The sequence below is a fragment of the Microbacterium deminutum genome (assembly GCF_039530205.1).
Taxonomy (GTDB): Bacteria; Actinomycetota; Actinomycetes; order Actinomycetales; family Microbacteriaceae; genus Microbacterium; species Microbacterium deminutum.
In genome coordinates this window covers 57,672-113,764 of sequence record NZ_BAAAOG010000003.1, presented here as the reverse complement: position 1 = coordinate 113,764, position 56,093 = coordinate 57,672, and the positions used below count along the sequence as shown (strand labels likewise).

The 56,093-nt window shown below is 69.4% G+C and carries 56 protein-coding genes and 1 riboswitch (2 of these 57 cut by a window edge); of the genes, 33 read left to right on the top strand and 23 right to left on the bottom strand.

Annotation, left to right across the window (positions count from 1 at the left end; genetic code table 11):
- The 4 genes from gcvP to ABD212_RS10770 form a co-directional block, all read right to left on the bottom strand.
- On the bottom strand, positions 1–2,595 hold the 5' portion of the coding sequence (gene gcvP, locus ABD212_RS10785) for an aminomethyl-transferring glycine dehydrogenase (RefSeq protein WP_425561265.1). 225 nt of this gene lie to the left of the window's left edge; 2,595 of the gene's 2,820 nt are visible here — the first part of the coding sequence; the start codon lies at positions 2,593–2,595; its stop codon lies beyond the left edge, outside the window.
- A gap of 56 nt (positions 2,596–2,651) precedes the next feature.
- On the bottom strand, positions 2,652–3,035 hold the full coding sequence (gene gcvH, locus ABD212_RS10780) for a glycine cleavage system protein GcvH (RefSeq protein ID WP_344094394.1): 384 nt from the start codon (positions 3,033–3,035) through the stop codon (positions 2,652–2,654).
- A gap of 41 nt (positions 3,036–3,076) precedes the next feature.
- Positions 3,077–4,201: a glycine cleavage system aminomethyltransferase GcvT gene (gene gcvT / locus ABD212_RS10775; protein WP_344094392.1), complete on the bottom strand. Its 1,125-nt coding sequence runs from the start codon at positions 4,199–4,201 to the stop codon at positions 3,077–3,079.
- Between the two features lie 281 nt (positions 4,202–4,482).
- Positions 4,483–4,578: riboswitch (glycine riboswitch) on the bottom strand.
- Between the two features lie 73 nt (positions 4,579–4,651).
- Positions 4,652–5,827, bottom strand: coding sequence for a MarP family serine protease (locus ABD212_RS10770; RefSeq protein WP_344094390.1), 1,176 nt, complete (start codon positions 5,825–5,827; stop codon positions 4,652–4,654).
- A gap of 138 nt (positions 5,828–5,965) precedes the next feature.
- On the opposite strand from ABD212_RS10770, the gene ABD212_RS10765 reads away from it, so the two are divergent.
- The 7 genes from ABD212_RS10765 (at position 5,966) to ABD212_RS10735 (ending at position 14,155) form a co-directional block, all read left to right on the top strand.
- Complete coding sequence (locus ABD212_RS10765; RefSeq protein ID WP_344094731.1) at positions 5,966–6,706, top strand: NUDIX hydrolase; 741 nt, start codon at positions 5,966–5,968, stop codon at positions 6,704–6,706.
- Between the two features lie 22 nt (positions 6,707–6,728).
- A complete protein-coding gene (gene nadA / locus ABD212_RS10760; protein ID WP_344094388.1) occupies positions 6,729–8,078 on the top strand; it encodes a quinolinate synthase NadA in 1,350 nt (449 codons plus the stop codon).
- Entirely contained in the window at positions 8,075–9,760 is a 1,686-nt protein-coding gene (gene nadB / locus ABD212_RS10755; RefSeq protein ID WP_344094385.1) for an L-aspartate oxidase, read from the top strand. Before nadA ends, nadB begins: the two co-directional genes overlap by 4 nt.
- Complete coding sequence (gene nadC / locus ABD212_RS10750; protein ID WP_344094382.1) at positions 9,760–10,611, top strand: carboxylating nicotinate-nucleotide diphosphorylase; 852 nt, start codon at positions 9,760–9,762, stop codon at positions 10,609–10,611. The genes nadB and nadC overlap by 1 nt, the downstream gene beginning before the upstream one ends.
- 16 nt (positions 10,612–10,627) lie before the next feature.
- Positions 10,628–11,791: a cysteine desulfurase family protein gene (locus tag ABD212_RS10745; RefSeq protein WP_344094729.1), complete on the top strand. Its 1,164-nt coding sequence runs from the start codon at positions 10,628–10,630 to the stop codon at positions 11,789–11,791.
- Positions 11,788–12,759 (top strand): glycosyltransferase family 2 protein, encoded by a 972-nt coding sequence (locus ABD212_RS10740; protein ID WP_344094378.1) that lies wholly within the window; start codon positions 11,788–11,790, stop codon positions 12,757–12,759. Before ABD212_RS10745 ends, ABD212_RS10740 begins: the two co-directional genes overlap by 4 nt.
- A gap of 607 nt (positions 12,760–13,366) precedes the next feature.
- Complete coding sequence (locus tag ABD212_RS10735) at positions 13,367–14,155, top strand: type IV toxin-antitoxin system AbiEi family antitoxin (RefSeq protein ID WP_344094375.1); 789 nt, start codon at positions 13,367–13,369, stop codon at positions 14,153–14,155.
- A 393-nt stretch (positions 14,156–14,548) separates the two neighbouring features.
- Here ABD212_RS10735 and ABD212_RS10730 read toward each other — a convergent pair whose 3' ends face one another.
- Positions 14,549–16,573: an ABC transporter ATP-binding protein gene (locus ABD212_RS10730; RefSeq protein ID WP_344094373.1), complete on the bottom strand. Its 2,025-nt coding sequence runs from the start codon at positions 16,571–16,573 to the stop codon at positions 14,549–14,551.
- 68 nt (positions 16,574–16,641) lie between these two features.
- A complete protein-coding gene (locus ABD212_RS10725; RefSeq protein WP_344094370.1) occupies positions 16,642–17,283 on the bottom strand; it encodes a DUF1345 domain-containing protein in 642 nt (213 codons plus the stop codon).
- Between the two features lie 123 nt (positions 17,284–17,406).
- Here ABD212_RS10725 and ABD212_RS10720 point away from each other — a divergent pair, with 123 nt between their 5' ends.
- Both ABD212_RS10720 and ABD212_RS10715 read left to right on the top strand, forming a co-directional pair.
- Positions 17,407–18,927 (top strand): MDR family MFS transporter, encoded by a 1,521-nt coding sequence (locus tag ABD212_RS10720; RefSeq protein ID WP_344094367.1) that lies wholly within the window; start codon positions 17,407–17,409, stop codon positions 18,925–18,927.
- A gap of 92 nt (positions 18,928–19,019) precedes the next feature.
- The gene (locus ABD212_RS10715) at positions 19,020–19,598 is read left to right on the top strand and encodes a carboxymuconolactone decarboxylase family protein (protein WP_344094365.1); all 579 of its coding nucleotides are present in this window, start codon (positions 19,020–19,022) and stop codon (positions 19,596–19,598) included.
- Between the two features lie 13 nt (positions 19,599–19,611).
- Here ABD212_RS10715 and ABD212_RS10710 read toward each other — a convergent pair whose 3' ends face one another.
- Both ABD212_RS10710 and ABD212_RS10705 read right to left on the bottom strand, forming a co-directional pair.
- Positions 19,612–19,737, bottom strand: coding sequence for a hypothetical protein (locus tag ABD212_RS10710; protein ID WP_344094363.1), 126 nt, complete (start codon positions 19,735–19,737; stop codon positions 19,612–19,614).
- Positions 19,738–19,746: 9 nt separating this feature from the next.
- Complete coding sequence (locus ABD212_RS10705) at positions 19,747–20,613, bottom strand: DNA-formamidopyrimidine glycosylase family protein (RefSeq protein WP_344094360.1); 867 nt, start codon at positions 20,611–20,613, stop codon at positions 19,747–19,749.
- 43 nt (positions 20,614–20,656) lie between these two features.
- On the opposite strand from ABD212_RS10705, the gene ABD212_RS10700 reads away from it, so the two are divergent.
- Complete coding sequence (locus ABD212_RS10700; protein ID WP_344094357.1) at positions 20,657–21,874, top strand: aminoglycoside phosphotransferase family protein; 1,218 nt, start codon at positions 20,657–20,659, stop codon at positions 21,872–21,874.
- 22 nt (positions 21,875–21,896) lie between these two features.
- Here ABD212_RS10700 and cls read toward each other — a convergent pair whose 3' ends face one another.
- Positions 21,897–23,375: a cardiolipin synthase gene (gene cls / locus ABD212_RS10695; protein ID WP_344094355.1), complete on the bottom strand. Its 1,479-nt coding sequence runs from the start codon at positions 23,373–23,375 to the stop codon at positions 21,897–21,899.
- A gap of 71 nt (positions 23,376–23,446) precedes the next feature.
- Positions 23,447–23,824, bottom strand: coding sequence for a DUF2255 family protein (locus ABD212_RS10690; protein WP_344094352.1), 378 nt, complete (start codon positions 23,822–23,824; stop codon positions 23,447–23,449).
- A gap of 194 nt (positions 23,825–24,018) precedes the next feature.
- On the opposite strand from ABD212_RS10690, the gene ABD212_RS10685 reads away from it, so the two are divergent.
- The 13 genes from ABD212_RS10685 (at position 24,019) to ABD212_RS10625 (ending at position 35,453) form a co-directional block, all read left to right on the top strand.
- Positions 24,019–24,489 carry a nitroreductase family deazaflavin-dependent oxidoreductase gene (locus ABD212_RS10685; RefSeq protein ID WP_344094349.1) on the top strand — a complete coding sequence of 157 codons (471 nt, stop codon included), beginning with the start codon at positions 24,019–24,021 and terminating at the stop codon, positions 24,487–24,489.
- A 201-nt stretch (positions 24,490–24,690) separates the two neighbouring features.
- Entirely contained in the window at positions 24,691–24,846 is a 156-nt protein-coding gene (locus tag ABD212_RS10680) for a hypothetical protein (protein WP_344094347.1), read from the top strand.
- The gene (locus ABD212_RS10675; RefSeq protein ID WP_344094344.1) at positions 24,843–24,932 is read left to right on the top strand and encodes a potassium-transporting ATPase subunit F; all 90 of its coding nucleotides are present in this window, start codon (positions 24,843–24,845) and stop codon (positions 24,930–24,932) included. The genes ABD212_RS10680 and ABD212_RS10675 overlap by 4 nt, the downstream gene beginning before the upstream one ends.
- On the top strand, positions 24,932–26,623 hold the full coding sequence (gene kdpA, locus ABD212_RS10670) for a potassium-transporting ATPase subunit KdpA (protein WP_344094342.1): 1,692 nt from the start codon (positions 24,932–24,934) through the stop codon (positions 26,621–26,623). Before ABD212_RS10675 ends, kdpA begins: the two co-directional genes overlap by 1 nt.
- 3 nt (positions 26,624–26,626) lie before the next feature.
- Positions 26,627–28,846 carry a potassium-transporting ATPase subunit KdpB gene (gene kdpB / locus ABD212_RS10665; protein ID WP_344094340.1) on the top strand — a complete coding sequence of 740 codons (2,220 nt, stop codon included), beginning with the start codon at positions 26,627–26,629 and terminating at the stop codon, positions 28,844–28,846.
- 19 nt (positions 28,847–28,865) lie between these two features.
- Positions 28,866–29,474, top strand: a complete 609-nt coding sequence (gene kdpC / locus ABD212_RS10660; RefSeq protein WP_344094338.1) for a potassium-transporting ATPase subunit KdpC — start codon at positions 28,866–28,868, stop codon at positions 29,472–29,474.
- Positions 29,475–29,497: 23 nt separating this feature from the next.
- Positions 29,498–32,032, top strand: a complete 2,535-nt coding sequence (locus ABD212_RS10655; RefSeq protein WP_344094337.1) for a DUF4118 domain-containing protein — start codon at positions 29,498–29,500, stop codon at positions 32,030–32,032.
- A complete protein-coding gene (locus ABD212_RS10650) occupies positions 32,029–32,727 on the top strand; it encodes a response regulator (protein WP_344094336.1) in 699 nt (232 codons plus the stop codon). The genes ABD212_RS10655 and ABD212_RS10650 overlap by 4 nt, the downstream gene beginning before the upstream one ends.
- 86 nt (positions 32,728–32,813) lie before the next feature.
- Positions 32,814–32,990 carry a hypothetical protein gene (locus ABD212_RS10645; RefSeq protein ID WP_344094334.1) on the top strand — a complete coding sequence of 59 codons (177 nt, stop codon included), beginning with the start codon at positions 32,814–32,816 and terminating at the stop codon, positions 32,988–32,990.
- A gap of 44 nt (positions 32,991–33,034) precedes the next feature.
- Positions 33,035–33,631 carry a dihydrofolate reductase family protein gene (locus ABD212_RS10640; RefSeq protein WP_344094332.1) on the top strand — a complete coding sequence of 199 codons (597 nt, stop codon included), beginning with the start codon at positions 33,035–33,037 and terminating at the stop codon, positions 33,629–33,631.
- 108 nt (positions 33,632–33,739) lie between these two features.
- Positions 33,740–34,198 (top strand): GyrI-like domain-containing protein, encoded by a 459-nt coding sequence (locus ABD212_RS10635; protein ID WP_344094330.1) that lies wholly within the window; start codon positions 33,740–33,742, stop codon positions 34,196–34,198.
- 272 nt (positions 34,199–34,470) lie between these two features.
- Complete coding sequence (locus tag ABD212_RS10630; protein WP_344094328.1) at positions 34,471–34,962, top strand: hypothetical protein; 492 nt, start codon at positions 34,471–34,473, stop codon at positions 34,960–34,962.
- 146 nt (positions 34,963–35,108) lie between these two features.
- Entirely contained in the window at positions 35,109–35,453 is a 345-nt protein-coding gene (locus ABD212_RS10625) for a hypothetical protein (RefSeq protein ID WP_344094325.1), read from the top strand.
- Positions 35,454–35,619: 166 nt separating this feature from the next.
- On the opposite strand, the gene ABD212_RS10620 is transcribed toward ABD212_RS10625, so the two are convergent.
- The 7 genes from ABD212_RS10620 to ABD212_RS10590 form a co-directional block, all read right to left on the bottom strand.
- Positions 35,620–36,567 carry a virulence RhuM family protein/type II toxin-antitoxin system death-on-curing family toxin gene (locus ABD212_RS10620; protein ID WP_344094323.1) on the bottom strand — a complete coding sequence of 316 codons (948 nt, stop codon included), beginning with the start codon at positions 36,565–36,567 and terminating at the stop codon, positions 35,620–35,622.
- A 200-nt stretch (positions 36,568–36,767) separates the two neighbouring features.
- Positions 36,768–38,306 carry a G5 domain-containing protein gene (locus tag ABD212_RS10615; protein WP_344094321.1) on the bottom strand — a complete coding sequence of 513 codons (1,539 nt, stop codon included), beginning with the start codon at positions 38,304–38,306 and terminating at the stop codon, positions 36,768–36,770.
- Positions 38,307–38,576: 270 nt separating this feature from the next.
- Positions 38,577–38,861, bottom strand: coding sequence for a hypothetical protein (locus ABD212_RS10610; RefSeq protein ID WP_344094319.1), 285 nt, complete (start codon positions 38,859–38,861; stop codon positions 38,577–38,579).
- A gap of 129 nt (positions 38,862–38,990) precedes the next feature.
- Positions 38,991–39,638: an alpha/beta fold hydrolase gene (locus ABD212_RS10605; RefSeq protein ID WP_344094316.1), complete on the bottom strand. Its 648-nt coding sequence runs from the start codon at positions 39,636–39,638 to the stop codon at positions 38,991–38,993.
- 35 nt (positions 39,639–39,673) lie between these two features.
- Positions 39,674–40,747, bottom strand: coding sequence for a redox-regulated ATPase YchF (gene ychF / locus ABD212_RS10600; protein WP_344094314.1), 1,074 nt, complete (start codon positions 40,745–40,747; stop codon positions 39,674–39,676).
- A gap of 205 nt (positions 40,748–40,952) precedes the next feature.
- Positions 40,953–41,567, bottom strand: a complete 615-nt coding sequence (locus tag ABD212_RS10595) for a dihydrofolate reductase family protein (RefSeq protein ID WP_344094311.1) — start codon at positions 41,565–41,567, stop codon at positions 40,953–40,955.
- Between the two features lie 33 nt (positions 41,568–41,600).
- On the bottom strand, positions 41,601–42,359 hold the full coding sequence (locus ABD212_RS10590; RefSeq protein ID WP_344094309.1) for a class I SAM-dependent methyltransferase: 759 nt from the start codon (positions 42,357–42,359) through the stop codon (positions 41,601–41,603).
- A gap of 81 nt (positions 42,360–42,440) precedes the next feature.
- On the opposite strand from ABD212_RS10590, the gene ABD212_RS10585 reads away from it, so the two are divergent.
- Positions 42,441–43,043 (top strand): 3'-5' exonuclease, encoded by a 603-nt coding sequence (locus ABD212_RS10585; protein ID WP_344094307.1) that lies wholly within the window; start codon positions 42,441–42,443, stop codon positions 43,041–43,043.
- A gap of 79 nt (positions 43,044–43,122) precedes the next feature.
- Positions 43,123–44,436 carry a DNA recombination protein RmuC gene (locus tag ABD212_RS10580; protein WP_344094304.1) on the top strand — a complete coding sequence of 438 codons (1,314 nt, stop codon included), beginning with the start codon at positions 43,123–43,125 and terminating at the stop codon, positions 44,434–44,436.
- 10 nt (positions 44,437–44,446) lie between these two features.
- Here ABD212_RS10580 and ABD212_RS10575 read toward each other — a convergent pair whose 3' ends face one another.
- Together ABD212_RS10575 and glpX are read right to left on the bottom strand one after the other, a co-directional pair.
- Positions 44,447–44,656, bottom strand: coding sequence for a UDP-N-acetylmuramyl pentapeptide phosphotransferase (locus tag ABD212_RS10575; RefSeq protein WP_344094301.1), 210 nt, complete (start codon positions 44,654–44,656; stop codon positions 44,447–44,449).
- A 148-nt stretch (positions 44,657–44,804) separates the two neighbouring features.
- Positions 44,805–45,794, bottom strand: coding sequence for a class II fructose-bisphosphatase (gene glpX, locus ABD212_RS10570; RefSeq protein ID WP_344094298.1), 990 nt, complete (start codon positions 45,792–45,794; stop codon positions 44,805–44,807).
- A 187-nt stretch (positions 45,795–45,981) separates the two neighbouring features.
- On the opposite strand from glpX, the gene fbaA reads away from it, so the two are divergent.
- Positions 45,982–47,013 (top strand): class II fructose-bisphosphate aldolase, encoded by a 1,032-nt coding sequence (gene fbaA, locus ABD212_RS10565; RefSeq protein ID WP_344094296.1) that lies wholly within the window; start codon positions 45,982–45,984, stop codon positions 47,011–47,013.
- 20 nt (positions 47,014–47,033) lie between these two features.
- Here fbaA and ABD212_RS10560 read toward each other — a convergent pair whose 3' ends face one another.
- The 4 genes from ABD212_RS10560 to ABD212_RS10545 form a co-directional block, all read right to left on the bottom strand.
- Entirely contained in the window at positions 47,034–47,738 is a 705-nt protein-coding gene (locus ABD212_RS10560) for a zf-HC2 domain-containing protein (RefSeq protein WP_344094294.1), read from the bottom strand.
- Positions 47,735–48,241, bottom strand: coding sequence for a sigma-70 family RNA polymerase sigma factor (locus tag ABD212_RS10555; RefSeq protein WP_344094727.1), 507 nt, complete (start codon positions 48,239–48,241; stop codon positions 47,735–47,737). The genes ABD212_RS10560 and ABD212_RS10555 overlap by 4 nt, the downstream gene beginning before the upstream one ends.
- A gap of 116 nt (positions 48,242–48,357) precedes the next feature.
- On the bottom strand, positions 48,358–48,936 hold the full coding sequence (locus tag ABD212_RS10550; protein WP_344094291.1) for a DUF6264 family protein: 579 nt from the start codon (positions 48,934–48,936) through the stop codon (positions 48,358–48,360).
- Positions 48,933–49,994 (bottom strand): 4-hydroxy-3-methylbut-2-enyl diphosphate reductase, encoded by a 1,062-nt coding sequence (locus ABD212_RS10545; RefSeq protein WP_344094725.1) that lies wholly within the window; start codon positions 49,992–49,994, stop codon positions 48,933–48,935. The genes ABD212_RS10550 and ABD212_RS10545 overlap by 4 nt, the downstream gene beginning before the upstream one ends.
- Before the next feature lie 93 nt (positions 49,995–50,087).
- Here ABD212_RS10545 and xseA point away from each other — a divergent pair, with 93 nt between their 5' ends.
- The 7 genes in view from xseA to ABD212_RS10510 are tightly spaced (at most 42 nt apart) and all read left to right on the top strand, a layout consistent with a single transcriptional unit that may run on beyond the window.
- Positions 50,088–51,419 (top strand): exodeoxyribonuclease VII large subunit, encoded by a 1,332-nt coding sequence (gene xseA, locus ABD212_RS10540; RefSeq protein WP_344094289.1) that lies wholly within the window; start codon positions 50,088–50,090, stop codon positions 51,417–51,419.
- Positions 51,420–51,429: 10 nt separating this feature from the next.
- Positions 51,430–51,681 carry an exodeoxyribonuclease VII small subunit gene (locus ABD212_RS10535; protein WP_344094287.1) on the top strand — a complete coding sequence of 84 codons (252 nt, stop codon included), beginning with the start codon at positions 51,430–51,432 and terminating at the stop codon, positions 51,679–51,681.
- Positions 51,681–52,316 carry a DUF4245 family protein gene (locus tag ABD212_RS10530; protein WP_344094284.1) on the top strand — a complete coding sequence of 212 codons (636 nt, stop codon included), beginning with the start codon at positions 51,681–51,683 and terminating at the stop codon, positions 52,314–52,316. The genes ABD212_RS10535 and ABD212_RS10530 overlap by 1 nt, the downstream gene beginning before the upstream one ends.
- Before the next feature lie 38 nt (positions 52,317–52,354).
- Entirely contained in the window at positions 52,355–52,969 is a 615-nt protein-coding gene (locus ABD212_RS10525; RefSeq protein ID WP_344094723.1) for a carbonic anhydrase, read from the top strand.
- Between the two features lie 28 nt (positions 52,970–52,997).
- Positions 52,998–54,392, top strand: coding sequence for a class II fumarate hydratase (locus ABD212_RS10520; protein ID WP_344094281.1), 1,395 nt, complete (start codon positions 52,998–53,000; stop codon positions 54,390–54,392).
- 42 nt (positions 54,393–54,434) lie between these two features.
- A complete protein-coding gene (locus tag ABD212_RS10515; protein WP_344094279.1) occupies positions 54,435–55,949 on the top strand; it encodes a sensor histidine kinase in 1,515 nt (504 codons plus the stop codon).
- Positions 55,946–56,093, top strand: partial view of a response regulator transcription factor gene (locus tag ABD212_RS10510; protein ID WP_344094277.1) — the 5' portion only. 509 nt of this gene lie beyond the right edge of the window; 148 of the gene's 657 nt are visible here — the first part of the coding sequence; it begins with the start codon at positions 55,946–55,948; its stop codon lies beyond the right edge, outside the window. Before ABD212_RS10515 ends, ABD212_RS10510 begins: the two co-directional genes overlap by 4 nt.

The following is a 56,093-nucleotide window of genomic DNA, read 5'->3' as shown; positions in this document are numbered from 1 at the left end:
GGCGACGGCGACGGCCTCGGCCTTGATCGCGATCATTGCCTCGATGAACCGCTCGATCTCGGCGAGGTCCTCGGATTCGGTGGGCTCGACCATGAGCGTGCCGGCGACCGGGAACGACATGGTCGGCGCGTGGAAGCCGTAGTCGATGAGGCGCTTGGCGACATCGTCGACGGTCACGCCGGTCGCATCCCGCAGCGGTCGCAGGTCGAGGATGCACTCGTGCGCGACGAGGCCGTCCTCGCCGGTGTAGAGCACCGGGTAGTGGTCGCGGAGGCGCGCAGCGATGTAGTTCGCGGCGAGCACCGCAGCGGCGGTGGCCGAGCGCAGCCCCTCGGACCCCAGCATCCGCACATACGCCCACGAGATGGGCAGGATGCCGGCCGAGCCGTGCGGGGCCGCCGACACGGGTCCGCCCTCGAACACGCCACCGGCATGGTCCTTGCGCTGCGAGAACGGATGCCCCGGCAGGTGCGGAGCGAGGTGCGCCTTCGCTGCGACCGGTCCGACGCCCGGCCCGCCGCCACCGTGCGGGATCGCGAAGGTCTTGTGCAGGTTCAGGTGCGAGACGTCGCCCCCGAGGTCGCCGAACCGGGCGTAGCCCAGCAGGGCGTTGAGGTTCGCGCCATCCACGTACACCTGACCGCCCGCGTCGTGCACGACCTGCGTGATCTCGAGCACGTCGTGCTCGTAGACGCCGTGCGTCGACGGGTAGGTGATCATGAGCGCGGCGAGCGCCTCGGCGTGAACCGCGATCTTCGCCCGCAGATCGTCGAGATCGACGTTGCCTGCCTCGTCGCACGCGACCACGACGACCTTCATGCCGGCGAGGACCGCCGATGCCGCGTTCGTGCCGTGCGCCGACGACGGGATGAGGCACACCGTGCGGTCGAGGTCGCCGTTGGCGCGATGGTAGCCGCGGATGGCGAGCAGGCCCGCGAGCTCGCCCTGCGAGCCGGCGTTCGGCTGGAGCGAGACCGCGTCGTAGCCCGTGACCTCGGCGAGCCAGACCTCGAGCTGCTCGATCATCGCCAGGTAGCCGCGGACGTCCGCCTCGGGGGCGAACGGGTGCACCCGCGAGAACTCCGGCCACGACACCGCGGCCATCTCGGTCGCGGCGTTGAGCTTCATGGTGCACGACCCGAGCGGGATCATGCCCCGGTCGAGCGCGTAGTCGCGATCGGCGAGCTGCTTGAGGTAGCGCATCATCGCCGTCTCGGAGCGATACGCGTTGAAGACCGGGTGGGTGAGGTATTCGTCGGTGCGATGCAGGTCCGACGGCACGCGCGCGATGGGTGCGGCATCCGTGAACGGGATGTCGCGCGCCCCGTGCTCGTCGGTCTCCGGCAAGCCGAAGGCCCACGCCACGGCGGCGACGTCGGCGGCGGTCGTGGTCTCGTCCACCGAGATGCCGACCGTCGCGTCGTCGACCCAGAACAGCTGGTAGCCCTTCGAGCGCGCCCGATCGATGACGCGCTGCGACGGGCCGGGGGTGACGACGCGGATCGTGTCGAAGAACGAGTCCGACACGAGATTGAGGTCGTACTCGCGCAGGCGCTGGGCCAGGGCCTCGGCCTTTCGCGCGACATCCATCGCGATCGCCTTCAGCCCGTCCGGGCCGTGGTACACCGCGTACATCGACGCCATCACGGCGAGGAGCACCTGCGCGGTGCAGATGTTCGAGGTCGCCTTCTCGCGACGGATGTGCTGCTCGCGCGTCTGCAGTGCGAGCCGGTACGCCGGATGCCCCGACGCGTCCTGCGAGACACCGACCAGGCGCCCCGGCAGCTGCCGCTCGAGTCCCTGCTTCACGGTCATGTACCCCGCGTGCGGGCCGCCGAAGCCCAGCGGCACGCCGAACCGCTGGGTGGTGCCGACCGCGACATCGGCGCCGAGCGAGCCGGGCGACGCGAGAAGCGTCAGCGCCAGCAGATCGGCCGCCACCACGGCGAGCCCGCCCGCCAGGTGCGCGGCGTCGATGACTCCGGCCGGATCCCACACGTTGCCCGTGGCACCCGGGTACTGCACGAAGACGCCGAACAGCTCATCCGGCAGCATCGCGCCGTGGGCCAGATCGAGCTCGACGAGGTCGATGCCCACCGCCTCGGCGCGGGCGCGCAGCAGCGCCTTGGTCTGGGGCAGGGCGTCGGCATCCACCGCGAACACGCGCGAGGCCGACTTCGAGGCCCGACGGGCCACCAGCATCCCCTCGACGACCGCCGTCGACTCATCGAGCATCGACGCGTTGGCCGTCGTGAGCCCGGTCAGGTCGGTGACCATGGTCTGGAAGTTGATGAGCGCCTCGAGCCGGCCCTGCGAGATCTCGGGCTGGTACGGCGTGTAGGCCGTGTACCACGAAGGGTTCTCGAGCACGTTGCGCGAGATCACCGACGGGGTCAGCGTGTCGTAGTAGCCGAGGCCGATCATCGGCCGGGCGACACGGTTCTGCGACGCGAGCGCGCGCAGCTCCGCGAGCGCTTCGGCCTCGGTCGCGGCGGCCGGGATGTCGCTCGTCGAGCGTGCTGAGACCTGGATGGATGCCGGCACCGCCGCGTGCACGAGCGCATCGACGTCGGCGTAGCCGAGGGCGTCGAGCATGGTGCGCTGGGCTGCGGCATCCGTTCCGATGTGACGCTCGGCGAAGCCCCGCGCGCTCACTCCTCGCCGCCCGTGAGGGCGAGGTAGGCCTCGCGGTCGAGGAGGTCGGCCGCGGCCGATGCGTCGACGCGGAGCTTCACGAGCCAGCCGTCGCCGAACGGATCGGAGTTCACGAGCGACGGATCGTCGACGACGGCGTCGTTCACCTCGACGACCTCTCCGGTCAGCGGCGCGTAGAGCTCGCCGACGGACTTCGTCGATTCGATCTCGCCGCAGACCTGGCCGGCGGTGACGCCCGTGTCGCCGCTCGGGAGGTCCACGTAGACGACGTCGCCGAGCTTGTCGGCCGCGTAATCCGTGATGCCGACGGTCGCGACATCGCCGTCGAAGGCGATCCACTCGTGCTCGGCAGTGTATTTGAGGCTGTTGAGGTCGGTCACTTGTTCCTCCGGTCGGTGGATTCTGGATAGGGGCGCGCAGATCACCGGGCACGCCGGTAGAACGGCAACGCGGTCACGGTCGCGAGTATGCGCGTCCCCCGCACGTCGATGGTCAGTTCGGTTCCGGGCTCGCTCGCACGCGGCGAGACGAACGCCATGGCGATCGGGTATCCGAGCGTGGGACTGAGTGCCCCGCTGGTGATCTCGCCGACGCGGGTGTCGCCGTCGTACACCCCGTAGCCCGCCCGGCCCGCGCGTCTGCCGTCGGAGACGAGTCCCACGAGGACGGGTGCATCCGAGGCGACGACTGCGGAGAGCCCTGCGCGGCCCACGAAATCGTCCTTGTCGGCGGCGACGACGCGCGCCAGGCCGGCCTGCGCGGGCACGACGTCGCGCGAGAGCTCGTGGCCGTAGAGCGGCATCCCCGCCTCCAGGCGAAGCGTATCGCGGGCGGCGAGACCGGCGGGGACCAGCCCGTGCGGTTCCCCCGCAGCGAGCACCTCGTCCCACAGCGCTCCCGCCGCCGACGCGTCGAGGTAGAGCTCGAAGCCGTCCTCGCCGGTGTAACCGGTGCGGCCGATGTCCACCGGTACGGAATCCGCGCCGGCGACCGCGTACTCGGCGTGCGTCATGCGGTAGTACCTGAGCTCGTCGAGCGGCAAGCGGATGCCGGTGACCCCTGCCGTCGCCGCCAGGATCGCCTGTGCGGCAGGCCCCTGCACCGCGATGAGGGCGATGCGCTCGGTGGCGTCGTCGACCTCGACCTCGAACCCCAGCGAGCGGTCGAGGAGCGCGGGGGCGACGGCATCCCGGTTGCCGGCGTTCGCCACGACCATGTACCGCTCGGCGTGGTACCGGTAGACGATGACGTCGTCGATGATCCCGCCGTCGACGTCGAGCAGCAGGCTGTACTTCGCCTGGTCATCCGCGAGCGTCGAGAGGCGACCCGCGAGGGCGTAGTCGAGGAAGGCGCCCGCCCCCTCTCCCGAGACGAAGAACTCGGCCATGTGCGAGATGTCGAAGAGTCCGGCCGTGGTGCGCACGGCGTGGTGCTCGGCGAGATCGGACGAGTAGCGCACCGGCATGAGCCATCCGCCGAAGTCGGTGAAGGACGCGCCGAGCGCCTCGTGGCGCGCGTGCAAGGGTGTGGTGCGGGGGTCGGTCATGAGTTCTCCCGTCGGCGATCGGGCAGACGCCGGACGGCGTCTGAGAACTCCCCCTCTGTCATGGGCCTGAGAGCTTCGCCGCGGGCATCGCGTCGGATGACGGGATGCCGTGGGCTTTCACCTTCGGCGGATTTCGGACGCTGGCCTGGCTACAGGACTCCGAGGTGGAGACGCGTTGGGGTCGGCTGGCGGTAAGGGGTTTCGACAGGGGCGCTGCGCGCGCCCTGCTCAACCCGATTTCTTGCTCGCTTCGCTCGCTCGAAATCGCTTTCCAGAGCGGCCGGACCCGGGCGGTACGGGACCTGAGAGATTGGCGGGGAGGCTTGCTCCTTCGGTGCCCGACGATGGTGCTGTCGAGGCTCTCCCGCGGGGGTCGTTCGGCCTTGTCTTCAGTTGCGCGTCAAGCATACCCGGGGCGCCGACCGTTGGACGGCGCCGACCGCGCGCCGCTCACCGCGTGCAGTGCCCCGGAGCGACGGCGGATCGAAGATCCTCGGCACCGGCGATGACCGGAGCGAGCTCGCTGGTGGTCATGGCGTATCCCCGGGATTCGTCGTCGACGCCCCGCGCGAACACCAGCCCCGCAACGCGCCCGTCGGATGCGAGCAGCGGGCCGCCGGAGTTTCCCGGGCGGACGGCGGCATCCAGAGCATAGATCTCGCGCGGCGCGGCGCTCTGGTCGTAGACATCCGGCACCGGAACGGTCCCGACCGAGAGCACTGTCGCGGGCACCGCGGTGAACGGGCCGCCGTTCGGGTAGCCCTCGACCGCTGCGGCGGCGCCCGCCCTGAGCACGGGAGACAGATCGATCGGCGGCGCGTCGAGGCCGTCGACAGAGATCACCGCGAGATCCTCCACCGGGTCGAAGTAGACGATCCGGCCCTCGCGTGCGGCGCGTCCGGGCAGTTCGACGATCGGGGTTTCGACGCCCGCGACGACGTGCGCGTTCGTGATCAGCCGATCCTTCGCCACCACGAAGCCCGATCCGGTCATCCCGGTGCCGCACGCATACGCGACTCCCGAGATGCGGGCGACGGATGCCGCAGCCTTCTCGAGCTGCGGATCGTCCATCGCGATCGGGGGTGAGGCGGTGACGCCGGCATCCGGTCCGAGCAGCGCGCGCAGCCGAGGCAGGCCATCGCCCATCACCGACGCGCGCAGCTGGGCGATCGTCGCATCGATCGGCGGGGGTATCAGCGCATCGATGCCCTGCAGGATCCGCGACGACGCTATGGCCGTCGAGACGGCCGGCATGCCGGCGATCGCGATCGTCGGTGCGACCAGCGCGATCGCAAGCGCGGCGACGACGACACTCGCGACGCCGCCGAGGAAGCGCTCGAATCCCTTCAGCGGAGTGCGATCGACGCCCTTTCGCAGCGCTGCTCCGACCACTGAGCCGACCGTTGCGCCCAATAGCAGCAGCCCGACTCCGACCCCGAGCACCGCCGCGCCGCGCCAGACCGGGGACGGCAGCCATGCACTCACGAGCGGCAGCAGCCAGAACGCCGCGACGCCCCCGAGGATGAGGCCGACGATCGTGCCCAGGCTCGCGAGCAGCCCCCGCTGCACGCCCGCGACCAGCGCGATGACGAGGATGACGACGATCACCACATCCACGATCAGCACTCGGTGTCCTCCACAGTCCGGTCAGCCGCAAGAGTAGGCGGTCGTGCTGTGGATGTCCCGCGGGCAACCGGGATTTGACCTTCAGGTCGGAATGACTATAAGATGGGTACACCACTTAGGGTCAACATGACACAAACAATGGGAACCATCGCGAACACGTCCTCCGCTCACGCCGAGGACACGACGCGGGTCGCCGTCTCCACGGTGATCTTCACCCTGGGGCGGGATCCCGGAGCGGATCGGGCGACGGTGGTCATCCCCCTCGTGCGCCGCACGCGCGACCCGTACGAAGGCCTGTGGGCGCTTCCGGGCGGATGGCTGGACATCGCCGAGAGCCTGGATGCCGCGGCATCCCGCACCCTCGCCGAGACGACCGGGCTGGCACCCAGCTTCCTCGAGCAGCTGTACGCGTTCGGGGCGGTGGATCGCTCCCCCAGCCGTGTCGTGTCGATCGTCTACTGGGCGCTGCTTCGCTCGGACGAGGTCGACGCCTCCGACGCGGACGAGCCGACCCGGATGACGCCCGCAAGCGTGTTCGAGAACACGTCGTGGTTCGATGCGGCATCCCTCCCCCGTCTCGCGTTCGACCACAACGAGATCGTCGAGTACGCGCTGTGGCGACTGCGCAACAAGGTCGGCTACAGCCGGATCGCCCACGGCCTGCTCGCCGACGAGTTCACCCTCGCCGAACTGCGAGAGGTGTACGAGGCCATCCTCGGCCGACGACTCGATCCGGCGAACTTCCGCCGTCAGGTCGAGAACTCCGGCAACCTCCTTCCCACCGACCGCTTCCGCACGGGCAGCCATCGTCCCGCGCGGCTGTACCGCTACAACCAGGACGTCGAGCTCGCTGACCGCGGCCCGCTCGTCCGACACTGACCGAGAGCGAATCGAGCACCTCATGAGCGCGACATCCCTGACCCTGCAGCCCCGGCCGATGGACCCCTCCGTCGACCACGCGATCCAGGCGATCGTGGCCGGCGCGTCGACCGCCGAGACCTGCAACACCGATCTGGCCGCCGGACCGTGGAACTTCGACGCGCGACCCGGCTACGGTCCGGGCTCGTCGATGGGCGACGTCATCCCGACCGGCTCCCCCCGTCAGGGCGAGCTCCCGGCCGAGTACCGCGAGGCGGCGGCGGACGAGCTCGACGCGCGGGTGCGTGCCGCCAAGCGGATCCTCGGCGACCGGGTGATGATCCTCGGTCACTTCTACCAGCGCGAAGAGGTCGTGCGGCACGCGGACTACGTCGGCGACTCGTTCCAGCTCGCGAACGCTGCCAAGGCGCATCCCGAGGCCGAGGCGATCGTGTTCTGCGGCGTGCACTTCATGGCCGAGACCGCGGACCTGCTGTCGGGGCCCCAGCAGGCCGTCATCCTGCCGAACCTCGCGGCGGGCTGCTCGATGGCCGACATGGCCGACATCGACCAGGTCGAGGAGTGCTGGGAGCAGCTCGAAGAGGTCTACGGCGACATGGACGGCGTCGACGCGAACGGGCTCGTGCCCGTGATCCCCGTCACGTACATGAACTCCTCGGCGGCCATCAAGGGCTTCGTCGGGCGCCACGGCGGCATCGTCTGCACGTCGTCGAACGCGCGCACCGTGCTGGAGTGGGCGTTCGAGCGCGGGCGCCGGGTGCTGTTCTTCCCCGACCAGCATCTCGGCCGCAACACCGCCAAGGCGATGGGCGTGCCCCTCGAGCAGATGCCGATGTGGAACCCGCGCAAGCCCCTGGGCGGTTCGACCGCGCGCGAGCTCGATGATGCCCGCGTGATCCTGTGGCATGGCTTCTGCTCGGTGCACCGGCGGTTCACCGTCGAGCAGGTCGAGAAGGCGCGCGCCGGGCACCCGGGCGTGCGGGTCATCGTGCACCCGGAGTGCCCGATGGCCGTCGTCGACGCCGCGGACGAGTCCGGATCCACCGACTACATCCGCAAGGCGATCGAGGCCGCGACCGAGCCCACGACCTTCGCGATCGGCACCGAGGTCAACCTGGTGCAGCGGCTCGCCGCCGACAACCCGCAGCACGAGATCTTCTGCCTCGACCCCGTGGTGTGCCCGTGCTCCACGATGTACCGCATCCACCCCGGCTACCTCGCCTGGGTGCTCGAGGGTCTCGTCGACGGCGAGGTGCGCAACCGCATCCTCGTGCCTTCCGACGTCGCAGACCCGGCACGTCTGGCCCTCGAGCGGATGCTGGCGGCCAAGCCGCCGGCGGCGCCGATCTCCGATTGGGAGCACGCCTCATGACGCGCCGCGATTCGTCTCGCTTCGCTCGCCCGACGACCGAGCAGAAGATCCACGCCGTCGTCGTGGGAAGCGGCATCGCCGGGCTGACGGTGGCGCTGCACGCCGTGCAGAGCGGATGCCGCGTCACCCTCGTGACGAAGGACGTGCTCGAGCACGCGAACACCCGCTACGCCCAGGGCGGCATCGCGGGCGTGATGTTCGCGGACGACCGCGCCGAGGACCACATCCGCGACACGCTGATCGCGGGAGCCGGCCTGAGCGATCCGGAGGCCGTCCGCGTGCTGGTGGACGAGGGTCCTGCCCGCATCCGCGAGCTCATCGGCCTCGGCGTCGCGTTCGACCGCGACGGGCACGGCGACTTCGTGAAGGGGCTCGAGGCCGCCCACTCCTACCCCCGGATCCTCCACTCCGGCGGCGACGCGACCGGTACCGCGATCGAGAGAGCGCTCGTCGCCCGGCTGCGGGCCAGTGACGTCCGGGTGATCGAGCACGCATTCCTGATCGACATCCTGATGCGAGACGGTCGCGCGAGCGGTGTCGAGCTGCTCGTGGACGACGCCGAGCGTGAACTGGTCGACGCCGACGCGGTCGTGCTCGCGACCGGCGGCGCGGGCGAGCTGTACGCGCACTCGACGAACCCGCACGTCGCCACCGGCGACGGCATCGCCGCCGCGGTCCGCGCCGGCGCCGGGGTGCGCGACCTGGAATTCTTCCAGTTCCACCCGACGGTACTCGAGGCCGGCGGCGTCGGCGAGGCGTTCCTGGTGTCCGAAGCCGTGCGCGGCGAGGGCGCGATCCTCGTCGACGAGCGCGGCCGCCGCTTCGCGTTCGACTCGCACCCCGACGGCGAGCTCGCCCCGCGCGACGTCGTCGCCCGCGCGATCGCACGGCAGATGGACGCGCAGGACGGCCGGTCCGTCTTCCTCGACGCGACCGGCCTGCGCCCGACGTACGAGGAGCGCCGCGAGTTCCTGGCTCGCCGCTTCCCGACGATCGACCGTGCCGTGCGCGACCGCGGTCTCGACTGGGCGCGCGACCCGATTCCCGTGACCCCGGCCGCGCACTACCTGATGGGCGGCGTGACGACGGATCTCGTCGGTCGCACGAGCCTGCCCGGGCTCTACGCGGTGGGCGAGGTCGCACACACCGGAGTGCACGGTGCCAACCGCCTGGCGTCGAACTCGCTCCTCGAGGGCGCCGTGTTCGGCGCCCGGGCCGGCGACGCGCTCGCCGCGGACGCGGCGTCGGGCGCCTGGCCCGTCATCCCGACCTCCGCCGACACGGCCTCCGGCGGCTGGCCCGTCGCCCCGACCCCCGCTCACCGGTCGCAATACGCCGAGTCCGATCGGCGTGTAATGACAGCGGAACGGGCGGATCCGCCGGCCTTCTCGAGGGCGGCGCTGCAGCGGCTGATGTGGGAGGATGCCGGACTCGTACGCGACGAGGCCGGGCTCACCCACGCCGCGGGAATGCTCGCCGCGTGGAACGAGATCCCCCGCACGCCGCGCACCGAGACCGAGTTCGAGGACGAGAATCTCCTGCTCGTCGCGACCCGCCTGGTCGACGCTGCGCTGCGCCGAACGCATTCGGTCGGCGCGCATTTCCGCAGCGACGACCCGGGCGTGTCGTCGACGGATGCCGCGACATCCAGCCCTGCTGCGGTCGCTGTCGGGGCAGCCTGATGCTCACGAGGGCCACGATCGACCGCGTCGTCTCGGCCGCACTCGAAGAGGACGCGCCCTGGGGCGACATCACCAGCGAGTACCTCATCATCGAGACCGCGATGGCCCGTGCCGACCTGGTCGCACGCGAGAACGGCGTGTTCAGCGGCGGTGAGGTGTTCGCGGCGGCCTTCCGGCTGACCGACCCGCGCACCGAGGTCGAGTCGATCGTCGAAGACGGCGAATGGTTCGAGGCGGGCGCCGTGCTGGCGGTCGTGACCGGCCCCGCCCGTTCGGTGCTGACCGCCGAGCGCATCGGCCTGAACTTCACGCAGCGGATGTCGGGCATCGCCACCCTCACCGCCCGATACGTCGCCGAGGTCGCCCACACCGGCGCGCGCATCGCGGACACCCGCAAGACGACGCCGGGACTGCGGGCATTCGAGCGTCACGCGGTGGTCAACGGCGGCGGCCACAACCACCGCTACTCGCTCTCGGACGCGGTCATGGCCAAGGACAACCACCTCGCTGTGCTGACCCGCACCGGGGTCTCGATCACGGCCGCGCTGCAGGGCGCGATCGCGCGACTCCCCCACACCACCCACGTCGAGGTCGAGGTGGATCGGCTGGATCAGATCGAGGCCATGCTGGCGGCCGGCATCGGCACCATCATGCTCGACAACTTCTCGCTGGAGGATCTCCGCACGGGTGTCGCCCAGATCGGCGGGAGGGCGACCGTCGAGGCATCGGGCGGCGTCTCGCTCGAGACCGTGCGGGCGATCGCCGAGACCGGGGTGGATGTCATCTCCGTCGGAGCGCTCACCCACTCGGCGCGGGCGCTCGACCTCGGTCTCGACATCCGGATCTCGTGAGGTCCCCCGCGTGAGCATGCTCTACCTCGACAACGCGGCCACCACCCCGGTGCGCCCCGAGGTGCTCGAGGCGATGATGCCGTACCTCACGCGCTGGTTCGGCAACCCTTCGAGCCACCACACCGTCGGCGAGGCCGCTGCCCACGCGCTCGCCGATGCACGCGCGCGGGTGGGGCGGGTGCTCGGCATGCGGGCGGGCGACATCGTGTTCACATCGGGCGGCACCGAGGCGAACAACCTCGCGGTGAAGGGCATCGCGATCGCAGCGAAGTCGCTGCGCGCGGCCAAGGGCGCGGCGGATGCCGGGCACATCGTGACGACGGCGATCGAGCACGAATCGATCATCGAGTCCGTCGACTATCTGCGGCGCATCCACGGCTTCGATGTGACACGCGTCGCCGTGGACGAGGGCGGACGCATCGATCCTGCCGCAGTGGCCGCCGCGCTGCGAGACGACACGCTGCTCGTGACCTTCGGCTACGCGAACAACGAGGTCGGCACCGTCCAGGATGTCGCGGCCATCGCCGCGGTCGCGCATGCGCGGGGCATCCCCGTCCACATCGACGCGGTGCAGGCGGCGGGCTGGCTGACCCTGTCGGCCGACGATCTCGGCGCAGATGCCGTCTCCATCGCCGGTCACAAGCTCGGAGCGCCCAAGGGCACCGGGGTCCTCGCGGTGCGCGGACGCATCCCGCTCGAACCGCTCCTGCACGGCGGCGGCCAGGAGCGGGGGCGCCGCAGCGGCACCGAGGACGTCGCGGGAGCCGTCGGCCTCGCGACCGCGCTCGAACTCGCCGAACGGGAGCGGGTCGAGGCATCCGCTCGCGTCGCCGCGCTGCGGGACCGGTTCGTCGACCGCGTCCTCGCGAAGGTGTCGTCGGCGCGGCTGACCGGCGACCCGGTCCACCGCCTGCCGGGCGTGGCCAGCTTCACGTTCGCCGGCACCAGCGGCGAGGCGATCCTGCTGGAGCTCGAGCGGCGCGGCGTCGTATCGTCGAGCGGGTCGGCGTGCGCCGCGGGAAGCGACGAGCCGTCGCACGTCCTCGTCGCCCTGGGGGTCCCCGCCGAGGTGGCGCAGACCGCGGTGCGATTCACGTTCTCGCACGCTCAGCGCGAGTCGCTCGAGGGCGTCGCCGACGCGGTCGCGGCATCCGTCCTCGCCGTACAATCGGGCGAGTGACCCTCCTCGCCACGCCCGCCGTCACGGTCATCGTTCCCGGGTTCGACGTCGCGGAGTACGCCGTCGACGCGCTCGATTCGCTTCGGGCGCAGACGCGCGACGACTGGATCGCGATCCTCATCGACGACGCCTCGACCGACGACACGGGCGCGATGTTCGACGCCGCCGCCGCTGCGGACGGGCGGTTCCGCGTGGTGCACCACGCAGCACGGGCGGGCCTCGGCGCCGCCCGCAACACCGGGCTCGACCTCGTCGACACGCCGTTCGTCGCGTTCCTGGATGCCGACGATCGGCTGACGCCTCGGGCGCTCGAGCGGCTCGTCGGCACGGTCTCCGCGAGCGGGAGCGACTTCGCGGTCGGCGCGTACGTCCGGCTGCGGCCCGACTCAGACGGCGGCTACGTCTCCGGTGCGGTGCAGCCCTGGGTCGCGGCATCCACCGACCCGGCGCGCACCGGGACGACCCTCGAGCATCACCCGGAGGTGAGCGCCAACATCGTCGCGTGGTCGAAGGTCAGCCGCACCGGGCTGTGGCAGCGCACCAGGCTGCGCTTCCCGGTCGGCGTGGCGTACGAGGATCAGATCGTCGCGCAGCAGATGTACACGCGGGCTCGGGCGTTCGACGTCATCCCGGATGTCGTCGTGGAGTGGCGGGAGCGCGCCGACGGCTCGTCCATCACCCAGCACAAAGACCAGCTGAGCGTGCTGCTGGACTACCTCGCGGCGCTCGCCGGAGGGATCGCCGTGCTCGACACAGCCGGCCAGCGGGCGGCAGCGTCAGCCCGGGTGCGGCTGATCCTCGCGATGGACCTGCCCCCGCTCATCGCGATCGCGCGCGACCACCCCGACGACGCCTACCGCCGCGGCGTCGGTGCCTTCACGCGCGAGCTCTGGGATCGGGCCGAGGCGGATCGCCCTGACCTCGACCCTGAGGTCTCCACCGCGCTCGGCGCCGCCCGGCTCTGGTAGGGGGGTCCGCGCCCGCGCGGTGCGCGGCCGCTCGGCAGCCCGCCGACCGCAGCGCGGTGATCCGCCGAGATGCCCCGATCGGCGGCATCCCGCACTCGCATCTCCGCCGATCAGGGCAATCCGGCGTCGAGCCACGGGCGCCGGGGGCCGGGCCTCGTCCACCCGGAAGCCTCGCTACGCTTGCGATCGCCCGAGTTGCCCCCGATCGGCCGCATCCTCGTCGGTGAGACCGACCGATCGGGGCAACTGGAGCGTTTCGCGTGATCGGCCGTCTCCCGTCGTACCCGGGGTAGCGCTTTTCGCCCTCCTCGCCGAAGTACTCCGATCGGCGGCATTCCCGCTCCTGAGAACGACCGATCTGGGCAACTGGGCACCACCAGTCCCCGGTCGAACTGCCGACGTCACCGTCGAGTCCTCCACAGCGGCGGTCCGATACGAGCCCATCCCCGATCGCTGTTGAAGGGGCCGGAGCCGACACCCGAGAGCGGAGGCTTTCGGGATGCCACGTCGCCCCGATCCCCTCCCAGAACCGTTCCGCGGTCGGTCCTTCTCCGTCTCACGTGCTCATGCCGCCGGGGTCTCCCGGTCCAGGACGAGAGCCAAGGACTTGTCGCAGCCGTACTACGGTGTCCGGGTTCCGGCCAAGGCGAAGCTGAGTTTCGCGCAACGGTGCAGTGCGCGCGCCACGCGGCTTTCCGGCAAGGCGGCATTCAGCCACCTCACGGCAGCACGGCTGCATGGCCTGCCTCTTCCAGCGGAGCACGAGCGTGCCGACATCTTCGAGATCACAGTCCCGCGGGGTCAACGGGCGCCGCGCGGAAATGCCGTGCGCGGCCACCAGGCGCAGTTGGGACCGAAGGATGTCGACAAGCGAACCGGCGTCCATGCGACGACTCCCGAACGCACGTTCTGCGACTTGGCGGCGTGTCTCACGCTAGGGCAGCTGGTCGCTGTCGGTGACACGCTCATCCGGCGTCACGGCGGTCTGCTCACTCGGAAAGACCTCGAGCGCAACGTCGCAAGCTATCGGGGACGCCGCAACATCCGGCGCCTGCGCCGCGCACTCGAACTGCTCGACCAGGATGCCGAGTCACCGAAGGAGTCCGAGCTGCGCGTCGCGATCATCGAGGCTGGGTTTCCGACGCCGACGTGCAACGAGTCGGTCTTCGATGGGCGAGGGCGTCTCGTCGGCCGCGTCGACCTTGCGTATCCCGCACTGAAGATCGCCATCGAGTACGAGGGCGACTATCACCGACAGCAGGACCAATGGCGGGCAGACCTGAAGAGACGCCGGCGGCTCGAGGCGCTCGGATGGACCTACCTCAGCGTCACACAAGCCGACCTCGACGGCCCCGAGGACTTCCTCGCCGACCTTCGCGTGGCCATGGAGCGGTGAGCCGGCGCGAGCGGCGGCATCCCGCACTCGCCTTCCGACCCATCGAGGCAACTCAACGGCGTCCCGCCACAAGACCCGGAGCGTTCATCCCGAAGCCCCGCACCCGCATAGAGGTGCCGCAGCCCGCGGGCGCGCCCGCTTGTCACCAGATACCCCGATCGGCGGTATCCCGCACCCGAATCTTCACCGATCGAGGCAACTCGGCGTACAGCCGCAAAGCGCCCGGCCACGCCCCCCAAGCCAGCGCCCCGCCCCGACCCCGCGGGCGCGCCCGCTTGTCACCAGATACCCCGATCGGCGGTATCCCGCACCCGCATCTCAACCGGTCGAGGCAACTCGAGGTCGGCCCACAAGCGCGCGGCCACGCCGACCCAGCGGCACAGGGTCGACGCGCTAAGCCCCCGGCACGTCGGGCACGAACACCGGGCCGCCGACGAGGGAGCTGTCGGATGCCGTCACATCGATGGGCGGCTGGTCGGCTCGCCGTTCCGGGTGGTCGGCGACCGGGACGGCCTCTTCGGTCTCGAGGATCCGCGAAGCCGCGAGCTGCTCGGCGGCGAGCTCGGCGTAGAGGCCGCCCGCCGCGAGGAGCACGCTGTGCGTACCCGATTCGACGATCCGGCCCCCTTCGACGACGTGGATGACGTCGGCGCTGATCACGGTCGACAGCCGATGCGCGATCGAGAGCGTGGTGCGGCCGCGCGCGGCGGCATCCAGCGCCTCCTGCACGACGCGCTCCGAGACGGTGTCGAGCGCCGACGTCGCCTCGTCGAGCAGCAGCACGGGCGGGTCCTTCAGCAGGACGCGGGCAATGGCGATCCGCTGCTTCTCACCGCCCGACAGGCGGTAGCCGCGTTCGCCCACGATCGTGTCGTAGCCGTCCTCGAAGCTCTCGATCACGTGATGGATGTTCGCGGCCCGGCACGCGTCCTCGAGCTCGGCGTCGCTCGCATCGGGCTTGGCGTACCGCAGATTCTCGCGGATCGTGGCATGGAACAGGTACGTCTCCTGCGACACGATCCCGACGTTGTCGATGATCGACTCCTGGGTGAGGTCGCGGACGTCGGCGCCTGCGAACAGCACCGAACCGCCGGATGCCTCGTACATGCGGGGCGTCAGGTACAGGACGGTCGTCTTCCCGGCGCCGGAGGGTCCCACGAACGCGACATGCTGCCCCGGCTCGGCCGCGAACGTCACCCCGCTCAGCGTCGGACGGGTGTCGGGCGCGGCATCCGGATACCGGAAGACGACATCGCGGAACTCGATCCGGCTGATCGGGCCGGGAGCCCGCTGCACCGTGATAGCACCAGGGGCGTCGCGGATCGCGGGCACGAAGTCGAGGTACTCGAAGATGCGCGCGAACAGCGCCTCGGACGTCTGCAGATCGAGCGCCACGCGCATGAGGCCCATCAGCGGCATCAGCAGGCGCGCCTGGACCGTGGTGAACGCGACGATCGTCCCCGCGGTGATCCCGTCGGTGCCGCCCGCGATGAGGAACCCGGACACCAGGTAGATGACCGCCGGCACGCTCGCCATCAGCACCTGCACGACGGCGAAGAACCCCTGCCCGCTCATCGCCCGCCGCACCTGCAAGCGCACCTGGTTGCGGTTCTCGTCCTGGTAGCGCGCCGACTCGGTGCGCTGGCGGTTGAAGGACTTGGACAGCAGGATGCCTGAGACGCTCAGCGTCTCCTGGGTGATCGCAGTGAGCTCCGACAGCGACTCCTGCGTCTCGCCCGCGATGCGCGCGCGCACCTGGCCGACGCGCCGCTGCACCACGACCAGGAACGGCATCATGACGACGGCGATCAGCGTGAGGCGCCAGTCGATGAGGATCATCGCCACGAGTGAGGCGATCACCGTGACGAGGTTGCCGAGGATGCTCGTGACGGTGTTGGTGAGCACCCCGGAGACGCCGCCGACGTCGTTCTGCAGGCGGGACTGGATGACGCCCGTCTTCGTCCGGGTGAAGAAGCCGAGCTCCATCGCCTGCAGGTGCTCGAAAAGGCGCACGCGCAGGTCTCCGGTGACCTGGTTGCCGACGGTCGACGTCAGGTAGGTCTGCACCACCCCGAGGCCAGCGGACAGCAGGAACAGGGCGATCATGATGGTGACGAGCCGCCAGAGAAGCGGGATGTCGGGTGCCCCGCCGTCGACGGGGAACAGCGCGTCGTCGAAGATCCGCTGCACGATGAGCGCCGGGACCACCGCGATCGCGGCGCCCGCGACCACGAGGAACCCTGTGAAGAGGATCCGGCCCCAGTACGGACGGAACAGCGCGACCACACGGCCGCCGAGGTTGGGGATCTTCGGGGCTGCCGCGTTGAGCTTCTTCTGAGCCGCGATGTCGACTCCCCAGAACCCGGGGTGACCCCCGCCCGCGCCTCGGGCTCCCGCCCCTCGTCCTGCCGTGCTCATGCGCGCAAGCCTAATCAGCGCGGAGGACGTCGCGGCCGCCGCGGACGTCATCCCGGCTGCGCCGACGGTCAGCCGAGGTTCGTCACGAGGTTGATGACCGTGGCCAGGATGACGGCGCCGAACAGGTACGCGAGCAGCGTCTGGGCGAGCACGATCCGCCGCAGCTGGTTCGACCCGAGGTCGGTGTCAGCGACCTGGTAGGTCATTCCGAGCCCGAACGCGACATACGCGAAGTCGCTGTACATGGGGTCTTCGGACTGATGGAAGTCGATCCCGCCGACCGGATCCGCGTAGTAGACGGCGGCGATCCGCAGCATGTAGTCGAGCTGGATGAGCGCCCAGGATGAGGCGACGGCGATCACGGCGGTGGCCGCGAGGAGGTAGGCGATGAATTGGCCCGCCGTCTTGGTCTGGAGGAGGACGATCGCGACGGCGCCCAGACTGGCGACGCTGCCGATCACCGCGACGAGCCTGGCCGTGGCGCGGCCGGGATCCTCGGAGGTCGCGTGATCGCGGGTCGCCGCGGCATCCATCGGCCACACGATCGTCAGGATCCAGATGACGCTCGTGGCGCACACGGCGGCCCAGCCTGCGAGCACACCCGCCGCGAGCCCCAGGAACGTCGTGACCATCACCCCCGCGATCACCCCGACCACCAGTGCGACGATCCCCCGCATGAGGACTCGGTGATGGATGGGTGCCGTTGCCATATCCGAATGTTCGCACGCGATCGGGGAATGCGACGCCTGCGGGGCCGGTTACCGTCAGTGATTCCCGCTACCTCTCGCGCTCCGCGCGCGGGTCGGCGCCGCACGACGATGAGGAGACGACCGATGGCCGCCACCGATACGAATCCGGGCACCGACAGGGTTCGGATCGCGGCGAGCAGCGCCCCGATGCTCACGCGCGAGCAGAACCGGGTGATCTGGCTGCTGCTCTCCGCCGCCTTCGTGGCGATCCTCAACGAGACGACGATGGGCGTCGCTATCCCCCACCTCATGGTGGATCTCGGCATCACGGCCCTTCAGGCGCAGTGGCTCACCACGTCGTTCATGCTGACGATGGCGGTCGTCATCCCCATCACGGGCTTCCTGCTGCAGCGCTTCACCACGCGGGCCATGTTCGTGACGGCGATGAGCCTCTTCTCGGCGGGCACGCTGATCGCGATGCTGGCTCCCGGATTCCCGGTGCTGCTCGTTGCCCGGGTGGTCCAGGCCTCGGGCACGGCCATCATGATGCCTCTGCTGATGACGACCATCATGACGGTCGTGCCGCCGCAGTCCCGTGGGCGGATGATGGGGCGCGTCAGCGTCGTGATCTCGCTCGCTCCCGCCATCGGGCCCACCCTCTCGGGGTTCCTCCTCGACGCCGTGGGCTGGCGGTCGATCTTCGCCGTCGTGCTGCCGATCGCCCTGCTCGCGCTCGCGGCGGGCGCGCGGTGGATCCACAACCTCGGCGACACCACAAAGGCGCCGATCGACGTGCTGTCCGTGATCCTGTCGGCCCTCGGGTTCGGCGGGATCGTGTACGGGCTCAGCCAGATCGGCGGTGCCGCCGCGAGTACGTCGAATGCGGCCGAGGCGGCCGCGGGCGCGGCATCGACGGTCGCGCTCATCGTGTCTCTCTCGGTGGGCGTGGTCGCACTGGGACTCTTCGTCTGGCGCCAGCTGCGGCTGCAGAAGGTCGACGACGCCCTGCTCGATCTGCGGGTCTTCCGCTCCGCGAACTTCTCTCTCGCCATCGGGCAGATGGTGCTGCTCTCGATCGCCTTCTTCGGAGCCATCACCGTCATCCCGCTGTACATGCAGAACGTGCTCGAGGTCTCGGCCTTCGAGACCGGGCTCGTGGTGCTTCCGGGCGCGCTGGCGATGGGCTTCAGCGGACCGCTGATCGGTCGCATCTACGACCGCTGGGGCACGCGGGTCCTGCTCGTGCCGGGGTCGATCGTGGCCAGCGCCCTGCTGTGGGTGTTCACCGCGTTCGATGAGACGACTCCGGTGTGGGAGGTCGCCATTGCGCAGACCGTGCTGTGGCTCGGCCTCGCGATGTCGTTCACGCCGCTGTTCACTGCATCCCTGGCATCACTGGAGCGCCGCTTCTACTCCTACGGTTCCGCGGTGGTAGGAACCGTGCAGCAGGTCGCGGGCGCAGCGGGGATCGCGTTGCTGATCGCGATCTACTCGGCGGTGTCGGCAGATGCAGCCGCCGCCGGATCCTCGCAGGTCGCTGCGAACGCCGCGGGCGCTCACGCCGCGTTCGTCATCGCCGCCATCGTGTCGCTGCCACTCATCGTCGGCGCATTCTTCATCCGCAAGCCGGACGAAGGCGAGTACCCTCCGCCGCCGGCCCACTGAGTGTTCGCTGAGGGAACCGTCCTGCGCTCGGCGGGAGTGGCAGGCTGAACGGCGAGGGCCGGCGCGAATCGGCCGGCCGCAAGGAGGGCCGCATGATCGTTGTTCCACCCACCCTCGACGATGCCGAAGGCCATGTCGCCGACATGTACCAGTCAGACCTGCGCGACGTCGGATTCGTCTTCAGCCATACCCGCATGATGGCGATCAATCCCGAGGCCCATCAGGCGTTCGAGGCGCTGATCCGGGCGATCGTCCCGTCGATCGGCGTGCGCACGTACGAGCTCGCCACGCTCGCGGCCGCGCGCGCCATCCCGTCGCCGCACTGCCTGCTCGCGCACGGCCGCAAGACGCTGCGAGCCGACGCTCTCACCGCGGAGCAGCTCGAGAGAGTCGCGCGAGACTACGAGACCGCGGGCCTCGCCGACGCCGATGTCGCCGTGATGCGGTTCGCCGAGAGGCTGTCGTCGGATGCCGGAAGCATGACCGAGGCGGATTCGCAGTCGCTTCGCGACCACGGCTTCACCGATCGCCAGATCGTCGACATCGCACTCGCTGCCGGGGCGCGCAATTACTTCAGCCGAACCCTGCAGGCGCTTGCGGTGCCGGTCGAGGATGTGCCCGGGCTCAGCGCCGAGCTGGCGGCGGCACTGCTGGCACCCGTGACGGACTGAGTCGGCAGGAGCTTCAGTCGATCGCGCAGGACGAGCCGCCGCAGCAGGATCCGGCGGACTCGATCACCGTGAGCAGCACCTTGGCGTCGCTGATCGGCTGGAGGGTCGGGGTCGGGGTCGGCAGCGGCGAAGTCGTCATCTCCCCATGCTAACCGGCCTCCAGCAGCACGCCGTCCGTCTGGCACGTCGGGCAGTACTGCGCGGCGGCACCCGAGAACGAGTACTCGTGGATCGTTCCGCCGCATCTCCAGCACGTCTGGCCGGTGCGACGGTGGACGCGCAGCGCGGCGATCTTCGACGCCCGCAGCTCGGCGGGAGGCACGCCCCGCCGCGCTTCGGTCGCGCCCAGCAGCACGGCGCGGGTCTCGCGGTACAGGCGCGACACCTGCTCCCCCGAGAGGAGCGCGGCATGAACGACCGGCGAGATCTGCGCGGCGTGCAGGATCTCATCCGAGTACGCGTTGCCGATGCCCGCCAGCGCCGTCTGATCCTGCAGCAGGGCCTTGATCTGCTTGCGGCGGCCGGCGACGATCTCGGCGAACTCCGCCTCCGTGAACCCGGGCGCCGTCGGATCGGGTCCGAGCTTCGCGACGGCGGGAACATCGGACGGCGTCCGCACGAGATGGATCGTGAGCGCCTTCCACTGGCCGGCATCCGTCAGATCGAATCCGGGGCCGGCGGCGACGTCGCCCGAAAGGCGCAGGCGCGCCACCAGCGTGGCCTCGCCGGCGCGCTTCAGGTCGTCGGGTGCCGAGTCGTGCCACAGCACCCAGCCGTCGTGACCGAAGTGCACGATCACATGCCGGATGCCGTCCTCGGGCGATTCGACCGCGATGTCGAGCATCTTGGCGATGCGGCTGACCTCGGCGACGCGCGCGGCGACCAGCATGCCGATCGGCGGCGTCGCCGTCTTCAACGCCTTCGGTAGGAGCACGTCGACGGTGCGGATCGTGCGACCCGCCGCGTGCGCGTTGAGGAAGTTCGCGAGCTCCTGCACCTCTGGGGACTCGGGCATGCGCCCATGATTCCACGAACCGCCCATGCCGTAGCCTGCCAGGGTGGCCGACGACCCCTCCACCCGGATCGCGCGTCTGATCGTGTGCGACGCCGACGGTGCGCCGCTCGGCACGACACCGGATTTCGCGGTGGCCTCACCGTACTGGGGGCACGTCGAGCCGCTCGTGGCCGCCGCCCGCGACGACCTCGGCCTCTCGATCGTGGTGCTGCGACTGCTCACCGTCGAGCGCGGCGCCGGCGGCGAACCCGATCGGACCACCTACCTCGCGGAGCACTCCGGCCTGGACCCCGCCCTCACCCCGGTCTCCCCCAGCCTCCTCGACGAGGCACTGCGGCCGCGGCGGTTCCGGATGCCGTGGGCACGCCCCGGCGGACCTGCGGCGCACTTCGCCTGGGCGGAGGAGCAGCTGGCGGCGCGCGGCATCCGCCGCACTGCACCGCCGATCCAGGTCCGCACGTGGAACCTCTCGAGCATCTGGAGGGTCCCCACGACAGCGGGGACGGTCTGGCTGAAGGCGGTGCCGCCGTTTTTCGCGCACGAAGGTCGCGTGCTCGAGCGCGTCGCCGGATATGCCGTGCCGCAGCTGCTGGGGCACGGCGACGGGGTCGTGCTGCTGGCGGATGTCGCGGGCGACGATCTTTACGCTCCCGCTGCCGATCGCGCGCTGGCGATGGTCGACGCGCTCATCTCGATCCAACGGGGACCCGGCGCCGACGTCGACGCCCTGCGGGGGCTCGGCCTGCCTGACTGGCGGCTTCCGTCACTCGCCGCGCCCGCGCACCATGTGCTGCGCCTGCGCGCGCGCGACCTCGATGCGCAGGAACGGCGATCGCTCGAGAAGCTCATCGACGGGCTCGACGGTCGCCTGCGCGACCTGGCGGCGTGCGGCATCCCCGACACCCTCGTGCACGGGGACTTCCACCCGGGCAACACGCGGGGCACGGCCGTCGACCTGACGATCCTCGACTGGGGCGACAGCGGTGTGGGGCATCCGCTTCTCGACATGGCGGCGTTCACGGAACGGATGCCGCCCGCGCAGCGGGCCGCAGTCGAGGCGCACTGGATCCAGAGCTGGGAGCGCGAGGTGCCCGGCTCGGACGCCGGGCACGCGGCATCCCTCGTCTCCCCGGTCGGCGCCCTGCGACAGGCGGTGATCTACCGCCACTTCCTCGACCACATCGAGCCCGACGAGCGGATCTACCACGAGACGGACGATCTGCTCTGGCTGCGACGCACCGCGGCGCTGCTGCCCGGGTGATCGATGCCGCTCCGGCGACGGGTCAGTTCACCGCGGACGTGAGGCGCGCGATGCCGTCGAGGAAGGTCGCCTTCGCAGGTTCGCGGCGCCATTCCTCGAGGGTGAGCTGACGGCCGGCGTCCCGGTAACCCTGCTCGACCTCGCGCATGGCCGCGACGAACGATTCGCCGAGGACCATGAGCGAGACCTCCATGTTGAGGCTGAACGACCGGATGTCCATGTTGCTGGATCCGATCACGGCGATCCGGTCGTCGATCGAGAAGTGCTTCGAGTGCAGGATGAACGGCGCCGGATAGAGGAAGATCTTCACGCCGGCGTCGAGGAGGTCGTCGTAGTAGGACCGCTGCGCGTGATACACCAGTCCCTGGTCGCCGATCTCGGACACGAACAGCTGCACCTCGAGGCCTCGCTGGCACGCGGTGGTGATCGCGTAGACCATCGCCTCGTCGGGCACGAAGTAGGGGCTCGTCAAGATGACCTTCTCCGTCGCGCCGTAGATGAGCGAGAGGAACAGCCGCAGGTTGTTCTCGGTCTGGTAGCCGGGACCCGAGGGCACCACCTGGCAGACGACGGCATCCGGACCGGAGTACGCAGTGAGCTCCGCGACGGGCACGTGCTCGGTGCCGATGAGGTTCTCGCCCGTCTCGATCAGCCAGTCCGAGAGGAACACCGCATTCACGGATGCCACGACCGGCCCGGTGAGCCGGGTGACGAGCTCCTGCCACTTCAGGCCGCGCTTGATGTTCTTCTCGGAGTTGTACGTGCGGTCGATGAGGTTCTGCGACCCCATGAACGCCACTCGACCATCGACGACGACGATCTTGCGGTGGTTGCGCAGGTCCGGGCGCTGGTACTTGCTCTTGAACGGCATGACGGGCAGCATCCATTCCCACTTCACCCCGATCCGGTCGAGCTCGGCGAACGTCTCCTTGGAATGGGCCATCTTGCGCGACGAGATGTGGTCGGCGAGCAGTCTCACACTCACCCCACGGGCGACCGCACGCTCCATCGCGGAGAAGAACCCGCGCGTGGTGTCATCCCACGAAACGATGAAGAACTCGACATGGACCCAGCTCCGTGCGGTGTCGATCTCGGTCGCCATCGCGTCGATCGAGGCCTGATAGTCGCCGTACAGCCTCGCACCGTTCCCGCCCACTGCGGGCAGGGCGGTGAGGTCCTCGTTCTGCTGCGCCACCCGCTGGAACCATCGGGGCCAGGTCGACTCGTCGGCCACGACGTCGCTCGTCGCGCCGACGCGCTCCTTGATCAGCGCGTCGATCCGCGCCTGCTCATCGCGCCGTTTCTTCGGCAGCCGGAAGTTGCCGATCAGCAGGAACAGCACGATGCCGATGAACGGGATCAGGAAGATCGCCAGCAGCCACGCCATGGCCGCAGTGGGCTTGCGATGGCGCGGTATGAAGATCAGGGCGAGGACCTTGATCGTGAGGTCCGCGAGGAAGGCGATGATCCAGATCAGGTTGGCGAGGAGTGAACCGTCCATAGTGCGGTCAGGCTATCGGCATCCGCGCTCTGCCGTCCGTTTCGCGCGCGAACGGGTTCGAGCGCCGGACGCTACTCGGCGATCAGGCGCAGCGTGACTGCCCAGACTCCGGGGCCGACGACCGGGCCGACCATGAGCGGACCGTACTTGTCGTACTTGCGGTGGTATTCGATGTCGAGCCGTTGCTGCGTCGCTGCATCGACGACGCGATCGAAGGTGACCCGCCGCTGCGCTCCGGCGGCGCGGATCCATCCGTGACCGCTCGTCACCGCGCGACGGAACCATCCGTTGGTGGCTCCGTGAGCGGATCGCACGTAGATGTGGTCTCCGTCGCGGACGCCCCAGATGGTCACGAACGGGCGCATCGTGCCGTTGAAGCGGCGGGAGCTGATCTGCAGCTGGTCGGCCCCGCCGATCGTGTCCAGCTCGCGCACTGTGAAGCTCGCCATGGCTTCTCCTCTCGGTATATTGCGACCAGTCAACCGTGCCTCGCCCTTCGGCCGCGAGGTCCGGGCGGTACCTGCAACGGGGCGCTTCGCGGAATGCCGGCACTGCGCGGATGCCGAATCGTCCGTGCAGCGGTCATTCCCATCCTGGCCCCCGCCCCCGGGTGGAGGATCGAGGTGAGCGAAGGGATTCCACAATGAGCTTCACGGCACGCAACGGCACGTACGGAGCCCGCCAGCCCCGGGCAACCCCGATGGCACGTTGGTTCACCACTCGCATGGTGAACCGGCTCAGTCGCCGAGGCGGCAAGTTCATGGGCATGGACGCCCTCGTTCTCGAGACCCTCGGCAAGAAGAGTGGTGAGCAGCGCCAGACACCGGTCGCGTGGTTTCCGGCTTCCGGTGGCGGGTGGATCATCGTCGCGTCGGCCGCGGGAGGGCCGCGCAACCCGTCCTGGTATTACAACATCGCGGCCCACCCGGATGCCGTCCATGTGAAGCTCGCCGGCAGGACGACAGCCGTCGAGCCCGTGGAACTGCATGGCGACGATCGAGCGGAGGCCTGGGCGCGGATCGTCTCCATCGCGCCTCGGTTCGCCAAGTACGAGACCGTCACGGACCGCGAGGTGCCCGTGATCAGGCTGACGCCGAAACCCGACGCGGCATAGCCGCGCCACCGGTGCCGTCCGCCTGTGCTGGCGGGGCTGACGGAGACGATGGGTTCGTCGATCTGCGAGTTCTTCCGCCCCGACCGGGCGGAGCTCGCCCGCTGAGCGCGGCGGGTGCGCGACGTTAGGATCCGTCGCCCGTCCGTATGGATTCCGTGAGGATGCCGCGCTCGGCCCTGCAGCGCGTGTTGCATCGGACTCGTGCCCGACGACGGGCACCCGCGCGGCTGTCGCGCGGACCGCCCCGGCCTCGCCGGGATCCCGACGGGAGTTCCTGTGCTCGATGTGATCTACCTGGCGGCGACGCTCGCGCTCTTCGCGCTCGTCGGCCTCGCGAAGGGGGTCGAGAGACTGTGATCGTCTTCGGCTGGATCGCCGCTGCGCTCGCGCTGGCGGCCATCGTCTACCTCGTTTTCGCCCTGGTGAAGCCGGAGCGCTTCTGATGAGCGGCGTCACTTCCGAGGCGGTCTGGTTCGGCATCCTCCAGCTCGCCACGCTGGTGCTGATCCTCGCCCTGCTCTACCGGCCCCTCGGCGACTACATCGCTTACGTCTACCAGAGCCGCAGAGACCTGCGGTTCGAGCGCGGCATCTATCGCGTGATCGGCGTGGATCCGGCATCCGCTCAGACCTGGCAGGCGTACCTGCGCGGTGTGCTGGTCTTCTCGGCCATGGGCGTCGTCTTCGTCTACCTGCTCCAGCGCCTGCAGGCGGTGCTGCCGTACTCGCTCGGGCTGCCGCCGGTGCCCGAAGGGCTCGCGTTCAACACCGCCGTCTCGTTCGTGACGAACACGAACTGGCAGTCCTACTCGCCCGAGCTGACGCTCGGGTACACGGTTCAGCTCGCCGGACTCGCGGTGCAGAACTTCGTTTCCGCCGCCGTCGGAATCGCGGTGGCCATCGCACTCGTCCGCGGCTTCGCGGCTCGGCGCAGCGACACCCTCGGAAACTTCTGGGTCGACCTCGTGCGCGGCACGTTCCGGCTTCTCCTGCCCCTGTCGATCATCGCCGCGGTCGCGCTGCTGGCGGCCGGCGTCATCCAGAACTTCAACGGATTCACCGACGTGCATGCGCTCGCCGGCGGAACGCAGGTGCTGCCGGGCGGACCGGTCGCCTCGCAGGAGGCGATCAAGGAGCTCGGCACCAACGGCGGCGGCTTCTTCAACGCCAACTCGGCCCACCCTTTCGAGAACCCGACGCCGTGGTCGAGCATGCTCGAGATCCTTCTGCTGCTTGCGATCCCGTTCGCCCTGCCCCGCGCGTTCGGCAGGATCGTCGGCGACAACCGGCAGGGGTACGCGATCCTCGCCGTGATGGCGGCGATCTTCCTCGTCAGCATCACCGTGCTCTCCGTCCTCGAGGCGTTCGGACAGGGCACGGCCGTGCAGCTGGCCGGCGGCGCCATGGAAGGCAAGGAGCAGCGCTTCGGCATCTTCGGCTCGACCCTGTTCGCCGGAGCCACGACGCTCACGTCGACCGGGGCGGTGAACGCCATGCACGATTCGTTCACGGCCCTGGGCGGGATGCTGCCGATGATCAACATGATGCTCGGCGAGGTCGCCCCCGGCGGCACCGGATCGGGTCTGTACGGGATGCTGGTGCTCGCGGTGATCGCCGTGTTCGTCGGCGGCCTGCTCGTCGGCCGCACTCCCGAGTATCTGGGCAAGAAGATCGGGCCACGCGAGATCAAGCTCGCGAGCCTTTACATCTTGGTGACGCCCCTTCTCGTCCTGACCGGGACGGCCCTGAGCTTCGCCCTGCCGGGCGTGCGAGACGACGTCGAATCGGTGTCGATCTTGAACCCCGGAGTCCACGGTCTGAGCGAAGTGCTCTACGCCTTCACGTCCGCGGCGAACAACAACGGGTCGGCGTTCGCGGGGCTCACCGCGAACACGCCGTGGCTCAACTCCGCACTCGGGGTCGCCATGCTGCTCGGCCGGTTCGTGCCGATCGTGCTGGTGCTGGCCCTGGCGGGCTCGCTCGCGAAACAGGATCGCGTCCCCACGACCGCGGGCACCCTGCCGACCTACACGCCGCAGTTCGCAGGGCTGCTCGGCGGGGTCGCGATCGTCGTCACCGCACTCACCTACTTTCCAGTACTCACGCTGGGTCCCCTGGCGGAAGGGCTCGTCTGAACCATGAACATCTCCACTCACGACGTTTCGTCTCGGTCGCCTCGCTCCCACGCTCAACGACCGGAACCGGCGCCCTGGTCGTTGAGCGAGCGAAGCGAGACGAAACGCCCCCGAGGTGCATTCACCTGGGCGCAGCTCGTCCAGGCGCTGCCCGGAGCCCTGCGCAAGCTCAACCCGGCCGCCCTGTGGCGCAACCCGGTCATGTTCCTGGTGTGGATCGGCGCGGCCCTCACCACCGCGATCGCGATCTTCGAACCGCTGACGGGCGGGCCGGGTGCATCGGGCGGCAGCGCCGTGCCCATCGGCTTCACGGCGGGCATCGCCGTGTGGCTCTGGCTCACCGTGCTGTTCGCGAACCTCGCCGAGTCCGTCGCCGAGGGGCGCGGCAAGGCGCAGGCCGCGAGCCTGCGCAAGACCCGCACCAGCACCATGGCGCATCGCGTCGATCGCTATGACGGATCGGCCGACGCCGACGCCGAGCACGCCGCGATCACCGAGATCGCGTCATCCGAGCTGGGATTCGACGACGTCGTGATCGTCGCCGCGGGCGAGCTGATCCCCGGCGACGGCGACATCGTGCACGGCATCGCCACGGTCGACGAGTCGGCCATCACCGGCGAGTCGGCGCCCGTCATCCGCGAATCCGGAGGCGACCGCAGTGCCGTGACCGGTGGGACGCGGGTGCTGTCGGACCGGATCGTCGTGCGCATCACGTCGAAGCCGGGCGAGACGTTCGTCGACCGCATGATCGCGCTCGTCGAGGGAGCGAGCCGTCAGAAGACCCCGAACGAGATCGCGCTGAACATCCTGCTCGCGAGCCTGTCGATCGTCTTCGTGATCGTCGTGCTCACCCTCAACCCGATGGCGTCCTATGCCGCGTCCCCCGTGAGCATCACGGTGCTCGTGGCGCTGCTCGTCTGCCTCATCCCCACCACGATCGGCGCTCTGCTGTCGGCCATCGGCATCGCGGGGATGGATCGGCTCGTGCAGCGCAACGTCCTCGCGATGTCCGGGCGCGCGGTCGAAGCCGCGGGCGACGTCACGACGCTCCTCCTCGACAAGACCGGGACGATCACCTACGGCAACCGCCGGGCGAGCGCGTTCATCGCGATGCCGGGGGTCGCCGAGGACGAGCTCGCACGCGCCGCCGCACTGTCGTCGCTGGCCGATCCCACACCCGAGGGCACCTCGGTGGTCGAGCTGGCCGCGGAAGGCGGCATCCGGATCGCCCAGCCCGCCGGCGCGATCGTCGTGCCGTTCACGGCGCAGACCCGGATGAGCGGGCTCGATCTCGCGGACGGTTCGCGGATCCGCAAGGGCGCCGGCTCGGCCGTGGTCGCGTGGCTGGACGAGGAGGGCGAAGTCCACCCCGACGTGCGCGCACGGCTGACACGCGAGACAGGCGCGATCGGGCAGTCCGGCGGAACTCCCCTCGTCGTCGCGACCCGGAGCGCACACGGCGCGTCGACAGGCGAGCCGACCGGACGGGTGCTGGGCGTCATCCACCTGAAGGACATCGTCAAGGACGGCCTGCGCGACCGCTTCGAAGAGCTGCGTCGAATGGGCATCCGCACCGTCATGATCACGGGTGACAACCCGCTGACGGCGAAGGCGATCGCCGCCGAGGCGGGGGTGGACGACTTCCTCGCCGAGGCGACACCCGAGGACAAGCTCGCACTCATCCGGCGCGAGCAGGAGGGCGGCAACCTCGTCGCGATGACCGGGGACGGCACGAACGACGCACCCGCCCTCGCTCAGGCGGATGTCGGCGTCGCGATGAACACCGGCACCTCGGCCGCCAAGGAGGCGGGCAACATGGTCGACCTCGACTCCGACCCCACCAAGCTGATCGACGTCGTGCGCATCGGCAAGCAGCTGCTGATCACGCGCGGAGCCCTCACGACCTTCTCGCTGGCGAACGACATCGCCAAGTACTTCGCGATCATCCCGGCGATGTTCATGGGGGTGTTCCCGGGGCTCGCGGTGCTCAACGTGATGGGGCTGCACTCGCCGGCATCCGCCGTCATGAGCGCGATCATCTTCAACGCGATCGTGATCGTCGTGCTCATCCCGCTCGCGCTGCGTGGCGTCAAGTACCGGCCCGCCAACGCCTCGCGCATCCTCAGCCGCAACCTGCTGATCTACGGCATCGGCGGCATCATCGCCCCGTTCGTCGGCATCTGGCTCATCGACCTCGTCGTGCGCCTCATCCCCGGCTTCTGAGCTCAGAAGGAGAACCCTCATGTCCACCGCCCGCACCACCCTGCGCCAGGCGAACGTGGCCCTCCGCGCCATGCTGGTTTTCACGCTCGTCCTCGGCGTCGGCTACACACTGCTCATCACCGCCATCGGCCAGGTCACCCTGCCCTGGCAGGCGAACGGATCGCTCGTGAAGGCAGACGGCCGCGTGGTCGGTTCCGCCCTGATCGGACAGTCCTTCGCGGATGCCGACGGCGCCCCCTCGCCCCGATACTTCCAGCCGCGCCCCTCAGCCGCCGGCGAGGGGTACGACGGCGGCGCGTCCAGCGGCTCCAACCTCGGACCCGAGAATCCCGACCTCATCAGTGCGATCGAGGATCGGCGCGCGGCGATCGCCTCGTTCGAGGGCGTCGACCCGGGCCAGATCCCCGCCGACGCACTGACGGCCTCGGCATCCGGTCTGGACCCCGACATCAGCCCCGCGTACGCCCTCCTGCAGGTTGACCGGGTCGCGCGGGCGCGCGGCCTCGACCCTAGGGCCGTGCGCGATCTCGTGGAGTCTAGGATTCAGGGGCGGGACCTCGGATTCCTCGGCGAGCCGAGGGTCGAAGTGCTGGAGCTCAACCTGGCGCTGGACGCCCTTCGGGGCTGACGGCGAAAGCGGAGGATCGTCAGATGAAGCGCGGTCGCCTGCGGGTGCTGCTGGGTGCCGCGCCCGGCGTCGGCAAGACCTACGAGATGCTCGAAGAAGGTCGCCGGCTGCGCGCCGCCGGCCGCGACGTCGTCATCGGCTTCGTCGAGACGCACGATCGCGCGGCGACCGCTGCCCTCGCCGAGGGGCTGCCGGTCGTGGCGCGTCGCACGGTCGCGCACCGTGGCGTGGACCTCACCGAGATGGATGTCGACGCCGTGCTGGAGCGTCATCCACAGCTCGCGCTCGTGGACGAGCTCGCTCACACCAACGCCCCGGGTTCCCGCAACGAGAAGCGCTGGCAGGATGTCCAGCAGCTCCTGGAGGCCGGCATCGATGTGATCACGACCGTCAACGTGCAGCACATCGCCTCGCTGAACGACGTCGTCGAGCAGATCACCGGGATCGTGCAGCGCGAGACCGTTCCGGATGCGGTCGTCCGCGCCGCCGACGAGGTGGAGGTCGTCGACCTCGCGCCGCAGTCGCTGCGCGACCGTCTCGCGGCCGGCGTCGTCTATCCCGCCGAGCGGGTGGATGCCGCGCTGTCGAACTACTTCCGGCTCGGAAACCTCACGGCGCTGCGGGAGCTCGCCCTGCTGTGGCTCGCCGACGAGGTCGACAGCGCCCTCAAGCTCTATCGCGCCGAACACGGCATCACGGGTGCCTGGCACGCCCGTGAGCGGGTCGTCGTCGCCCTCACCGGAGGCCCCGAGGGCGAGACGCTCATCCGACGGGGAGCCCGCATCGCAGCGCGCTCGGCCGGTGGTGAGCTGCTCGCCATCCACGTCTCCAGCCAGGACGGGCTGCGCACCTCGGCTCCCGGCGCCCTCGCGGGCCAGCGGGCTCTCGTGGAGTCGCTCGGGGGCACGTATCACCAGGTGGTGGCCGACGACGTGCCGATCGCGCTCGTCGAGTTCGCCCGATCAGTGAATGCCACGCAGCTCGTGATCGGCGTGAGCCGTCGCGGGCGCCTGGCGGCCGCGCTCACCGGACCCGGGATCGGCGCGACGGTCGTCCGCGAGTCGGGCGACATCGACGTGCACATCGTCACGCACTCGGCGGCCGGCGGAGGGTTCGCACTCCCCCGCATGACGGGCGGCGCGCTCAGTGTCAAGCGGCGCGTCCTCGGCTTCGCCGTCGCCCTGGTGTTCGGCCCGCTGCTGTCGTGGTTCCTCTACAGCTTCCGCACCGAGGGGTCGATCACCTCCGAGGTCCTGGCGTACCAGCTCCTCGTGGTGATCGTCGCGCTGATCGGCGGCATCTGGCCGGCGCTGTTCGCCGCGATCCTCTCCGGATTCACCCTCGACTTCCTGTTCGTGGACCCGCTCTACACCGTGACGATCGCCGATCCGCTTCACGCGATCGCCCTCGTCCTGTACGTCATCATCGCGATGCTCGTCAGCTACATCGTCGACCAGGCCGCTCGCAGCACGCGCATGGCGCAGCGCGCGGCCGCGGAGTCGGAACTGCTCGCCACCGTCGCCGGGAGCGTCCTGCGCGGCGAGAGCGCCGTCCTCGCGCTGGTCAGCCGCGCCCGGGAGGCGTTCGGCATGACGGGCGCGCGCCTTGTCGCACCCGACGGCACGGTCATCGCGACGGACGGCGAACCCGTGCCCGACGGACGCGTCATCCGCGTCACGGTCGGACCCGAGGACGCCACCCGAGGGACCCTCGAACTGCACGGCGGCGAACTGGATGCCTCGGAGCGGCGCCTCCTGGATGTGATCGTGACCCAGCTCGAGGCCGCTCTGGAGCGCTTCGAGCTCACCCGGGCTGCACGGGAAGCGGGCGTCCTGGCCGAGACCGACCAGGTGCGCACCGCGCTGCTGTCGGCCGTGAGCCACGACATCAGGCGCCCGCTCGCCGCGGCCGTTGCCGCTGTAGGCGGGTTGCGCAGTGCGGGCGCGAACCTGTCGCCCGACGACCGGGCCGAGCTGATCGACACCGCCGACGAGAGCCTCGCCGCGCTCTCTTCACTGGTCACCGACCTGCTCGACGTGAGTCGCGTGCAGGCCGGGGTGCTGGCGGTGTCGCTGGCACCGGTCGATGCCGCCGGCGCCGTGCTCGCAGCCGTCGACGAACTCGGGCTGGGGCCCGACCGGCTCGAACTGGCGCTCGATCCCGACCTTCCCGACCTCCGCGCCGATCCGGTGCTGCTGCAGCGGGTGCTCGTCAACGTCCTGGCGAACGGCGCCAGGCACTCGCCCCTCGACCGGCGCGTCCGCGTGGCGACCAGCCGGCTCGGCGGCATCGCGCAGATCCGGGTCGTGGACCACGGCGAGGGCATCGCGCCGGAGCGACGCGACGACATGTTCGCCCCCTTCCAGCGGCTCGGCGACACCGACAACACGACCGGACTGGGGCTGGGGCTTGCGCTGTCCAAGGGCTTCACCGAGGGGATGGGCGGCACGCTGACGCCCGAGGACACCCCGGGCGGCGGCCTCACCATGGTCATCGCGCTGCCGGTGGCTGCGACATCCGAAGTCCCTCATGAGCGGTCGCCGGAGGCAGCCCGATGAAGATCCTCGTCGCGGACGACGACCCGCAGCTCGTGCGGGCGCTGCGGATCACCCTCGCGGCGCACGGATACGACGTGGTCGCCGCCCCGGACGGTGCCGCCGCGATCGCGCTCGCGGCGCAGACCCATCCCGACATCGTTCTGCTCGATCTCGGCATGCCGCGTCTGGACGGCGTGCAGGTGATCGAGGCGCTCCGCGGGTGGACGTCCGCCCCGATCATCGTGGTGTCGGGTCGAACCGGCTCCGCCGACAAGGTCGAGGCTCTGGACGCCGGCGCCGACGACTACGTGACGAAGCCGTTCCAGATCGACGAGCTGCTCGCCCGACTGCGAGCGCTCTCCCGGCGGACGACGCCGTCCGGTGGCGACCCGGTGGTGTCGTTTGCGGATGTCGTCATCGACCTCTCGATGAAGGAGGTGACGCGCGCCGGCGCCCGCGTGCACCTCACTCCCACGGAATGGCGGATGCTCGAGTACCTCGCCCGCAATCCCGGCGCCCTCGTGACGCGCCAGACGCTCCTCAAGGAGATCTGGGCGAGCCAGAGCGTGACCGACTCCGGCTACCTGCGGCTGTACATGTCGCAGCTGCGGAGGAAGCTCGAGGCCGACCCCGCCCGCCCGGCGCATCTGCTGACCGAGTCGGGGATGGGCTACCGGCTCGTCCTCGACGGGGTCGGCGGCGAGGCGAGCGGATGACGGCAGTCATCCGGGTTGTCAACCCCGTGGCATCGGCGCCTCACTCCGCCTAACGTCGAGGGAAACGCCTGCCGAGGAGGCAACCCATGACCGAGCGCGACAGCGAACAGCCCACGCCGGAGCAGCCCACGGGCGCGGATGCGACCGAGAAGCCCGGCGGACTGGGTCAGGACGGCACGATTCCCGCGCACCCCGACGGACTCGCGGCCGGTCACACCGGCACGGCGTCGACGTTCGAACCGGAAGAGGACGAGAAGGCCTGAGCGCCGCCCAACCCGGGGTCGCCCCGCGAACGCAAGGAGGACCGATGCCGCACGACGGTGCTGGATCATCCCAGCTCATGATCGACTTCATCACCTCGCTGGACGGATATGCGTCTGCGGTCGGGTGGCCCGGGTGGTGGGGACTGGAAGGCCCGGAGTACTTCCAGTGGCTGAACGATCAGCCCGAGCGCGCGTACACGATCCTGATGGGAGCGTCGACCTACCGGCTGATGTCGGGTTTCGCGGCCCAAGCGCCCGACGAGGACTCGATGATCGAGCTCACGACCACACAGAAGGTCGTCTTCTCCACCACCCTGGATGAGCCGCTGACGTGGGCCAACAGCCGTCTGGTCTCGACCGATGCGGTCGAGGAGGTACGACGGATGAAGGCGCAAGGCGAGTCCTTCCGCACCATCGGCAGCCTCGCGCTCTGCGGCTCGCTGCTGCGTGCCGGGCTCGTCGACCGGTTCCGCGTCGTCGTGTTCCCCGTCATCACGGGCGAGACCGGCCGCGAGCGCATCTACGACGGGTACCCGGATGTCGGTCTCGAACTCATCGAAAGCCGGACGTTCGATGGTCGGATCCAGCTCCTCGACTACATCCCGACCCTTCTCGACGGGCCTCCCGGCACGCCGGGCTGACGGATCGGGTGGCGCATCCCGTGACCGGCCCGCACAGGCCGAGATCGCGGTCCGCACGAGGCCGGAGTCCTCGGCCAGGCTGGACACGGCCGGAGTACGCTACCCCACGTGGCCGCTGAGGTGACCCTGAGGACGGTCGAGCCGACTCCGACGGCCGTGGTCGCGGCGGTCACGACCTGGGAGGAGTTCCCCTCGGCCTGGCGCCCGATGCTGGACGAGGTCTGGCACTTCCTGCGCAACGAGGCCCCGTCCGGGCTCTACCGGAATGGCCACAACATCATGCTCTACAAGGACGCCGTCCCGTCGGTCGAGATCGGCGTCCAGGTGGTGGGTGGGTTCGATTCGCACGGTCGCGTGGTGGCGTCTTCGCTTCCTGGCGGGCTCGTGGCCACGGCGACTCATACCGGCCCGATGGCCGAGCTCGATCTGACGTATCGCGCGCTCGATGAATGGATCTCGCAGAGTGCCTACCGGCGGGTCGGGCCCCATTGGGAGATCTACGGCGATCCCGACCGATCGACGGGCCAGGTCGATGTGGAGGTCTGCTGGCTGCTCGCTGCGGCGTGAGAGTACGTCCAGCGGCGCCGGGGTCAGCTCAGGGGCCGAAACGTCGCTGCACGTCGCCATAGCCGATCGCGCCGGCGAGATAGCCGATGGCCCCGAGTCCAGCAGATCCCTGCCTGCCCGCTCGACCAGGCTGAGCGCGGCGCGGGCGATGCTCCCGCCCACGCTGACCCGCTCGACCCGGAGTGAGAAGAGCGCGGGCACGTCGATGAGTTGTCCGGCCGACCTGTATCACCGTCCGCCCCAAAAGTCTCATCACCCCAAAGGGAGGGATCATGAACACATCTCGCGCAGTCCGGCGAATCGCTCCGCTCGCGCTCATGCTCACGCTCCTGCTGTCTGCATGCTCGCCATCTCCGGCGCCGCCACTGCCCTCACCGTCTGAGTCGCAGCCGAGCCCACTACCGACAGTCCTCGAAGCACTGGACCCTGCGCTCGTCGGCGAGTGGGGCGTGAGCGACTGGCTCGACAACACCGGCTCCCACGCCCTGTCGGCGACCTACAGATTCACGGCCGACGGGCTCTACCAGTACACCTTCGCGGAGTGCCGTTCCTCGACGGATTGCAGCATCCTGTCGCAGGAGCAGGGGTACGTCGAGAGCGCCGACGGCGTACTGGCGCTCTACCCCCAGACCGCATCGGATGACGGGCCGCGCTCCTGGCCGTACCGGGTGGGCTACCTCGATCCTGACATTCCGATCAGCCTCGAACTGCATCTCCTGAATCCGGACGGGACGGTCCATCAGATCTTGTACGGCCAGAGTTGACCTTGGGGCGCGAGCTGTGACATCGCCCCGGGAATGCCCGGACTTCACCTGGGTGCATGCTGGAGAGTTCGCCGAGGCCCGCATTGAGATAGGGGAAACACATGAACGGGGATTCGAGAGCTGCATCTGAAGGACCGACCCGGGTCATGTTCTGGATCGGCTGGTGGGTTCTGGTCGGAGTGACGGCGCTGCTCGCCCTCAACGACGCAGTCCGCACTTTGGTCTTCTCGCCGTCGGACGATCAACGCATGATGTTCATCGTCTTCGCGGCGTTGCAGGCGTTGAGCGTGCTCGTGCTGGTGATCCCGTTTCGACGGCTCGAGTGGTGGGCGTGGTGGGCGACCTGGATACCGATCGCCGCCCTGGCCTTGACCGGTCCCGTCCTCCTGGGTTCTCTCGGAGGTGTGTACCTGGGACTTTCCGCGATCCTCGCGGTGGCGCAGTTGGTGACCGTCGCGCGGTTCGCCAAGTCACGGCCGTCGGCTTCATAGGGCGCGCGCGCAACGAGAAGTCGATGGAATCGCCGACGTCGAGGCTTGCGCGCGGCGGACCGAGACGCCGAACGCGGGCTGCCGGGAGGCAGTCGTCCGAAGGCACGCAGTCGATTGCGATGGATGCCTGGCTCGGCGAGCCAGTCAGATCTTGCGAGTCACGAGGTCACGACGCCTGCTCGGACAGCATGCTGACGAGCAGGGCGATCATCAGCTCCTTCTCCTTAGGATCGCTCATCGCGACCATCAACGTGATGGCCGCGAGCGCATTGTTCGAGATGCGCGTCACGCCGCCCACGCCCTCGAGCGCCCTGTTGCGTGCCAGGAAGTGGACGAACAGCGCCGCCGCGGTGCGCTTGTTGCCGTCGGTGAGCGGATGATCCTTGATGACGAGATAGAGCAGGTTCGCGGCCTTCTCCTGCAGCGTCGAATACAGCTCCACTCCCCCGAACTCCTGGTAGATCGTCTCGACGATGCCCCGCAGCGCCCCGCCGCGTTCACCGCCGAACAACGTGTCGTCGGGGAACTCGGCGCCGACTTCGTCGATGACCGCGCGGGCCTCGTCGTAGCTGAGCGTCCAGGTGGGGGTGTCGCCGACTGCCGGAGCGATCTCGCCCTCGTCGTAGGCGCGCAGGGTGCGAAGGCTGGGAAGGTAGTTCGCGACGACCTCGGCGACGCCCGCGACGAGCTCATCACTCGATCGCGAGAGCACCCGCACGATGGATCCCAGCTGGGCGAGTCGCCGCTCATTGAGCGCGACCCCTTCGAGCAGATACTGTCGCAGCACCTGGGTCGCCCAGCGACGGAAGCTCACGCCCTCTGTCGACTTCACCCGGTATCCGACAGAGATGACGACATCCAGGTTGTAGTGCGCGACCTGGTAGCTCTTGCCGTCGGCCGCAGTTGTTGCAAAATCTGCAACAACTGCATCTCTCTCCAGCTCACCGTCGTCGAAGACGTTCCGCAGGTGCCTCGAGATCGTGGACTTGTCACGGCCGAACAGCTCGACGAGCTGATCCGCGGACAGCCAGACAGTCTGGGCGTCGGCGCGAACGGCGAGCTCGAACTCGCCGCTCGCCGATCGATACAGCTCGATGCTCTGAGCCTCGGGCATCGTCATCCTCCGGATCGATCTCGGCAGTCGCGGCGGCACTCCTGCGGCGTCGCGATCAGGCTATCCCGAGCAGCGGATGTATCTCCGTCTTGCACTCGCGTCGGGCGCGCCGACGGCAGCGAACCGTCGTAGATAACGCTGGCGACCGTTCCTGCAGGCGCAGGTCAGGTCAGTCGTGGCGCGGGTTCGGAGTGTCCTGCTCACCGGGTTTCGCAGGCGTAGCCGTCTCCGTCGCGGTCGAGGCCGTAGATGTCGCTGCCGACGACGCGGGCCACTCCGTCGAAGTAGGCGGGGCCGTTGCCGCTGCCTCCGGCGCAGTCGACGTCGCTTGCGACGGGGACGCAGGCGTCGGCGTAGTTGGGGTCGCAGCCGGAGGGCTGCTGTGCCGGAGGGGCAGGCGGCGGTGGTGGTGGTGCCACGTAGGTGCCGACCGTGGTGACCTGGGTGATGGGCTGCGCGGTGACCTCGTCGGAGATGAGTTCTCGGCTGACCTCTTCGCCGTCGATCAGGTTGACGCGATAGGTGCGCGTTCGTTCGCCGTTCTTGCCGGCGGTGGTGATCCGCGTCTGTCCCGACGGCAGCGACGCGTCCTCGACCGCTGTCTCCTCGAACGCGATGGGCTCGGTGGCGACCTCTTCGCGGCTGGTGGCCTTCGCCGAGTAGTCCGACGTCAGCGCGGGTTGGCCGGGGCAGTCGCCGAGGACGCGGGCGATGGCGTCGTGCTCGGCCTGCGTGACCCAGAGGTGGTAGGTCGCCTTCACCGACACCTGCCGGGCGACGTAGCCGCACCGGAACGTCTTGTTCTTGGGGAGCCACGTCGCCGCATCGCCGTCGCCCTTCTGCATGTTGGCGTGCCCGTCGACCGCGAGCAGATTGAGGGGGTCGTTCGCGAACGTGGCGCGCTGATCGGGGGTGAGGTTCTGCGCCCCCTTCTGCCAGGCATCCGAGAGCGAGACGACGTGGTCGATCTGCACCAGCGCAGAGGTGTCCAGGCCGCGCTGGAATGCGATGGTCTCGCCGGTGTACGGGTCGGCGAGCGTGCCCGTGACGACCTTGCACGGGCCGGACTCGACGGTGTCGGTGAGGTCGCGGGCGAGGATGTCGTTGCGGGTGTCGCAGCCGTTGCGGTCGACATCCAGCCAGCGCTGACCGAACCGGTCGCGGTCGTAACCGGTCTTCGGGGCACGTCCCTTGATCTCGAGCGTCGCGAGCAATGCGAGCGCGGTCTGACCCGTCGTGGCGGACGTGTCCGTCGCGGTGGCCGACTTGCCATTGAACACATGAATGGCGGCCCCGTCATCCACGGCAGGCAATTGCTCCGCCACAGCGACCGGCGCGGTGATCGCCCGCGCGAACGCAGACGCGGTGATGCTGCCGGTCACCAGGAAGGCGACGGCGGATGCCGCGGTCACGGTGATCGCGGCACTGCGACTGCGCAGTCGCAGCCAGGTCCGCGTGTTCTTGGACAGCGCGACGATCCCCGTGATCAGGACCACCAGCGAGACCGGCGCGAACACGGGCGACAGCAGCGCCACGAATGGCAGCGCCAAGAGCGCGATGAGGATCCACGCCCACACCGGCACACGTCGCGCCCGTTTCGGCAGGGTCGCCGCGACGGGCGGCGTGGATGTCGCGGGGGCGAGCGGAGCGAGCTGCTCGGTCCACCGCGCCCCGTCCCAATACCGCAGCCGGCTGGGGTCCAGGGGGTCGGGGAACCACCCAGCGGCAGTCGACGTCATCAGGATCCTTGGGGCGTTGTGATGGCTGAAAGGGACGAGACCCAGGACGGGCCGAGACGTGAAGGCCGTCGAGTCTACGTAGGCATCGCACCGCTTGATCGCGTCTTATGTGTGCCTATACGAATTCTATAGGACTGCTATACGCCAGATGAGACTCTTGGGGCAACGCTTGGCGGCACGAGTGGGCATTCCTGAGCACGTGGCGCTCGAGCAGATGGTCGTCCCGCTCCGCACGTCTGCTACACCGATGCGGTCCCGGTCGAAGCGGAACTACTCGATGTCGTCCTCGTTCGCGAGCTCTTCGATCCAGTCGACCGCTTCATCCGTCAGGTAGCGGGCGCCGAGCTCGTCGTCCCCGTCATCCGGCTCGTCGTGGTCGGCTGCGTCGGCTCCGGGGCTCTCGGAGTCGCTCGCCCATACATCGTCGGCGACGACAGCGTCGACAGCTCCATCGATCTCAGCCGCGATGTCCGCCGGGATGGCGTCTCCGTTGTTGGCGACCAGCCAGTCGCGTGTCTCGGGAGCGAGTTCAGCCCAGATTTCGTCGATACCCATGGCGGCAAGTGTCACACCCGGCGCAGGCCTCGTGCGTGTACCACCGCTGTACGTCGGGGATCCAGCAGGTGAACTGAGCCGGTGCCGTGCTGCGAAGGTGACCAGCCCGCCCCGGGCGGGCCGCTTCGCTCAGTCCCAGTCGAGGTAGTCCTCGATGGCCCATGAGGTCGCGCCCATGTGCGTCGTCGGGAACAGGTGACCTCCGCCGTCGACCGACACCACGCTCACCCGGTCGGGCGCGGAATCCCGCAGGGCGACGCCGTTGGCGGTCGGAGTGACGTCGTCCTCGGTGCCCTGGATCACCAGCACCGGCAGCCCCTCCGCGAGCGCCCCCGGCACCTCCCACGCGGCGCGCTGGAAATGCTCGACCTCGGCATCGCGAACCTCCGACGGGACTTCGGCGACCGTGGCCTGATCCGTTCCCTCGACCCCTAGCAGCAATACGCCGTTGACGCGGTCGTGGTGGTCGATGGCAACCGTGCGAGCGACGGATCCGCCGAACGCGTGGCCGCCGACCCAGGCGTGGTCGATCTCGAGATGGTCCATGACGTCGATGACATCCTGCGCCAGGTGATCCATCGAGGCGCGGTCACCCGATGGGCGACGCGAGCCGATCCGGATGACGCGGAAGTCCGCCATCGCGACCGAGTGGGCGAGTGCGCCGAGGTAGCTGATATTCAGTCCGTGCGCCGGGATCAGCACGACAGCCGGGCCGTGGCCCTCTACAGCGTACGGAATCGCGCGGCCCTCGGGCTCGAAGATCTGGGGGTCGGTCATGCGGGAGTCCTCTCGGGGAGCGGAACGGGACAGCGTCAGACGTTGAACCTGAACTCGACGACATCCCCGTCCTTCATCACGTAATCCTTGCCCTCCAGGCGCGCCCTGCCGCGCGAGCGGGCCTCGACCACCGACCCGGCGGAGACGAGGTCCTCGAACGAGATGACCTCGGCCTTGATGAAGCCCTTCTCGAAGTCGGTGTGGATGACGCCTGCCGCCTGCGGTGCTTTCCAGCCCTTGCCGATCGTCCAGGCGCGGGCCTCCTTCGGGCCCGCGGTCAAGTAGGTCTGCAACCCGAGGGTGTCGAAGCCGATGCGGGCGAGCTGGTCGATGCCCGACTCGTCCTGCCCTGTCGAGGCCAGCAGCTCGGCGGCATCGGAAGGATCGAGGTCGATGAGCTCGGACTCGATCTTGGCGTCCAGGAAGACCGCGTGCGCCGGCGCAACGAGCTCTTCGAGCGAAGCCCGTGCCGCGGCATCCGTCAGCACCGCCTCGTCGACGTTGAAGACGTAGATGTACGGCTTCGCGGTCATCAGGCCCAGCTCCCGGATGGGCGCCAGGTCGAGTCCCGAATGCGAGAGCAGCACGCCGCGCTCGAGCGCATCCTTCGCGGCGACCGCTGCTTCGAGGGTCGCGGCATCCGCTCGCTTGCTCTTCACGTCCTTCTCGAGGCGGGGAATCGCCTTCTCGAGCGTCTGCAGATCCGCGAGCATCAGCTCGGCGTTGATCGTCTCGAGGTCGCCCTTCGGGTTCACCGCGCCCTCGACGTGCACGACGTCGTCGTCGGTGAATCCGCGCACGACCTGGGCGATCGCATCCGCCTCACGGATGTTCGCGAGGAATTGATTGCCGAGCCCCTCGCCTTCACTGGCACCGCGCACGATCCCGGCGATGTCGACGAACGAGACAGTGGCGGGCAGGATGCGCTCGGAATGGAAGACCTCCGCGAGCGTCGCGAGTCGGGGATCCGGCAGGCTCACCACGCCCACGTTGGGCTCGATCGTCGCGAACGGGTAGTTCGCCGCGAGCACGTGGTTCTTGGTGAGTGCGTTGAACAGGGTGGACTTGCCGACGTTGGGCAGGCCGACGATGCCGATAGTGAGAGCCACGGGCATCCAGTCTACGTGCGGCGGATGCCGTGCCCCGGCGCGGCCGCGGGCGCACGCGCCTTCGCAGCGACTCCGAAGTTCGGCCAATGGCCGGGTTCTCGGAACCACAGCGAGCCGGCAGGCCGAAACCCTCGCGATACTCCGAGATTCGGATCCCGCCGACGCCCCACCGCGCGGATTCCCGGCGGTCCCACTCGAGCTTCAGTCACGCGATCGGGTCGACGCGCCACCGCATCAGGACGTTGCCGGACTCCTCCCACACCCGCGTTCCGAGCAGCTTGAGCGCGACCGGCGGACGCTCATCGAACAGCGCCACGCCGCCTCCCGCGATCAGCGGGAACGTGACGAGATGAAGCTCGTCGACGAGGCCCGCGCGCATCAGATCGTTCCAGAGGAGGCGGCTCAGCAGGATCAGGATGCCGGGCCCGTCGCCCTGCTTGGCGTCCGCCACCTCGCTGCGCGAATCAGCGATGCGAACGATCCGTGTGTTCGGCCACGGCGCGATGTCGGCGTCGGTGATCGTGTCGGAGACGACGAGCTTCTCGACATCCATGATGAGTCGGGCCAACTCCCGGCGGATGGCGGTGGCATGCGGGTCGCCCTGCACGCTGCGCCAGTACTCCATGTTTCCGAGGAACGAGCGCCGGCCCGCCAGCATCAGCGTCGCGGAGTCTCGCAGCAGGCCGGCCGTGTGATGGTCGAAGCTGTCGGCGCCGTCGTAATCGGGATGCTGATGCTCGAAGAATGATCCGATGTCGTGGTCGTCGTCCTCGTAGCGGCCGTCGACGGTGACGAAGTTGCAGACGGTGAGCGTGCGCATCGCCCCACGGTAGCCCGCACCACGGACGCCGGGCTACGGACGGATGCCGCGATACGCCAGCGTGCGATACCGGAGGTCGACGACCTCCGAGCCCGCATCATCCACTCGCCGATGGGTGTCGAACAATGCCCCCACCTCCGCGAGGATGCGGGCCCTGTCGGACTCCGAAGCGGTGATGATGTAGCTTCGCGACGCCGCCATGGCGAGGAGCGACTCGCGGGTCATCCGGCGAGACCACCGCCACTCGCGCGCCTGCAGCACGCCGAACGGCTCCTCCACACGCGGATCCCCCTGCGCAAGCAGCAGCTCCGCGTGGCTGCCGTGCATGATCTCGGTCAGGCGGCGCACCCACGGCACCGACTCGTCGCGGATGTTCCAGATCAGGCCGAGCACGCCGCCCGAGCGCAGCACGCGCCCTGCTTCGGTCGAGGCACCGTCGACGTCGACCCAGTGCCACGCCTGGCCGAACAGCAGCGCATCGACGGACGCGTCGGGCAGCGGCATCCGCTCCGCCGACCCGACGAAGGTCGGCACGCCGTGCACCTGCGCGCGCAGCTCCGCGAGCATCGCCGGGTCGGGGTCGATCGCCACGACCTCGCCCCCGAGCTCCACCGCGACCCGGGTGAGCTTGCCGGTGCCGGCGCCGACATCCGCCACGCGCAGCGCGCGACCCTCGTGATGGACGGGTTGCAGCATCCACGCGACCGCTTCCGGCGGGTAGTCGGGGCGACCCGCCTCGTACGTACCGGCCTCGCCGCCGAAGGAGGTCGACATCTCTTCGCGACTGGCCATGCGAAGAGCCTACGACGTGGGTCGGGGTCGGTCACGGCGCGCCTCCGCCCGCGGCCGCGGCACCCGGGTGACGCTGACCACGTGCCCTTGGACTTCACCGCGATCGACTTCGAGACGGCGAACTCCAGCAACGCCTCGGCCTGCGCGGTCGGGCTCGCGCGCGTGCGGGACGGCCGGATCGTGGCCACCACCGGCTGGCTCATCCATCCGCCGGCGGGCCACGATCGCTTCTTCGAGCTGAACACGCGCATCCACGGCATCCGCGCCGAGGACGTCATCGGCGCCAAGGACTGGACCGAGCAGCTCGGCGATCTGGCAGCGTTCGCGGGCGCCGATGTGCTCGTGGCCCACAACGCCGGCTTCGACATGGCGGTGATGAAGCGCGCGTGCGAGGCCACGGGCGACGAGTGCCCGCCCTACCGCTACGCCTGCAGCCTGCAGGTGGCGCGCAAGGTCTACCAGCTCGAGTCGTATCGGCTGCCGTTCGTCGCGGCCGAGGCCGGCTTCGCGGACTTTCCGCACCACAACGCCACCGCCGACTCCGTCGCCTGCGCCCACATCATGATCGATGCCGCTCGACGCGTCGGAGCGCACGACATCGAGGGGCTCGCCGAGGCGGCCGCCGTCCGGGTGTGCCAGATCGCGATCACCGAGGCTCCGGCGATCTCGTTCGCCGTCGCCTGACGCCGTCCAGGACGAAGATCGAGCGGATGCCGCGCCGTGGCGCGCGGCGGATGTCGGAGGGTGTCGGCATCCTGGGCACATGGACGCACTCATCCTCTCCGGCGTGGTCATCGCCTGCCTGGCGCTCGGCGCGCTCGCGGGATGGGTGCTCGGCATCGCCCGCAGCACAGCCCGCACCACCCGCGAGCACACCGAACTGCGGGCACGCCTGGCCGCCGCAGAGGCCGCCCGGCAGGGTGTGCAGGCCCAGCTCGACCACCAGCAGCTGCTGTACCACGAGCTCGCCGGGCAGGCGCGCTCAGATCAGGCCGCGCGCGAAGAGCGCGAGCGGCGCGAGCAGTCGGTGCTGCGCGCCCTCGCCCCGGTGCAGGAGACCCTGCACTCGATGCAGGCGAAGGTCGACGAGCTCGAGCGCGATCGGCAGAGGCAGTTCGGCACACTCGCCGAGCAGCTCCGGCGTGCGAACGAGTCCGATGAGGCGCTGCGGGCGACCACGGAATCGCTCGCGAGCGCACTGCGATCGGGCAGCACACGGGGTGTGTGGGGCGAGACGCAGCTGCGTCGCGTCGTCGAGGCCGCCGGCCTCACCCGTTACGTCGACTTCGACACGCAGACGTCCATCGCGTCAGATGCCGGGAACGGACGCCCGGACATGGTGATCCGGCTCCCCGGCGACAAGGCGATCGCCGTGGACGCGAAAGTGCCGCTGGACGCCTATCTCGAAGCGAGCGCCATCGCGCTGACCGCGCAGGGAGCCCAGGCAGCGCGCCGCAAGACGCTTCTCGAGAAGCACGTCAAGGCGGTTCGCGCCCACGTCGATGCGCTCGCGAAGAAGACGTACTGGGCGGGCCTGCCCTCGAGCCCCGAGTTCGTGGTCTGCTTCCTGCCCAGCGAGTCGCTTCTGGCGGCTGCGCTCGAAGAGGACCCGTCACTGCTCGACTACGCCTTCGCGAAGCGGGTAGCTCTGGCCTCGCCGGTGAATCTGTGGGCGGTCCTCAAGACGGTCGCGTACACCTGGACGCAACAGGATGTGTCACGCGAGGCTCGCACCCTGTTCGACCTCGGCAACCAGCTCTACGAACGACTGGGGGGTCTCGCCAAGCATGCCGATGACCTGCGGCGGGCGATCGAGCGCACCGTCGACAGCTACAACAGCTTTGCCGGATCGCTCGAGTCGCGTGTGCTGGTCAGTGCCCGCCGATTCCCCGGTATCGACCAGACCAAGCTCGACGCGCTCGCCGTGCCCGCGGCGATCGAGAAGACCCCGCGACGGCTCACGGCGCCCGAACTCCTCGACGCGACCCTCGCGCTCGACGAGGCGCCCGTCATCGCCGATCTCGGCGAGTTGCGCGAACGCATCGCCGACGCGACCGAGGGGGTGACGGCCGACTGAACGAGTCAGCTCACGCGCCGCCCGGCACGAAGCTGAGGAGGGCGATGACGGCCGCCGACACCGCCACGAAGGCTCCGATCATCCACCACGCGCTGAGCTCGTGCCCTTCGTCGCGACGAACGCGAAGCAGCACGTCGGGTCGGCGGGCCGGGTCGTGGGCATCGGCTATCACGGCCTGAGCGCCGGTCTGTGGTGACGGGCCACTGAACTGTGCAGACATCGAGAACCTCCCCCTGGGCACCTGAAGACAAGAGCGCGTCCTCGATGACGCCGCTTCGATTGTGCCAGAGAACCCTGCGAGTCGCGGTCACGAACCGGTCACATCCACCACATCGAGCGCACCAGTCACACTCGTCACACGGCAGACATCACAGCCACTTCGAAACCAGGTGCTCCGATGAGATGCGACGAAGCGTGCCGGACGACCCGCGCAGCACAACGCTCTCGGTGTAGAGATAGTGGCCCTCGCGCCGGACCCCGGCCACGAGCTGGCCGTCCGTCACGCCGGTCGCGACGAAGATCGTGTTGGTGCCCTGGACGAGCTCGTCCGCCTCGTAGACGTACCCGTCGAGCTTGAGTCCGGCATCCGTGCCCCGCTGCTTCTCGTCGTCGTCGCGCGGCCAGAGACGCCCTTGGATGTGACCACCGAGCGCCTTGATCGCGCACGCGGTGACGATCCCCTCCGGGCTGCCCCCGATGCCGACGCACATGTCGGTGCGGGCGTTGTGCCTCGCCGCGTTGATGCCGCCGGCGACATCGCCGTCGCTCATGAGGCGCGTCCCGGCGCCCGCCGCGCGGATCTCATCGATGAGCTCGTCATGCCTCGGCCGATGCAGCACCGACACCACCAGCTCCTCGACGGGCTTGTCGAGAGCCTTCGCCAGCAGGCGGATGTTCTCGCCGATCGGAAGGCGGATGTCGACCACGCCCACTCCGGCGGGGCCAGTCACGAGCTTGTCCATGTAGAAGACTGTCGACGCGTCCAGCATCGTGCCGTGGTCGGAGACGGCGATGACCGACAGAGCATTGTTCCGGCCGGCCGCAGTGAGCGAGGTGCCGTCGATCGGGTCGACCGCGACATCCGCCTTCGGCCCGCGTCCGTTGCCGACATGCTCTCCGTTGTAGAGCATAGGCGCTTCATCCTTCTCGCCCTCGCCGATCACGATCGTGCCGTCGAAGTTGACGGTCGTGAAGAAGGCGCGCATCGCGTCCACGGCCGCCGCGTCCGCCGCCTCCTTGGCACCGCGCCCGATGAACGGCACCGCTCGGATCGCGGCGGCCTCGGTGGCCCGCACGAGTTCCAATGCGAGGTTTCGGTCGGGATGCAGCGGGCTCAGGTCCGCGGTCAGACTCACCATGGCGCCAGCCTATCCAGCGCGCCCGCCCGGCAACCTGGTTTCCCACCACGTCAGCTCGAAGGAATCGAGATTCCTTCACCCATGCCAGGGAAGTCGGTACCCGAGCGGACGCGAGACCCGGCATCCTGTCCTGGCGTGAGGCCTTCGCTAGAGTGGCCCTGACGTCCGAAACGACCAAGGAGCCCTCATGCCCGTCGCCACCCCTGAGCAGTACGCCGACATGCTGGACCGCGCGAAGGCAGGCGGCTTCGCCTACCCGGCCATCAACGTCTCGAGCTCGCAGACGATCAACTCCGTGCTGCAGGGTCTCACGGAGGCCGGGTCCGACGGGATCATTCAGGTCACCACAGGCGGCGCGGACTACTTCGCCGGCCAGACCGTCAAGGCCCGCGCCACGGGCGCCCTCGCCTTCGCGAAGTTCGCCACCGAGGTCGCGAAGAACTACCCCATCACGATCGCGCTGCACACCGACCACTGTCCGAAAGACGCGCTTCCCGGGTTCGTGCTGCCACTGATCGAGGCGTCCGAGGAAGAGGTCAAAGCCGGCCGCAACCCGATCTTCCAGTCGCACATGTGGGACGGCTCCGCCGTGCCCCTCGACGAGAACATCGAGATCGCGAAGGATCTCCTCCCCCGCCTCAAGAACATCAATGCGATCCTCGAGGTCGAGATCGGCGTCGTCGGCGGCGAAGAGGACGGCGTGCAGCACGAGGGTTCGAACGAGGCCCTGTACACCACGGTCGCCGATGTCACGAAGGCCGTCGAAGCCCTCGGACTCGGCGAGAACGGTCGCTACATCTCGGCGCTGACGTTCGGGAACGTGCACGGCGTCTACAAGCCGGGCAACGTCAAACTGCGCCCCGAACTCCTCGGCGAGATCCAGCAGGGCATCGCGGCACGCTTCGGCACCGGCCCGAAGCCGCTCGACCTCGTCTTCCACGGCGGCAGCGGCTCGACCGCCGACGAGATCGCCCTCGCGGTCTCGAACGGGGTCGTGAAGATGAACATCGACACGGACACCCAGTACGCGTTCACGCGCTCCGTCGCCGGGTTCATGTTCTCGAACTACGACGGCGTGCTGAAGCTGGACGGCGAAGTCGGCAACAAGAAGGCCTACGACCCGCGCGCCTGGGGCAAGGTCGCCGAGTCGGCGATGGCGGTGCGTGTCGTCGAGGCCACCCAGCAGCTGGGCTCGCACGGCAAAAGCCTGGCCGCCTAGCGGTACCTCACGGGGAGCACCTAGCCCCCGAGCTCGCTCCGCATCAGGATCCGCCCCGTCGTGACCGACCGGATCTCGATCGCCTTGATCTGATCAGGATCCAGCGCCGTGCCCGCACCGAGTCGGGCGGTCGCGCCGGGGAACGCCAGCCAGCTCGACACCTCGCTGGTCGTGCCGTCTTTCGCCTCGATGACGAGCGAGTAGGGGTGCCCCGCCGCGGGCTCGTCAGGATGGGGATTGTCGGTGTAGCGGCAGATCATCTCGATCCGCGTGCCCCACGCCACGTCGGTCAGCTCGACGGTCGCTGTCAGCGGCAGGTCGACGACCCGATCGAGCGCGACGACCTGCACGTTTCGCATCGCGGGTGCGATCGCGAGCGTGGCCGCCAGCACCACGGCGACGAGGATCGCCGCCGCTGCTGCGATTCCGCCGGCCCACCAGGCCGTCCGGCGACGGCGTGACTGCCGGGTGCCGAGAGCGATGACATCCCGGCGGCGCGACTCGTCGGGCCCCTCGTCCGCGGGCGGGTCGAGCAGCGATTCGGCGCGCTCCGGCGAGACACGGGAGAGCAGCCCGATCGTCGGGGCCATCTCGATGATCGAACCGCGGCACGCGTCGCAGTCGGCGAGGTGAGCCTCGAAGCGTCGACGGTCGGTCGGGCTCAGCGCACCCAGCACGTAGGCGGCATCCCATTCCGCGAACTGCGCGTGGTCGGGGTGGGTCATCGCGTCACCCCCTTCTCCTGCAGGGCGAGGCGAAGGGCACGCAGCCCGTAGTGCAGCCGGGATTTGACCGTGCCGGGCGGAATGTCGAGCTCGGCGGCGATCTCGGCGATGGCGAGGCCGCCGTAGTAGGCGCGAACGATCACGGTGCGGTGATCGGCCGAGAGGGTGGCGAGGGCCTCTTCGACGAGGATCGCCTCGAAGAGCGCATCCGTGAGGTCGGATGTCGCGACATCCGGCGTCTCGGCGACCGCGATCTCACGTCGGCGATGGGCGCTGCGCGCGTCATCGATCACGAGGTGCCGTGCGACCGTGAACATCCACGACCGGGTGCTCGCGGGGTCCTGTTCGAGGATCCGCGGAGTGCGCCACGCCCGAAGCAGCGTCTCCTGCACGACGTCGTCAGCCGCGGCGCGGTCGCCTGTCAGATGCACCACATATCGCCACACCGGCGCCGCGTGTGCATCGTAGAGCGCACTCAATCGCGTCGCGTCGTCGCGTGGCATCGTCACCTCCCGCAGTGGACACGAGACACCGCCGTCGAAGGTTCACTCCCCCACCGGCATCCGGCTCCTCATCCGAGTATGAACCCCGGACGGCAGGTCGGCGCGGTGCCGTCGCGTCAGGGGATTCGACCCACGAGCGCACTCCACACGGCCGAGTCGGACATGAGCGGAATGAGCATGAGCGTGCCCACCAGGAACGTGAAGACGATGCCCCCGACGACCGGGATCCACCACGTCACGCGTCCCCGGCGGATGTTCCACAGCGACACGACGGCCGTGATCAGCCAGCCGACCGCGAGCACCGCTGCCGCGGCGAATCCCCACGGCTTGCCGGCCGCCGGATCGGACAGCTTCGCGTCGACGCCCAGAAGCCGGAAGATCGTGTCGGTGTAGGCGGCGTAGTCGACCAGCGCCGGGATCGACGAGACGACGTTGATCAGCCCGTAGGCGAGCAGCGCGAATGTCACGATGCGATCGACGGGGTGCGGGTGGGGTTGGGCATCAACGCGACCGGCCGTCTTGGCGGGCGGGGCGAACGGGTTCGTCGTGACCGGCGATGGCGAGCCCGCGGCGGCCGGAGTCGGTGCGGGCCCGGCGGAGGGTGCCGGCTGCCGGATCCGGGCGCGCTGCTCTTCGGGGGTCGCGTACTCGCCGTACTGCGGGCGAGGCGGAGTGTCGGGGCTCTGGTCGGTCATGGACGCGTCCGCCCCCCGAGGGCCCGGTCGTCGCGTCGCCCTTCGGGATCGTGCCTGAGCTCCTTCGGAAGCGAGAAGAGCAGATCCTCCTCGGCCGTGCGCACTTCCTCGACCTCGCGGAATCCGGCGAGGGCCAGGTCCTCGAGGACCTGCTGCACCAGCACCTCGGGAACGGAGGCGCCGCTGGTGACCCCCACGGTCGCGACGCCGTCGAACCACGACTGCTCGACCTCGTCCGCGTAGTCCACGCGGTACGCGGCCTTCGCCCCGTACTCGAGCGCCACCTCGACGAGGCGGACGCTGTTCGACGAGTTCGCCGAACCGACGACGATCACGAGGTCGGCATCCTTCGCCACCTTCTTGATGGCGACCTGACGGTTCTGGGTGGCGTAGCAGATGTCGTCGGACGGCGGATCCTGCAGCTGGGGGAACCGCTCACGCAGGCGCCGCACTGTCTCCATCGTCTCGTCGACGGACAGGGTGGTCTGCGACAGCCACACCACCTTCGACGGATCGCGCACCTCGACGACATCCGCGTGCTCCGGCGAATTCACGATCGTAACGTGGTCGGGCGCCTCCCCCGCGGTTCCTTCGACCTCTTCATGGCCCTCGTGGCCGATGAGCAGGATCTCGTAGTCGTCGCGTGCGAAGCGCACGGCCTCGCGATGCACCTTCGTGACGAGCGGGCACGTCGCGTCGATCGCCTGCAGCCCTCGATCGGATGCCGCGGCCACGACCATCGGCGACACCCCGTGAGCGCTGAACACCACGTGCGCCCCGGCGGGCACCTGGTCGACCTCGTCGACGAAGATCGCGCCGAGGCGCTCGAGCTCGGTCACGACATGGATGTTGTGGACGATCTGCTTGCGGACGTAGACGGGAGCGCCGTAGCGCTCGAGCGCCTTCTCGACGGCGATGACGGCGCGGTCGACACCGGCGCAGTATCCGCGCGGCGACGCGAGCAGCACCCGCTTGGGTCGATCGGCGGGGATATCCTGGAGCGGTTCGCGCCGCCGCGGGATACGCGGAACGGGCATACTCACCGAGGTCGTGCCCATGGTGCTGGTGCTCACTCCTCGATTCTACGGGCGGCCCCTGAGCGCGGGCCGACCACCGACGCGGCCCCGGCCGCACCGGCACGAAAGGACCGCATGACGACCTTCCAGCCGCAGACCGCGCCAGGCGAAGCGCCTCCGCCGGATTCGGTCCGTCCACGGGACTCGACGCCCCAGGCGCCGACTTCGGTCTCACGCCTCAACGAGACCATCCGCGATTTCGTGGCGAACTGGGGCTCGGTCTGGGTCGAGGGCGAGATCACGACGTGGAACCTGCGCGGCGGCGCGGTGTTCGGCCGCCTGAAAGACCTCTCGACCGACGCGACGCTCGCCTTCCGCGTCTGGTCGTCGACGCGCGAACGGCTCGCGGACGACCTCAAGGTGGGCGATCACGTCATCGCGTGTGTCAAGGCCGACTACTTCGTCAAGGGCGGCGACTTCAGCTTCGGCGTCTCGTCGATGCGGCACGTCGGGCTCGGCGATCAGCTCGAGCGGCTCGAACGGCTGCGCGCCCAGCTGCGCGCCGAGGGGCTGTTCGATTCGGCCCGCAAGAAGCCCATCCCGTTCCTGCCGCACGTCATCGGACTCATCACCGGCCAGAGATCGGATGCCGAGAAGGATGTGCATCGCAACGCCCAGCTGCGCTGGCCGCAGGTGCGCTTTCGCACCGCATACGCCGCCGTCCAGGGCGACCGGTGCGTTCCCGAGACCATCGGGGCGCTGAAGGCGCTGGATGCCGATCCCGAGGTGGACGTCATCGTGATCGCCCGTGGCGGCGGCGACCCGCAGAGCCTCCTGGGGTTCAGCGACGAGCGCCTGCTGCGCGCGGTGGCCGCGGCATCAACCCCCGTTGTGAGCGCGATCGGGCATGAGAACGACCATCCGCTCCTCGACGACGTGGCGGACCTGCGCGCGTCGACGCCCACCGATGCCGCCAAGCGGGTGGTGCCGGATGTCGCCGAACAGCGTGCGCTCGTGTCCCAGCTTCGCTCGCGGCTGACCTCGCGTCTCGCCCAGCGGGTGACGCATGACATCGCACAGCTCGAGCAGCTGCGCTCGCGCCCGGCGCTGCGCGACCCGGAGTCGCTGCTGACGAATCGGGCCCACGAGGTGCACCTGCTATCCGCGCGCGGTCGAGACAGGGTCGATCGGGCGCTCGAGGCGGGTGTGCGCCGCACCGCGGAGCTGCGGGCGGGACTGCAGGCGCTCTCACCCGCTTCGACCCTCGCGCGCGGCTACGCCATCGCGCACCTGGGGGACGGTGTGATCGTGCGGGATGCCGAGCAGGCGCCCGCCGGGATGGGACTGTTGGTGACCGTCGGACGAGGCTCGTTCGCGGCGCGCTCCGAGGGGCGGATAGCCGAGGGCGGCGAACCGGGCGAGGCGCAGGATCGAGACGCCACGGGCGCCGCGTTCGAGCCGAACTAAGATGGGACTCATGACCGAATCCGCCGCCGACGTGGCATCGCTCACGTTCGAGCAGGCACGCGACGAGCTCGTGAGGGTGGTCGCGGAACTCGAGCAGGGCACGCCCACGCTCGAGCAGTCGCTGGCACTGTGGGAGCGCGGCGAGTCGCTCGCCGCCCGGTGCGAGGAGTGGCTGCTCGGCGCGAAGCGCCGCCTCGACGCCGCACGTTCGCCGAGTGCCGACCCGACGAGCGGATCCACAACGGAAGGGCCGGTGCGCTGATGGCGCAGGCGCCCCGTGTGGTCGCCGAGCTCGGCAGGCCGGAGACACCGCAGGAGACAGCCGACCGCAAGGCGGCGTCGTCAGAGGCGTACCGCGCGAGCAAGACCACGCGCAATCTCGTGGCGGCCCTGCTCGCGACCCTGGGGGTCGTCGCGGTCATCGTCCTCGGCGTCCCGCGCGGCACGCCGCCCGCTCGTGAACCGATCAACGTCGCGGCGATCGCGCACGAGGTGCAGCAGGCCGAGGGCCGCACCGTGATCGTGCCTGCCGCACCCGATGACTGGGTGGTCAACAGCGCGGCGGTCGAGGGCGATTCCACCCCCGCCTGGACGGTCGTCTATGCCCCCAGCGAGGGGTTCCTTCGCATCGCGCAGGCGTTCGACGCCGACGACGCGTGGCCGGCCCGTGTGCTCGGGGGCGCAGGCACGGACGGCACGGTCACGATCGGCGGTGTGAAATGGGACCGCTACGTCATCGCCGATCCGTCGAAGGCGGGCAACGTCTCGGGCGCGCTCGGGGTGCACGCGGGTCCCGACATCGTGCTGATCTACGGCTCCGCCGGCGAGAAGACACTCGAGCGGGCCGCCGCGGCGGTGTCCGCTCAGGTCGTCCGGCTCCGCGAGGAGACTCCGTGACGTCCGATAGACCGAGCCCGCGCCGAGCGTGGCAGGAGATGCAGCGAGGCAACGCCCGCTTCGTCGCCGGTGAGCCGAAGCATCCGCGCCAGGATGTCGAGGATCGCCATCGACTCGCGGCCGGCCAGACACCGCGAGCGGCGCTGTTCGGATGCTCGGACTCCCGGCTCGCCGCCGAGATCATCTTCGACGAGGGGCTCGGCGATCTCTTCGTCGTGCGCAACGCGGGCCAGGTGATCTCGGACTCCGTGATCGGCAGCCTCGAATACGCCGTCGCCGTGCTGGGCGTGCCGCTGATCGTCGTGCTCGGGCACGACGAATGCGGAGCGGTGAGCGCGGCGATCGAGAGCACGAAGCTGGATGCCCCGGCGCTGCCCCCGCACATCTGGCGCCAGATCGCCCCCATCGTGCCCGCGGTCCGCCGCGTTCTGCGCCAGAGCGCGGCCGACGCGGGCGCACTCGGCCACATCGATGCCGAGCAGGTCGGGCGCGAGCACCTGCGCGACACCGTCGGCGACCTGCTGCACTCCTCCGAGCTCATCAGCGACGCGGTCGCGGATGGGCGGCTGGCGATCGTGGGCGCGAACTACCGGCTGGCCGAGGGAACGGCAGTGCCCGACATCATCATCGGCGCGGCCGAAGACGAGACATGACGTGAGAGACGACGGAGGAACGACCACAGTGAGCGACATCGAATACCGCATCGAGCACGACACCATGGGTGAGGTGCGAGTGCCCAAGAACGCGCTCTACGCTGCACAGACGCAGCGCGCCGTGGAGAACTTCCCCATCTCCGGCGACCCCCTCGAGCCCGCCCAGATCGTCGCCCTCGCGCGCATCAAGAAGGCCGCAGCGCTCGCGAACAAGGATCTCGGCACGCTCGACGCGGCGATCGCGGACGCCATCGCGCGTGCCGCCGACCGCATCATCGCGGGCGAGTTCGCCGACCAGTTCCCGATCGACGTCTACCAGACCGGCAGCGGGACCTCGTCGAACATGAACATGAACGAAGTGCTCGCCTCGCTCGCGTCGCATGATCTCGGCGCGGCCGTGCATCCCAACGACCACGTGAACGCCTCGCAGTCATCGAACGACGTCTTTCCGACATCCGTCCACATCGCCGTCACCCAGGAGCTCATCGACGACCTCATCCCGGCCCTCGACCACCTCGCGGTCGCCCTCGAGGGCAAGGCCGAGGCGTGGAAGGACGTCGTCAAGTCAGGTCGCACGCACCTGATGGACGCGACGCCGGTGACGCTCGGACAGGAGTTCGGGGGCTATGCCCGCCAGATGCGCCTGGGCATCGAGCGCGTGCAGTCCGTCATCCCGCGCGTCGCAGAAGTGCCGCTCGGCGGCACCGCCGTCGGCACCGGCATCAACACTCCCCTCGGCTTTCCGCAGAAGGTGCTCGAGCTCATCGTCGCCGACACCGAGTTGCCCATCACCGAAGCCAAGGACCACTTCGAGGCCCAGGCGAATCGCGATGCCCTGGTCGAGGCATCCGGCGCCTTGCGCACCATCGCCGTCTCGCTGACCAAGATCAACAACGACATCCGGTGGATGGGCTCCGGTCCCAACACCGGCCTCGGCGAGCTCCACATCCCCGATCTGCAGCCGGGTTCGTCGATCATGCCGGGCAAGGTGAACCCCGTCGTCCCCGAGGCCACGCTGATGGTCTGCGCGCGGGTGATCGGCAACGACGCCACGATCGCATGGGCCGGGGCGTCCGGCTCGTTCGAGCTGAACGTCGCCATTCCGGTCATGGGAACCGCGCTGCTCGAGTCGATCGAGCTGCTCGCGAATGCCGTGCGCCTGCTCGCCGACAAGACGATCGACGGACTCGAGGCGGATGTCGAGCGCTCGGCCGCGTATGCCGGGATGTCGCCGTCGATCGTGACACCCCTCAACAAGCTCATCGGCTACGAGGCCGCCGCCAAGATCGCCAAGCACGCGGTAGCCAAGGGCATCACCGTGCGCGAGGCCGTCATCGATCTGGGCTATGTGGAACGCGGCGAAGTGACCCTGGCGCAGCTGGACGAGAAGCTGGACCTGCTCTCGATGACCCACCCGGGATGAGCCTGCTGCGCGTAGGGGTCGAGCCTGGGCGATAATCATGGGGTGGCTCGCGCACCTCGGCCCATCTCGGCCCGCGTCAGGATCCTGGGAGCGATCCTCGCTGTGGCCTGCATCGGGTTCGCGATCGTCGGCAGCGTCACGTTCCTGGTGCAGCGCGAGCGGATCATCCAGGACGTCAACGCCCGCCTGAACGCGCAGGTCGCGAGCATGCAGACGGTCGCCAACGCGGGAAAGAACGGCGCGACCACCGACGTCGGCGCGACCACCGCACGCGAGCCTCTCGATCCGCAGGACTACACCTCGGTGTCGCAATACCTGGAAGCGGCGGTCGGGCGACTCGTCCCCGGACGGAACGAGGCATCCGTCGGCATCATCAACGGCTCCGCGCGATACGTGCCGGCCACCCTCTCGGGTTTCGACATCTCGAAGGATCGGGCCCTGATCGACCGGGCGGTCGCCGAGACGGCCGACGGCAAGACCAAGCGGGGCACGGCGGTCACCGATCAGGGATCGCTGCGCTACATCGCCATCCCGGTCTCGGTCGCCGGAGATCCGCAGCAGGGCATCTACCTCCGGGCGATCGATCTCGGCGCCGAGCTCAAGCCCGTGACGGCGGCGATGACGACCTACATCATGTCGGCGATCGTCGTGCTCGGCGCGATCGGGGTCGTGGGGTGGTTCGTGACCAGCCGGCTCCTCTCGCCGATCCGGCATATGCGCGAGACCGCGGACGCGATCACGATCGAGGATCTGTCGCCCCGCCTGCCGACGGAGGGCAACGATGACATCTCCGATCTCTCCCGCACCGTCAACTCCATGCTCGACCGGCTCGAGGGCTCCGTCGACGTGCAGCGGCAGCTGCTCGACGACGTTCGCCATGAGCTCAAGACCCCGATCACGATCGTTCGCGGCTACCTCGAGCTCATGGATCCCTCGGACGCCGAGGATGTCGCGAGCGCGCGGCAGATCGGCATCTCGGAACTGGATCGGATGACGCGACTCGTCGAGGACATCGACCTGCTGGCCACCATCGAGGGCGACACGTACACCATGAAGGCCGTGGATATCGGGGCCCTCACCGAGCGGGTCGGGGAGCTCGTCGCCGTCATCCCCGACCACTCGTGGAGCGTCACCGAAGTGGGCGAGGGCGTCGTCCTGGGCGACCAGGACCGTCTGCTGCAGGCGTGGCTCCAGCTCGCCGACAACGCCGCGAAGTACACCCCCGTCGACAGTCCGATCGAGATCGGCAGCCACTCCGACGCCACGGGAGCAAGACTGTGGGTCAGCGACCACGGTGCCGGCATCCCGCCCGCCGCCCGTCATAGCATCTTCCGGCGGTTCGATCGTGCGCACGGCAAGCGCTCCATCGGCGGATCCGGACTCGGACTGGCCATCGTCGATGCCATCACCAAGGGTCACAATGCCCAGTGCATCGTCTCCGACACGCCCGGCGGCGGCGCGACCTTCACCGTCCACCTGCCGCCGCCCACCGCCGCGGAACTTCCCGCACCGGTGCGGGCCGGCGACGTCGTCCTGCAGCGCGAGGCGGCCGAATGACGAAGATCCTGATCGTCGAGGATGAGCCGCGAATCGCGGCGTTCGTGAGCCGTGGGCTCGAGTCCGCCGACTACGCGACGGAGATCGTGGACGACGGCGCCGATGGCCTCGAGCGCGTGATGAGCGGCGAGTTCGACCTCGTGC

Excerpts from the sequence above, each read along its gene's own strand:
- ABD212_RS10650 (WP_344094336.1), top strand. The coding sequence starts at position 32,029 with ATGAAGATCCTCGTCGCGGACGACGACCCGCAGCTCGTGCGGGCGCTG.
- ABD212_RS10595 (WP_344094311.1), bottom strand. The coding sequence starts at position 41,567 with ATGCGCACGCTCACCGTCTGCAACTTCGTCACCGTCGACGGCCGCTAC.
- ABD212_RS10530 (WP_344094284.1), top strand. The coding sequence starts at position 51,681 with ATGGCGCAGGCGCCCCGTGTGGTCGCCGAGCTCGGCAGGCCGGAGACA.
- nadA (WP_344094388.1), top strand. The coding sequence starts at position 6,729 with ATGAGCGCGACATCCCTGACCCTGCAGCCCCGGCCGATGGACCCCTCC.
- kdpA (WP_344094342.1), top strand. The coding sequence starts at position 24,932 with ATGAGCGGCGTCACTTCCGAGGCGGTCTGGTTCGGCATCCTCCAGCTC.
- fbaA (WP_344094296.1), top strand. The coding sequence starts at position 45,982 with ATGCCCGTCGCCACCCCTGAGCAGTACGCCGACATGCTGGACCGCGCG.
- ABD212_RS10545 (WP_344094725.1), bottom strand. The coding sequence starts at position 49,994 with ATGGGCACGACCTCGGTGAGTATGCCCGTTCCGCGTATCCCGCGGCGG.
- ABD212_RS10555 (WP_344094727.1), bottom strand. The coding sequence starts at position 48,241 with ATGCCACGCGACGACGCGACGCGATTGAGTGCGCTCTACGATGCACAC.
- ABD212_RS10615 (WP_344094321.1), bottom strand. The coding sequence starts at position 38,306 with ATGACGTCGACTGCCGCTGGGTGGTTCCCCGACCCCCTGGACCCCAGC.
- ABD212_RS10620 (WP_344094323.1), bottom strand. The coding sequence starts at position 36,567 with ATGCCCGAGGCTCAGAGCATCGAGCTGTATCGATCGGCGAGCGGCGAG.
- kdpC (WP_344094338.1), top strand. The coding sequence starts at position 28,866 with ATGTCCACCGCCCGCACCACCCTGCGCCAGGCGAACGTGGCCCTCCGC.
- ABD212_RS10535 (WP_344094287.1), top strand. The coding sequence starts at position 51,430 with ATGACCGAATCCGCCGCCGACGTGGCATCGCTCACGTTCGAGCAGGCA.
- ABD212_RS10720 (WP_344094367.1), top strand. The coding sequence starts at position 17,407 with ATGGCCGCCACCGATACGAATCCGGGCACCGACAGGGTTCGGATCGCG.
- ABD212_RS10685 (WP_344094349.1), top strand. The coding sequence starts at position 24,019 with ATGAGCTTCACGGCACGCAACGGCACGTACGGAGCCCGCCAGCCCCGG.
- kdpB (WP_344094340.1), top strand. The coding sequence starts at position 26,627 with ATGAACATCTCCACTCACGACGTTTCGTCTCGGTCGCCTCGCTCCCAC.
- ABD212_RS10730 (WP_344094373.1), bottom strand. The coding sequence starts at position 16,573 with ATGAGCACGGCAGGACGAGGGGCGGGAGCCCGAGGCGCGGGCGGGGGT.
- nadC (WP_344094382.1), top strand. The coding sequence starts at position 9,760 with ATGCTCACGAGGGCCACGATCGACCGCGTCGTCTCGGCCGCACTCGAA.
- ABD212_RS10630 (WP_344094328.1), top strand. The coding sequence starts at position 34,471 with ATGAACACATCTCGCGCAGTCCGGCGAATCGCTCCGCTCGCGCTCATG.
- glpX (WP_344094298.1), bottom strand. The coding sequence starts at position 45,794 with ATGGTGAGTCTGACCGCGGACCTGAGCCCGCTGCATCCCGACCGAAAC.
- ABD212_RS10605 (WP_344094316.1), bottom strand. The coding sequence starts at position 39,638 with ATGACCGACCCCCAGATCTTCGAGCCCGAGGGCCGCGCGATTCCGTAC.
- ABD212_RS10525 (WP_344094723.1), top strand. The coding sequence starts at position 52,355 with ATGCAGCGAGGCAACGCCCGCTTCGTCGCCGGTGAGCCGAAGCATCCG.
- ABD212_RS10715 (WP_344094365.1), top strand. The coding sequence starts at position 19,020 with ATGATCGTTGTTCCACCCACCCTCGACGATGCCGAAGGCCATGTCGCC.
- xseA (WP_344094289.1), top strand. The coding sequence starts at position 50,088 with ATGACGACCTTCCAGCCGCAGACCGCGCCAGGCGAAGCGCCTCCGCCG.
- ABD212_RS10745 (WP_344094729.1), top strand. The coding sequence starts at position 10,628 with ATGCTCTACCTCGACAACGCGGCCACCACCCCGGTGCGCCCCGAGGTG.
- nadB (WP_344094385.1), top strand. The coding sequence starts at position 8,075 with ATGACGCGCCGCGATTCGTCTCGCTTCGCTCGCCCGACGACCGAGCAG.
- ABD212_RS10590 (WP_344094309.1), bottom strand. The coding sequence starts at position 42,359 with ATGGCCAGTCGCGAAGAGATGTCGACCTCCTTCGGCGGCGAGGCCGGT.
- gcvT (WP_344094392.1), bottom strand. The coding sequence starts at position 4,201 with ATGACCGACCCCCGCACCACACCCTTGCACGCGCGCCACGAGGCGCTC.
- ABD212_RS10575 (WP_344094301.1), bottom strand. The coding sequence starts at position 44,656 with ATGTCTGCACAGTTCAGTGGCCCGTCACCACAGACCGGCGCTCAGGCC.
- ABD212_RS10725 (WP_344094370.1), bottom strand. The coding sequence starts at position 17,283 with ATGGCAACGGCACCCATCCATCACCGAGTCCTCATGCGGGGGATCGTC.
- ABD212_RS10765 (WP_344094731.1), top strand. The coding sequence starts at position 5,966 with ATGGGAACCATCGCGAACACGTCCTCCGCTCACGCCGAGGACACGACG.
- ABD212_RS10640 (WP_344094332.1), top strand. The coding sequence starts at position 33,035 with ATGCCGCACGACGGTGCTGGATCATCCCAGCTCATGATCGACTTCATC.
- cls (WP_344094355.1), bottom strand. The coding sequence starts at position 23,375 with ATGGACGGTTCACTCCTCGCCAACCTGATCTGGATCATCGCCTTCCTC.
- ABD212_RS10705 (WP_344094360.1), bottom strand. The coding sequence starts at position 20,613 with ATGCCCGAGTCCCCAGAGGTGCAGGAGCTCGCGAACTTCCTCAACGCG.
- ABD212_RS10645 (WP_344094334.1), top strand. The coding sequence starts at position 32,814 with ATGACCGAGCGCGACAGCGAACAGCCCACGCCGGAGCAGCCCACGGGC.
- ABD212_RS10625 (WP_344094325.1), top strand. The coding sequence starts at position 35,109 with ATGTTCTGGATCGGCTGGTGGGTTCTGGTCGGAGTGACGGCGCTGCTC.
- ABD212_RS10690 (WP_344094352.1), bottom strand. The coding sequence starts at position 23,824 with ATGGCGAGCTTCACAGTGCGCGAGCTGGACACGATCGGCGGGGCCGAC.
- ABD212_RS10580 (WP_344094304.1), top strand. The coding sequence starts at position 43,123 with ATGGACGCACTCATCCTCTCCGGCGTGGTCATCGCCTGCCTGGCGCTC.
- ABD212_RS10710 (WP_344094363.1), bottom strand. The coding sequence starts at position 19,737 with ATGACGACTTCGCCGCTGCCGACCCCGACCCCGACCCTCCAGCCGATC.
- ABD212_RS10550 (WP_344094291.1), bottom strand. The coding sequence starts at position 48,936 with ATGACCGACCAGAGCCCCGACACTCCGCCTCGCCCGCAGTACGGCGAG.
- ABD212_RS10655 (WP_344094337.1), top strand. The coding sequence starts at position 29,498 with ATGAAGCGCGGTCGCCTGCGGGTGCTGCTGGGTGCCGCGCCCGGCGTC.
- ABD212_RS10560 (WP_344094294.1), bottom strand. The coding sequence starts at position 47,738 with ATGACCCACCCCGACCACGCGCAGTTCGCGGAATGGGATGCCGCCTAC.
- ABD212_RS10610 (WP_344094319.1), bottom strand. The coding sequence starts at position 38,861 with ATGGGTATCGACGAAATCTGGGCTGAACTCGCTCCCGAGACACGCGAC.